The following is a 56940-nucleotide window of genomic DNA, read 5'->3' on the forward strand; positions in this document are numbered from 1 at the left end:
ATGATCCCGCGGACAAGGCGTCCGAGGGACAGCTTCGTCCAGATATCGGCCATCGCGAAGCTGGGGCAAAGACTGCGGCGCGGCCATGGTAGATCTCGGCAAGATCGGGATGAGCAGCGGCCAGTCGCAGCAGGCGGCGGCGGGAGGCCGCGATCTTGGCGGGGATGATGGTGCGCGCCAGTGCATGACGCGCCAGGAACCCGCCAAGAACCGTCATTGGTGGGTTGAGCCGAGCATACGCCGACAAAGGCTGGCTGCCTCGGAAGAGGATGTCGACGAAAACCCTGCTCGTGGTCGATCCCGGCTTCTGAAAGAGCCGGCCGCGCGATCATCGAGAAACAGGACGACGGGGCGTTATAGAGCCTGGGTTTGAGGCTACCCGACACCGATGTGAGAGCGCTCATCCCACAACGTAATTACGGAAAGAAGCCTGGTGAAGGCGCGGACACCCTGACCTCGGCTTCTCGACCGCCAGGCCTGCACGCTTCCTGGAACTTACCCCCCAGGATAGTAAATGATGATCTCAGCGGCGGCTATGCATCGGGGCCACCAGCCCGGGCAATCCCCGCCTACGTTTGACGAACGACGTCCGGCACGACGGTTCGCACGATCGACGCGTCGAGTTCCTCGTAGTGGTGCAGGCCGATGGTTTCGTACAGTTCTGCACGCGTCTGCATCCGGTCGACCATGCCGTGGGCGCCGCCATCGCGACGGATCGCCTGGAACAGCTCCTCCTGCGCCTTGTTGGCGACGCGCAGCGAGCTCACCGGCCAGATCACCATCGCATAGCCGAACGCCTGGAACTCCCGGGCGGTAAAGAACGGGGTGCGGCCGAACTCGGTCATGTTGGCCAGCAGCTTCACACCCGGCATGCGGGCGGCGAACTCGCGGAACATCTCCGCCGTGGTCATCGCCTCGGGGAAGATCGCATCGGCGCCCGCCTCGACATAGAGCTTTGCCCGGGCCACGGCGCCGTCCATGCCTTCCGATGCCGCCGCGTCGGTGCGGGCGATGACGACCATGTGGCGGCGTGCCTTCACCGCGGCGGCGACCTTGGCGGCCATGTCGGCGGGGGAAGCGAGCTTCTTGTCGTTCAGGTGGCCGCACTTCTTCGGCAGCAGCTGGTCCTCGAGATGGACGGCGGCGGCACCGGCATCCTCGAAGGTGCGTACCATGTGCATGACGTTGAGCGCCTCGCCGTAGCCGGTATCGCCGTCCACCAGCACCGGCAGCATCGAGGAGCGGCTGACCTGGCGAACGAAGAAGGCGACCTCGTCCACGGTGATGATGCCGACGTCCGGCAGACCCATCGAGGCGGTCATCGCCGCGCCGGACAGGTAGCAGGCCTCGAACCCGGCCGCCTTCGCCTGGAGCGATGCCTGGCCGTTATGGGTGCCGGGGATCTGCAGGATCTCGTTCCGCTCCAGCAGCCGGCGAAAGCGCAGGCCGGCGGGTTCGGCGGGCAGGTCTGACGCGAGCAGATAGGGCATGGGGCTCTCCGCGGGTGGTGCCGCCCGTCGAGCCAAGCCGGGCGGCTCACGATTGGCTGAAGCTCGAAGGATAGTGCCGGCCGGCAGTCGCCTTGGATCAGGGACGCTCGGCCAATGGCACGAAGGCGAGGTTTTCGGGACCGACGTAGTTGGCGGTCGGGCGGATGATCTTGCCGTCCTCGCGCTGTTCGATCACGTGTGCCGACCAGCCGGCGGTGCGGGCGATGACGAACAGCGGCGTGAACATCGCGGCCGGCACGCCCATCGCCTCGTAGGACACGGCCGAGAACCAGTCTAGGTTCGGGAACATCCGCTTGGCATCCCACATCACGCTCTCGATGCGCTCAGCGATGTCGAACCGGGCCAGGCTGCCGTTTTCGTCGGACAGTTCGCGGGCGATCTGCTTGATTACCCCGTTGCGCGGGTCGGCGATCGTATAGACCGGGTGACCGAAACCGATCACCACTTCCTTCTTCTCGACGCGCGCGCGAATATCGGCCTCGGCGTCGGCCGGGGTGGCGTAGCGGGCCTGGGTCTCGAGTGCCACCTCGTTGGCGCCGCCATGCTTCGGGCCGCGCAGCGCGCCGATCCCGCCGGCGATTGCCGAATACATGTCCGAACCGGTGCCGGCCACGACGCGCGCGGTAAAGGTCGAGGCGTTGAACTCGTGTTCGGCATAGAGCACCAGCGAGGCATGCATCGCCGCAACCCAGCTTTTGGGCGCAGGTTCGCCATGCAGCAGATGCAGGAAGTGGCCGCCGATGCTGTCGTCGTCGGTCTCGACATCGAGTGTGATGCCGTTGTGGCTGTAGTGATACCAGATCAGCAGCATCGACCCGAGCGATGCCATCAGCCGGTCGGCGATGTCGCGTGCACCGGCGGGGTTGTGGTCGTACTTTTCAGGCAGCATGCAGCCGAGTGCCGAGACGCCCGTGCGCATCACGTCCATCGGATGCGCGGCGGGCGGCAGGTTTTCTAGGATGGTGCGCACCGCGGCCGGTACGCCGCGGAGCCGCCTCAGCTTCAGTTTGTAAGCGGCCAGCTCGGCCTTGTTCGGCAGCTTGCCGTGCACGAGGAGATGCGCGATTTCCTCGAAGTCGCAGGCGCGGGCGATGTCGATGATGTCGTAGCCGCGATAATGCAGGTCGTTGCCGGAGCGGCCGACGGTGCAGAGCCCGGTATTACCGGCGACGACACCGGACAGCGCAACGGACTTCTTCGGTTTCGGTCCCGTCGCCGTCGGAAGAGCATCACTCATGGAACAGGACCTTTGCCTCTAAACGGATTTCAAAGGCTCCGCCTTTGATGGGACCAGGGGCGAACCCTAGCCTTAGAATAGTCCCTTAAGTCCGACGCTGAGTTGCCCATTGGGAAGTCTCACGTTCAACTGTATGAGCTCCTCCGCGGTCAATGCCGGCAGGCGTTGCACCACCTTAAGGAAACGCTCGATTTCGGACGGCTCCAGGATGCCTTCGGTCAGGATCCTGAACTTGTCGATGTAGGCGGGCCGGGCCCAAGGCGTTGCACCCAGCGTGTGCGCGTTGGCCACCGCAAGCTCGCCCTCGATTACCTGGCCATCCTTCAACGTGATGATGACCCGGCCGCCGAACGCCTTCACCGTCGGGTCCTCGGAATGGTACCGATCGGTCCAGCGCGGATCCTCGATCGTGCGGATCTTTTTCCAGAGCGCCACGGTGTCCGGGCGCTGGGCACGCGCAGGATCATAGGAGCGTACGTGGTGCCACTCGCCATCCTGCAGGGCGACGGCAACGATGTACATGATCGAGTGGTCGAGCGTTTCACGCGAGGCAGTCGGGTCGAACTTCTGCGGATCGTTCGAGCCGGTACCAATCACGTAGTGGGTGTGATGCGATGTCTCGATCAGGATGCTGTCGACGTCGTCCCAGTTCCCGATCCGGCGGCCGAGCTCGAAGCTGAGGTCGATCAGCGCCTGGCTCTGGTATTCGGCCGAATGCTCCTTGGTGTAGGTGTCGAGAATGCCGCGCTTGGCCTCGCCCGAAGCCGGTAGTTTGACCTGGTAGTGCGCGGTCCTGCCGTCGAGCATCCAGGCGATGACGCTGTCCTCGCCTTCGTAGATCGGCGACGGCGCACCTTCGCCACGTATCGCGCGATCGACCGCCTCGATCGCCAGCTTGCCGGCATGCGCCGGCGCGAACGCCTTCCAGGACGAGATCTCGCCTTTGCGGGACTGGCGGGTTGCGGTGGTGACATGCAGTGCCTGCTGCACCGCCTGGTAGATGATTTCGGTCGGCAGCCCGAGCATGGTGCCGATGCCGGCGGCGACCGATGGTCCGAGATGGGCGACATGGTCGATCTTGTGCTTGTGCAGGCTGATCGCCTTGACGAGATCGACCTGGATTTCGTAGCCGGTGGCAAGGCCGCGTATCAGGTCCGCACCGGAGCAGCCGGTCTGCTGCGCTACCGCCAGGATTGGCGGGATATTGTCGCCGGGATGGGAATACTCGGCTGCCAGAAAGGTGTCGTGGTAATCAAGTTCCCGGACCGCAGTGCCGTTCGCCCAGGCGGCCCACTCGGCATGGACCCGGACGTCCGGACCGAGCCCGAACACCGTGGCGCCACCGACACGGGCATGCGCCAGCGCCTGGTCGCGCGCGGTTACGACCGGATGACGATTGACCGAGGCGATCGCCACCGAGGCGTTATCGATCAGGCGGTTGATGATCATTTCCGTGACGTCGGCTTCGACGGCGACCGGGTCGGACGCGACGGCGGCTATCTTCCAGGCGAGCTGGTCCTGGCGCTGCAGGCGGTCGCTTTCCGGATGCACCCGGACATCATGGACGATCATCTGGTCGTGTCCCATCTGTCAGTGCCGGCCGGATGCCGGCAGTCCGGCGGATCACTGCGCGGAGGCACGCTCGCCGGTCACCGGTTGTCTGGCAGGTTTCGGCAAGACCCGAAAGCTCGGGTCCGAACATCAAGCCCTACTTAACGGAACTCGAGAACGGCAGCGCACTCCTGATGCGTCCCTTTTTCTTTGTCTGCGGGCCACCGACGATGTGCCCGATCATCGTAAGGCTCTCGACATGGTCACAGACGATCTTGAACACCGCCAGCAACGGCACGCTCAGGAACGCACCCGGAATACCCCACAACCAGTCCCAGAACAGCAACGAAGCCATCACCAGAACCGGGTTTAGGGTGAAACGCTTGGCCAGCAGCAGCGGCGTGATGGTTTCACCTTCCATCAGGTGGATGCCGAAATAGATCGCCGGCGGTACCAGCGCATGCAGGGCGGACGGAAACACAAACAGGCCGACGAAGAAATACACCACGATACCAGTAAATGGGCCGATGATCGGGATGTAGTTCAGCAGGAAGGCGACCACGCCCCAGAGCAGCGGGTTGGGCACGCCGAGCAGCCAGCATTGCAGGAAGTTCAGAGCGCCGACCAGCAGGTTCATGACGGTGATGGTGGCGAGATAGAGCGATACATTGCGCTCGATCTCGGAGGCGATCTGTACGGCGCGACGCTTGTCGGCCCAGGTCGGCATGATCTCGACGAACCGCCGCAGCAGGCTGTCGCCCTCATAGAGCAGGAAGAACAGCATCAGCAGCATGCTGAACAACTGTCCGAGGAAGGCCCGCGTGCCGACCAGGATGGTCGAGCCGACGCTGGTCAGGCCGCTGTTGTTCGACTGCTGCACCGCGACCGTGCGTATACCCGGTCCAGGCGCGCTGGTCTGGTCCATCAGGCTCTGGAGCTTCTTCATGCCGTCTTCCACCGCGTGGATCGGCTTGTTCAGGAACGAGAGCTTCTGCTGCAAGGCGGGCAGGCTCTGCGGGGCCTTGCTGATCCAGCCGCTGGCAGGAACCGAGATCGCGGCGCCGATGCCCCCGACCACACCGAACAGGGCGATGATCAGCATCAGGGCTGCAAGCGGTTTCGGAATATGGAGCCTGAGGTGGAGGAACCGCATCGGCCCGGACAGCAGCAGGTTCAGGACACCAGCCAGCACGAACGGGAGCACGATGTCGCTGGTGAAGTAGAGCGTATAGAACACGGCCAGGATGGTCAGCACGAGCAGGCATACCGACAGCGTGTTCAGGTTCCGGCTTCGCTTCGCGTCCTGAACGGCTCCCCGCGCGTCGACCAATTCACGGGTCTCCAATTCCGTGTCGTCGACACGCTCCGCTACCTGTCCGATCGTCGCCATCCACTGGTCCGCCTGTCCATAATCGCTGTGCAACGTGCGCTTGGTGGTTTCGTTCTCCAAGCGTCATGGCAACCGGGACTTCGGCGCCGGATGCGTCCGGGACGAACCGGATGATGAAATGCGGTTATGGACGGGCGTTCGTTCCGGGCCCGGCCACGCCACCGTGGCGATCGTCAGCAACAGGCCGTTGATCAGCAGCCCGACGAACCCGGGGTTGATGCCGCCGAGCGGCGCACCGGTCATATGCAGCAGCAGCGCGACTGCGTCTCCGGCGAGCAACCCGGTGGCGATGACGGCCGGCCGGGTGCGACTGAGCAGCAGCATCGCGATCAGTCCCGGCAAGGTCTGTGTGATACCGAAATAGAACAGGTTGTTGATCGCCACCATCAGCGTGTGCGAACCGGCCGCGCCAACCACCGACAGGACCAGGTAGAGCGCCATCACCAGTTTCGACCAGCGCTGCTGAGCATCGCCGTCGAGGCCGGGCACGAGATTGCGGGTCACCAGCGGTCCGAGTGCCATGCAGATGCCGCTCAGCACCACCAGCGCCGACAGGCAGGCCGCCGCATCACCAGACCGAACGCCCAGCCCGGCAGCAGCAGGCGCGCTGCAAACAGGAACACCGCATCGGGCGTGGCCGGTCGGGTCTGCCGATGCAGGGCGAATACGGCAACGGCGAACAGGAACGGGAACATCGTCATGTAGAGCGGCATCGCCACCTGCGCCCGGCGGACGGCGTCTGCCGACCGGGCGGTGAAGACGTAGGCGCAGGTCTGCGGCACCAGGCAGAAGCCGATGCTCTGCAGCAGGATGGTCGAGATCGAGAACAGCTCGGCATGCAAGGTAGCCGGACCCGACATCGGCTTTGCTCCAACCGAGACCGCTACAGTGGTGATCGGGCCGATCGCGGCCAGCGCGGCGAGGCCGGTCAGCAGGATCGCCACCATCATCAGCAGGTCCTTCAGCACCGCGACATAAGCCGGTGCCCGGATGCCGGAAATGGCGACGTAGATGAACGCGAGGGCACCGGCGAGGCCGGTCAGCAGCAGCGGCGGCACCCGCCAGCCGAGGCTGCCCAGAACCATGTCGAGCCCGACGAACTGCATCACGCCCAGCGGCACCAGGAACAGGATAGAGGCCAGTGTGACCATCAGCTCCAGGCTGCGGCTGCCGAAGTGACGGGCGAACAGGTCGGGCAGGGTGACTGCGCCGTGACGCCGGCCGGCGCGCCAGATCAGGGGATTGAGGAAGTAGCCGACCGGGAAGGCGAGCAGGATGTAGCCCAGGAACCAGGTCACGAAGCCGGTGCCGTGCGCGTAGATGCCGCCGGGAAAGCCGAGGATGGTCGCGACGCTGTAGGTCTCGCCGACCGCCAGGAAAAAGAACAGCAGGCTGCCGAATTGCCCGGAGGCGACAAAGAAATCCGCCGCGTTCTGCCGGCCGTGCCCGCGTCGCGACCAAAGCGCCACCCCCAGCGACAGCAGCAGGACGCCCAGGAAAACCGGGATCATGGCAAGCCGTTCGGGTGGCCGGTGTCGTGCTGGCCGGTATCGGGCCGCCCGCTATCGTGGGGCTCGACGGCGTGGCGATCGAACAGCCACCAGCACGTGGCGAGGCACGCCGAGGTCAGCGGAATGCAGCCGAACAGCCACAGCACCGAGATCGGCACGCCGTGCCAGGCCATGCTAATCCGGTCCAGCAACGGGATCGTCGGCACGACCGCGATGAACGGCACGCCGAGGCCGATCGCCAGCCGCGACGCATTTCGCCCGATCATCATGTCGCCGCTACAGCATGTGCCAGGTCTTGCCCTGCATGCCAGGTGGCAGCGTCGCCGCGAAAACGCCGCGTGCGATGGCGCGGGCCAGCACGTCGGCGGCCACGGCGCCGATCCGTGCCACCAGAAACTCGCGCTTCGGGCTCTGCTGACGGCGGCGCGCGGTCGATAACGCGAACACCACGTCGCCGTCGAACGGCGAATGCACCGGCCGGATGGCGCGGGCCAGCCCGTCCTGCGCCATCATCGCCACCCGCTTCAGCTCGTCCGGATCGAGCTCCAGGTCGGTGGCGACACAGGCGATGGTGGTGTTGGTGCGGGCGCCGGGATTGACCTTGGCCATGCCCCAATCCTCGCCGGTGACCCGGTCCGGGCTCGGCCCCAGGCCCCCGAACTCATCGCCGAACTCGAACGCGCCGGCCCAGAAATGCCTGGAGCCGGGCACCACCGGCGAGCCGAGGCTGTTGACCGCCACGATGGCGCCGATGGTCATGCCGTCCGCGGTGACCAGCGAGGCCGATCCGACCCCGCCCTTCAGCGCCCCGGCGCCCGCCCCGTAGCCGGCGCCGGCCGTGCCGATGGCGAAGGTGCGCGATGCCGCTTCGACCGCGCGGATGCCGAGGTCGCGATAGGGCGGGTTCATGCCCCACTTCTTGTCGCCCCGGTTGGCGAGGTCGAACAGGATCGCCGCGGGCACGATCGGCGAGCGCGGCACATCCGTATCCGGCACCGCTTCATAGCCGCGGCCATGCGCACCGAGCCATGCGCAAACCCCGTCGGCGGCGGCGAGGCCATAGACCGACCCGCCGGACAACACGATTGCATCGGCGGAACGCACCAGGTTCCAGCCATCCAGCGCATCGGTCTCGCGGGTGCCGGGGCCGCCTCCGCGTACGTCCACGGCACACACCGCGCGTGCGTCCGGCAGGATCACCGTGGTTCCGGTGCGCGCCCCGGGATCGTCGGACTGGCCGACCTGCAATCCTGCGACGTCGGTGATCAGGTTGAGCGGACCGGGCGCACCGGGTCCATGCGTCGTCGGAACGTCTTGTGCGGGTTCCGGCGTATCCCCGGCATGGCCGGCGGCGGCGCGGCCGGCCAGCAAGAGACGACGATTCATGCGGCGAGCGCTCCTGGCATGATGTTGTAGGCGCATGCGGCCCGGATGCGCGCTAGGCAGTCCTCGGCAGCCTGATGATGAACCGGGCGCCGATCACGCGACCGTCCGGATCGGTCCGGTTCTCGGCGATGATCTGGCCGCGCAATGCCTCGACGATCTGCCGGCTGATCGATAGGCCGAGGCCGGAATGCTGGCCGAAATTCTCCGTGGCCGGACGCTCGGAATAGAAACGATCGAAGATGCCGTCCAGCTTCCCGGCGGGAATGCCCGGACCCTCGTCGGCGATGGCGATCTCGATCATGCCGGGCAGGGGCAACGCCAGCTCGGCCACGGAGAGAACGATATGGCCATCGGGCGGCGAGAAGCTGGCGGCATTGCCGATCAGGTTGCGCAGCACCTGCACCAGCCGGTCCTCGACCGCTTCCACCACGAGCGGCCGGGTCGGAGCCGCCGGGGACTCCACCAGCATGATCGGGTCACCGTCCTTGCGGGTAGCCTGGTTGATCTCCGCCAGTACCGCCAGGATCGGCACCACCGCGACCGGCTCGGTGACGGAGCGGGACAGCTCGGCGTCGATCCGGCTGGCATCCGAGATATCGGTGATCAGCCGGTCCAGGCGCCTGACATCGTCGTTGATGATCGCCAGCAGCCGGCGTTGCTGCCCCAGATCCTCGATCCGCATCAGCGTCTCGATCGCGCTGCGTATCGAGGAGAGCGGGTTCTTGATCTCATGGCTGACGTCGGCGGCGAAGCGCTCGATCGCATCCATGCGGCCCCACAGCGCACGCGCGCTTTCCTCCAGCGCCTGGGCGAGCTCGCCCAGCTCGTCGCGCCGGGCCAGCAGCTGGCGCGGTACGCTGCCGCTTCGGCCGATGGTCTCGCGCATGACATGCGCCGATGCGGCCAGCCGCAGCAGTGGGCGCGCGATGGTCTGGGACAAGTACCATGAGAGCAGCACGGTAAGGACCAGGGCCACCACGAACAGCACCAGGATCGAGAGCCGGACCGCGAACAGCGATCGGTCGACCTCCCGTGCCTCGCGGGTCAGCTGGATGATGCCGATGGTCTGGCCGTCATGCGCGACCGGCTCGGCCACGGTGACCAGCAGCTTGTCGTCGGCCGTGCGCCGGATGAACGGCGGTGTTTCCGAGCTCTCCGGGTCGCCGAACTTGACCTGTTCGCGCACGCCCGCCACGGCGCGGGTGTTGCCGTCATTCGGGTCGCCCGAGGAGGATACGGCCTGCGGCACGAGCTTGCCGTGCGGCAGCAGGCTGAGCAGGCGGTTGTAGACCTGTGCCAGCAGGCTGCCGAAGGCACGGTCGGGCGATCCCTTTCCGGTATCGCGAGCGGCCTGGTCGGTGGTCTTCGGGGCCGATGCGGTCTCGGACCGGCTATCGGCGATCTGCTGCCCGTCCGGCGCGAACAGGCGGGCCTGCGCACTCGGGCTCGGCTCGGTGAGGCGCAGTAGCAGAGGACGGGCAAGCTGCTCCACCAGCACGAACGCTTCGCCGGATGCGGGTGCATCGCCGGCCTGGGGCTCGCGGCCCGAATGCGCACGATGGATCTCGTGGCGCGGGGTCGGGGCCACGGCGGACTGGCCCAGAGCGCCGGCATAGATACGCGCCTGCTCGCGGAGCGCGCTGACCTCGGCTTCCAGCAGGCTGTTCTGGAACTGGTTGAGATATAGCAGGGTCGCCACGAGCAATGCCAGCGGCACCACATTGACCAGCAGGATGCGCCGCATCATCGGCGACACCCATCGCCGGCGCGGCCCGAGAACGACCGGACCCGCAAGCTGATCGCCGGGTGCGGGTCGCGGCTTCGCCCGCGTCGGCAGGAGCCTCATTCGAGCCCGGGTCCGTGCCGGCTACTCTTCCTTGTAGCGGTAGCCGATGCCGTAGAGCGTCTCGATATGGTTGAAGTTCTCGTCGATCTGCCGGAACTTCTTGCGGACGCGCTTGATGTGGCTGTCGATGGTCCGGTCGTCGACATAGATGTTCTCGCCGTAGGCCGCGTCGATCAGCTGGTCGCGCGACTTCACCAGGCCGGGCCGGGCGGCCAGAGCCTTGACCAGCAGGAACTCTGTCACCGTGAGCTGGATGTCGGCACTGCGCCACAGGCACTGGTGGCGGGTTTCGTCCAGCGACAGGTCGCCACGCTCCATCACTCCGGCCGGCGTCGCCCCGGCGGCTTCGGCGCGCAGCAGCTCGCCGCGACGCAGCAGCGCGCGGATGCGCTCCAGCAGCAGCCGCTGGCTGAACGGCTTGGTGATGTAGTCGTCCGCACCGAGGCGCAGGCCCATCAGCTGGTCGACTTCCTCGTCCTTGCTGGTGAGAAAAATCACCGGGAGCTGCGACCGCGCACGCAGCCGTTGCAGCAGTTCCATCCCGTCCATGCGCGGCATCTTGATGTCCAGCACGGCAAGGTCGACCGGGCGGGCGTTCAGCCCCTGCAGCGCACTCTCGCCGTCGGTGTAGGTACGCACGTTGAAACCTTCCGCCTCCAGAGTCATGGAGACCGAGGTCAGGATGTTGCGGTCGTCGTCGACCAGCGCGATCGTATGCTTCGTCGGCTCCATGAAGGGGCTCCTGCGTTCAGCCTTATTGTGGCCTTAAATGCGGGGGACGCCAATCTGCCGCAAAAACATGCAGATTATCGACCTTCGGGTAGGCAGGAGACCTGCGACGGCTTGTCCCTGCGCCCGTCGTCACCTAATTCAGCGCCATGGACGAAACCAATCAGCCTCATGCCGGCGAGACGATGAACAGCGCGAACGATCAGACCCCGACGACAGGCGGCCCGACGGGCGGGCCCAACTTCGACGCTCGCAGCGTGCCGTCCGCTGCTGCCGCTGCGGCAGTCCCCGGCGATACATCCATCTTCGAGCGGCCGGGACTGTATGCCGAGGAGCCGGGCGAGCCCGACCCCGAGATCGGCACCCCCGACGACCTGATGCAGGTGGCCAGCGAGCGGATCCGTGCGCTGGAGACCTCGGTCGAGGAGATGCGCGAGAAGTGGCTCCGCGCCGAGGCCGAGATGCAGAACGTCCGCACCCGTGCCAAGCGCGACGTGGACGATGCCCGGCAGTACGCGGTCACCAAGTTCGCCAAGGACGTGGTCGAGGCGGCCGAGAACCTGCGTCGCGGCCTGTCCAGCCTGCCGCCGGCGGATGCCGCCGACAGTCCGGTCGTGACCAAGCTGCGTGAGGGGTTCGAGAGCGTCGAGCGGTCGTTCCTCGGCATCCTCGAGCGCAACGGCATCACCGGCACCGACCCGACCGGCAGCCTGTTCGATGCCAACCTGCACCAGGCGATGGCCGAGCAGCCGAGCGCCGACCATCCACCCGGTACGGTGATGCAGGCCTGGACGTCGGCCTGGACCCTGAACGGCCGGCTCCTGAAGCCGGCGATGGTGGTGGTGGCCAAGGCGACCGACGCAGCGCCGGTCGCCCCGGAGCCGGCCGGAGCCCCGGGTGCCATGGCGTTCGATCGCACCGTCTGACGCTGGCTGCCTGATCTGGGCGGGCAAGTGTTTGGTGCAGAAGTGCGGCGCGGGGCTTGTCGCGGTGTCTCTGCCTGAATACATCCGGTGCCGGATCGACGCTGGGTAGGGCAAGGCGCCGAAGGTGCTTCGCGACCCGCGCCTATGATGTGATATAATTTCCAAAGGACAGCATCCGGTGCTTCGGGCCGCATGCTGCCGCTGACGAGGAGAGCAGAATGAGCAAGGTAATCGGGATCGACCTGGGCACGACCAATTCGTGCGTCTCCATCCGCGAGGGTGACGAGAACCGGGTGATCGAGAATAGCGAGGGTGCGCGTACGACCCCCTCCATGGTGGCTTTCGCCGAAAACGGCGAGCGGCTGGTCGGCCAGGCTGCCAAGCGCCAGGCCGTCACCAACCCGACCAACACCCTCTATGCCGTGAAGCGCCTGATCGGGCGCCGTTTCGAAGACCCGACCGTCGAGAAGGACCGCGCGCTGGTCCCGTTCAACATCGTCAAGGGCGACAACGGCGATGCCTGGGTCGAGGCTCGCGGCCAGAAATATTCGCCTTCGCAGATCGCGGCCTTCGTGCTCGGCAAGATGAAGGAAACCGCCGAGACCTATCTCGGCGAGACCGTCAGCCAGGCCGTCATCACGGTGCCGGCCTACTTCAACGACGCCCAGCGCCAGGCGACCAAGGATGCCGGCCGCATCGCCGGTCTCGAAGTGCTGCGCATCATCAACGAGCCGACCGCAGCGGCCCTGGCCTATGGCCTCGAGCGTCGCAACGGCGGCACGGTGGCCGTGTACGACCTCGGCGGCGGCACGTTCGACGTGTCCGTGCTCGAGATCTCCGACGGCGTGATCGAGGTGAAGTCGACCAACGGCGACACCTTCCTCGGCGGCGAGGATTTCGATGCCCGCGTGATTTCCTATCTCGCGGACGAGTTCAAGCGCGAGCAGGGCATCGACCTGCGCCAGGACAAGCTGGCCCTGCAGCGTCTGAAGGAAGCGTCCGAGAAGGCCAAGATCGAGCTGTCTTCCTCCAAGGAGACCGAGATCAACCTGCCCTTCATCACCGCGGATGCCTCCGGGCCGAAGCACTTGGTGCTGAAACTGACCCGTGCGAAGCTCGAGAGCCTGGTCGCCGACCTGATCGAGCGGACGCTCGGCCCATGCCGCGCCGCCCTGAAGGATGCGTCGGTCACCGCGAGCGAGATCGAGGAAGTGATCCTGGTCGGCGGCATGACCCGCATGCCGAAGGTCATCGAGATCGTGAAGCAGTTCTTCGGCAAGGAGCCGGCCCGCAACGTGAACCCCGACGAAGTCGTGGCGATCGGTGCAGCGGTCCAGGGTGCCGTGCTGAAGGGTGACGTCAAGGACGTTCTTCTGCTCGACGTGACGCCGCTGTCGCTTGGTATCGAGACGCTGGGCGGGGTGTTCACCCGTCTGATCGATCGCAACACGACCATCCCGACCAAGAAGAGCCAGACCTTCTCGACCGCCGAGGACAACCAGGGCGCCGTGACCATCAAGGTCAGCCAGGGTGAGCGCGAGATGGCGGTCGACAACAAGGTGCTCGGTCAGTTCGACCTGATGGGCATCCCGCCGGCGCCGCGCGGCGTGCCGCAGATCGAGGTCACGTTCGATATCGATGCCAACGGCATCGTGTCGGTGTCCGCCAAGGACAAGGCGACCAACAAGGAGCAGCAGATCCGCATCCAGGCCTCCGGCGGCCTGTCGGACAGCGACATCGAGCGCATGGTCAAGGAAGCCGAGGCGAATGCCGACGCCGACAAGGCCAAGCGCGCGTCGGTCGAGGCGCGTAACCAGGCCGAAAGCCTGGTGCACCAGACCGAGAAGACGCTGTCCGAGAGCGGCGACAAGATCCCGGCCGCCGAGAAGTCGGAAGCCGAGACCGCGATCGCTGCGACCAAGGCGGCCATGGAAGGCAGCGACGTCGAGGCGGTGAAGGCCGCGACCGAGCGGCTTGGGCAGGTGTCGATGAAGATCGGCGAGGCGATGTACAAGGCGAGCGCCGGTGAAGCGGCAGGTGCTGCCGGTGCCGGTGAGCCGCCGCATGGCGCGTCCGCCGGCCCGGGTGCCAGCCAGGGCGGCAATGCCGGCGGCGCATCTGCCGGCGAGCGCGTGGTCGATGCCGACTTCGAGGATATCGACGACAAGAAGAAGTCTGCCTGATCGTCTCCGCAGACTGGATTTGTGGAAGGCGCCCGCGCTTCGGTACGAAGGCGGGCGCCTTTTCTTTGGGAATTGACGACGGAAACAACCGGTCTGCGTGCCTCCGACGGGGCGCTGGCCGGTCTCCGGTGAGGTAGATATGGCCAAGCAGGATTACTACGCGACCTTGGAGGTCGCTCGGGATGCCTCTGCGGACGACCTCAAGAAGGCGTATCGCAAACTCGCCATGAAGTACCACCCGGATCGAAATGCCGGGGACAAGGCCTCCGAAGCCCGGTTCAAGGAGCTCAACGAGGCCTACGACGTCCTGAAGGACGACCAGAAGCGCGCGGCCTACGATCGCTTCGGCCATGCCGCGTTCGAAGGTGGCGGCCCCGGGCCAGGCGGCGGCGGCTTCGAGGCCGGCGGTGGTCTGGGCGACATCTTCGACCAGGTGTTCGGCGACATGATGGGCGGGCGTCGTGGTGGTGGCGGTGGTCCGCGTGCCGGCGCCGATGTCCGTGCCCAGGTCGAGATCAGCCTTACCGATGCGTTCTCCGGCATCAAGGTGCCGTTGCGCGTGCCCAGCCGGATCGCCTGCGAGGCCTGCAACGGCAGCGGTTCCGAGGACAAGGCGCGCGGTGCCGAGACCTGTCCGACCTGCCATGGTGCCGGCAAGGTCCGGGCGCAGCAGGGCTTCTTCCTGGTCGAGCGTGGCTGCCCGACCTGCGGCGGGCGTGGCCGTGTCGTACGCAATCCGTGCAAGGTCTGCCGCGGCGCCGGCACCGTAGAGCGCGACCGCAACATCTCCGTTGATATCCCCGCCGGCATCGAGGACGGGACCCGTCTGCGCGTGCAGGGCGAAGGCGAGGCAGGACCGCAGGGTTCGCCGAATGGCGATCTGTATCTGCATGTCGGTGTGAAGCCGCACGAGATATTCCAGCGTGACGGGGCGACCGTAGTGGTCCGGGTGCCGGTCGGCATGACGATGGCGGCGTTGGGTGGTCACGTCGAAGTGCCGGTAGTCGACGGCACCCGCACCAAACTCACCGTTCCGGCTGGCAGCCAGACCGGTGACCAGCACAGGCTGCGTGGTAAGGGTTTCTCGGCTCTGCGCAGTTCGGCGCGTGGCGATATGTATGTCGTCTTCGCGGTCGAGACTCCGCGTCACCTGACCAAGCGTCAGCGCGAGCTGCTCGAGGAATTCCAGGCCGAAGGCGGCGAGAACGACAAGAGCAATCCAGAAACGGAAGGGTTCTTCAGCCGGGTCCGGGACTTCTTCGAGGGAAGAAGCTGAGTCTAGGAGAACTTCCGGTAAAATTCCGGTAGCAACTGCGTGAGTCGAGGCAAACCCTTGACATGGTTGTTGAACCAGGTGTGATCGGAGCTTAACTAAATCATGCTTGCGGTGACGTCCCCCCCCCACCCTCGCCGTAGGCAGGAAATGGCGGCGCGACCCGACTGGTTGCGCCGCCGATCTTCCCGTCCGATCCCATGCGCATAGGCATTGCCGGAATAGCCGGTCGCGTCGGCCGTTTGCTCGTCCAGGAAGTTGGCCTGGCCGGTGCCGAACTGTCCGGTGGCACTGTCCGGCCCGGCAGCACCGTCCGGTCGCCCGATCCGGATGTTTTCGTGTTCAAGGATCTCGCGGCCCTGGCAGCGCAGTCCGATGTTGTTATTGATTTCACCCATTTCGATACTGTGGCGGTCCACGCGGATACATTGTCGGGCAGTGGCACGAGCTGGATACTCGGTACGACCGGCCTGTCGCCTCAAACGCAGGCTTCGGTCGAACGGGCCGCCCGGCACATCCCGATCGTCCAGGCTGCCAATTTTTCCCCAGGCGTTGCCCTGGTCCTCGACCTTGCCAGGCGCATGACACTGGCATTGCCGGCCGAAGTTTACGACGCCGAAATTCTCGAGATGCATCATCGGCAGAAGGTCGATGCCCCGTCCGGAACCGCGCTGGCACTCGGGCATGTCGTCGCCGGCGCACGTGGCGTGCGCCTGGACGACATGCGCGAGAGTGGTCGTGATGGCCATGCCGGGCCACGCGGTCCGGGCGCGATCGGGTTTGCTGCCCTGCGCGGTGGGCAGATCGTCGGTGAACACACGCTTATCTTCACGTCCGGAAGCGAGCAGCTTGCCTTGACCCATCGTGCGTTCGATCGTGCAGTGTTCGCCGCCGGTGCGGTCCGGGCGGCACTTTGGGCAGAGGGGCGTTCGCCCGGTTTATACGGTATGGAGGACGTCCTGGGACTTCGCTGACCCGGTAGACCGGCAGTGTTTCTTGACCCTCCTGGCACTTTCCGCCAAACCCCCCACTTTCGACGGCTGCCCGCATCAGGCGCATCCGGCCGTGCCATGCGAGGAGCACCATGCGCAACAAGGGCGACTTCCTGTTCACGTCGGAGTCAGTGTCCGAGGGCCACCCGGACAAGGTAGCCGATCGGATCAGCGATACCGTGCTCGACTGCTTCCTGGCAGCCGACCCGGAGGCACGCGTTGCCTGCGAGACGCTGGTCACTACCAATCGCATCGTCCTTGCCGGCGAGGTCCGCGGGCCGGCGTCGGTGACCCAGGAACTCCTGGTCGAGGCGACCCGCGCCGCGGTCCGTGACATTGGCTACGACCAGTCCGGCTTCTCCTGGCGCAACGCCGAAGTGCAGTACTATCTGCATGCCCAGTCCGCCGACATTGCGGTCGGTGTCGACAGCGACGGCAACAAGGACGAGGGCGCCGGCGACCAGGGCATCATGTTCGGCTTCGCCACACGCGAGACCGAAACGCTCATGCCTGCGCCGATCCATTACGCGCATGGCATCCTGCGTCGCATGAACGAGCTGCGCAAAAGTGGCGACCCGCGCGGCCGCGGCCTGCAGCCGGACGCCAAGAGCCAGGTGACGCTGCACTATGTCGACGGCAGGCCGGTCGGCGCCACCAGCGTGGTGATCTCGACCCAGCATGACGAGGGCATGGCGCAGGCCGACATCCGCGAGGCATTGCGCGGCATCGTCGCCGACGTGCTGCCCGCCGGCTGGGAGGTTCCCGAGGACCAGTTCTACGTCAACCCGACCGGGATCTTCGTGATCGGCGGTCCGGACGGCGATTGTGGCCTGACCGGGCGCAAGATCATCGTCGACACCTACGGCGGAGCGGCTCCTCACGGCGGCGGCGCCTTCTCCGGCAAGGATCCGACCAAGGTCGATCGCTCGGCTGCCTATGTGTGCCGCTACCTGGCCAAGAACATCGTCGCCGCCGGCCTCGCCGACCGCTGCACCCTGCAGATCGCCTACGCGATCGGCGTGTCGCAGCCGCTTTCGGTCTATGTCGATCTCGACGGGTCCGGCCACGATGTGGACGAGGCGCGACTGGAGCGGGTGTTGCGCGAAGTCGTGGACCTCACCCCGCGCGGGATCCGCAAGCATTTGCGCCTGAACCGCCCGATCTATGCCGCCACCGCGGCATACGGTCATTTCGGACGCACCCCGGACCCAGCCGCGGACAGCTTTACCTGGGAAAAGACCGACCTGGTCGAGACCCTGCAGCAAGCCTTCAACCGCTAGGCGGCACACCGGTCATGGCGGTGAAGCCGCCGCCTGATCGCCTCTACGGCCGCCAGCGCAGCCATCCCTTGCGGCCACGGCAGCAACTGCTGCTGGACGTGGCGCTGCCGCGGCTGCGGTTCGCCGAAGCAGATGCCGCTGCTCCGGTGCAGGCATTCGATCGTGCACCGGACCAGCTCTGGCTGGAGGTCGGCTTCGGCGGCGGCGAGCATAGCCTGGCCCAGCACGAGGCCAATCCGGCGGTCGGCCTGATCGCCTGCGAGGTCTTCGAGAACGGCCTCTGTTCGCTGCTGTCGCGGCTGGTGCCGGAGGGGGCCGAGGCCACCTCGCCGGTGCCGGAGATGCTGAGGGTGTGGGACGATGATGCCCGGACGCTGCTCCGGTTGCTGCCCGACGCCTGCCTCGACCGGCTGTTCCTGCTGTTCCCGGACCCCTGGCCGAAAACCCGGCACGCCAAGCGCCGGTTCGTGCATCCGGAAACCATCCCGCTGCTGGCACGTGTGCTGAAGCCGGGTGCTACCTGGCGTGTCGCCAGCGACGATCCGACATACCAGGCCTGGGTGACCGAGGTGATGGGCGCCCAGGAGGTGTTCGAGGCCTCGGCCCCGGCCACCGAGCGCCCGGAGGGCTGGCCGCCGACGCGTTACGAGGCGAAGGCGCTCGCGGCTGGAAGACACCCGTTCTACTGGTCGTTCGTCCGGCGCGGGTGAACCATCGCCGGTTTTCCGCGCTCATGGATCAACCGGGCGAAGATGGCGATGCTGACGCGTGTGGCGATCTACGAGGGTTCGATCGAGCCCGGAACCGAGGATGCGTTCTTCCGGGATGTCGCTGCCCGGCTGGAGCCGGTCTGGCGGTCATTTCCGAATGTGCTGGACGTGCGGGTGCAGCGGGTGACGGAAGCCGATCGCGGCGCCATTCCGATCGTCATGGTGCTGGAAATGGATTTCGCCGACATGGCGGCGATCGAAAGCTCGCTCGCTTCCGACATCAAGACCCGGTCGCATGCGCTGACCCTCGAAGTCCTCAAGCCGTTCAGCGGCCGGTTCTTTCACTACATCGCCGAAAGCCGGAGCGTGTCGTAGAACGAAAGCTCAGTGCGTCGACTGGCTCCGGGTCGCCAGTTGCTTCAGGAGCGCCACCTGCCGCCAGAACTGCAACCGAGGCTGGGCCGGGCTACCGATGACTGCGGCTCCGTCCGGGATGTCGGCGATGACGCCGGCCTGGGCACCGATCCGGGCCCGATTGCCAATGAGCAGATGCGGCGCCATCGCGGCCTGGCCGCCGACCTGGACGTAGTCGCCGAGCACGGTCGAGCCCGAGATCCCGACCTGCGCCACGATGATGCAGCTCCGTCCGATCTGCACGTTGTGGCCGATCTGCACGAGGTTATCGATGTGGGTGCCGGCGCCGATGATGGTGTCCTGCACCGATCCGCGATCGACCGTGGTATTCGCCCCGATTTCGACATCGTCGCCGATGATGACCCGTCCCAGTTGCGGCACGCGCGAGAGCTTCTTCGGACCGCTCGAAAGCCCGAAGCCTTCCTGCCCGATCCGCACGCCCGAATGCAGATGAACGCGTGAGCCGAGCAGTGCGTGGGTCACGCTGACATGCGAGCCGATCGAGCAGTCGTTTCCCAGAACCACGCCGGCCGCGATGACCGTATGCGCCCCGATCCGGCTGTTCTCCCCGATCGTCACGCGTTCGCCGATGCAGACATACGCGCCGATCTCCGCGCTCGGGTGGATGAAGGCGCTGTTGGCGATGGTTGCTGTCGGATGGATACCGGCGACTGCTCCCGTGAGCGGATGAAAGAGACGGCAGACCAACGACCAGCTTTCGTCGATACGCTCCACGACGATCGGCATGACCGAGTTTGGAACGAACCCGAGCATCTCCTTCTGGACGAGCACGGCGCCGGCCTTCGTCTTCCGGAGGGCCTGCTCGTGCTTCCGGTGGTTGAGGAAACTCAGGTCGCCGAGTGTCGCATCGGTGAGCGATGCCAGCCCATGCAGCGTGATGTCGGGTGAATTCGTGGTTCCACGTGCGGCGGATGCGATGAAGCTCAGGCTGAACGGTCCGACCTTCTCGTAGAAATGCGGATCGCCTGTATGTGCCTGGTGCATGGAGACCGTCCCGTTCACTGCGACACGGATACCATGACGACTACAACTTTAAGTGTAACTTTTCACAACGTCGTGAAATGCCGGGCTTTCACCTTCGATGTCCACGGTTCTGCGACCAGTGAGTAGTCTATGCGGCCCTCGCGTGCTCCCGGCCGCTCGATGCTGCCTGCAAGCAGATATGCACCACGTCGCGCATCGATTGTGCGTGATGATCGACCCCGAGCGCCTGGCCTATGCGACGCTGGAGGTCCTCGGGGGTGCGCCCTGGCCAGAACGCGACCGCAATCGGGATGCCGGGAGCCTGTTGGCGTAACCGCCGCGCGGTATAGCGCAACGGCGACAACCGGCTTTCGAGCCCAAGCGCACACAGGCAGATCAGCGCCGGGTTGCCGATGTCCAGCGTGCCGATGCGTGTGCGCGATGTCGCCTCGTTCGGCACGATACGGCCGTCGATGCCGTGCTTGGCCAGGATCTGCACGAGGATCGAAGCGGCGACCTCGTCGAGCGGACCGCTTCCCGGAACGCACAGCACCGGCTGGTCGACCTGCCACGCTGGCTGCGCGGTATTGTCCTGGTTCAGCATCCCGGTGGCCGCCGGCTGCCGGAGCAATCCATCCGGATCCTCGGGCGCTACCGCCGAGCGCTCCTGGTCGGCAGGGTCCGGCTTGGGGTGGGCATCAGGATAGCGGTTCAGCTCGCCGACCAACTCGGTGATCGCGTCGCGCATCCGCGCCAGGTGGGCATCCTCGAGCACGCCACGATCGACATCGAGGCTGGCCAGCTGCAGCCCGGGGATCACCACGTCGTCGTAGTAGGTGGAGAGCGCCACCTCCTGCAGCAGCGCCTCGGCCTGCTCCTCGATCTCGTCCGGGTCGTCCGCCAGCATGCGCTGGTAGAAGCTCTCGACCGGCGACAGGGCCGGCTGGTCGCCGAGCAGGACCGCCAGGAACTCCAGGCGCTCGACATGCCGTCCGAGCACGACAGTACAGAGGGTGAGCGGTGTCGACAGGATCAGGCCGATCGGCCCCCACAGCCAGGTCCAGAACGCGGCGGCCAGCACCACCGAGATCGGCGACAGGCCGGTGCTGTGGCCGATCAGCAGCGGCTCGATGAACTGTGCGACCATCGGCTCGACCAGCAGGTACAACGCCAGCGTCTCGATGGTGCCGTTCCAGCCTGGAAACGAGGCGGCTGCCAGCAGTATCGGCGGCACGGCAGCCAGCAGCGTGCCGAAATACGGGATGAACCGCAGCAGCATCGCCAGGATGCCCCACAGGAACGGGCTCGGAATGCCGATCAGGAACAGGCCCCCGGCGATCAGGCAGCCAAAGCCGGCATTGATCGCCAGCTGGGTCAGGAAATAGCGGCTGAGCCGCGAGCCCGCATCGTCGATCGCTACCGTGGTGCGGTGCAGATCGCGGGTGCCGAACAGCCGGATCGCCCGGTCGCGCAGATCCTCGCGCTGCAACAGGATAAAGATGGATACGATGAACACGACCAGCACCGTCGCCAGCGGATGTGCCATGCGCGCCAGCAGGCTCTCGGCCATGTCCAGCGACGTGGGGGCGGCCTTGATGATTTCGACCTGTGCCGGCCTGGCCGGGGTCGAGGCAGACACCGGCTGAGGTGCCGGCGCCGGACCTGCCAGCAGCTGGCCGACCTGTTCGCGCAGGTGCTGGAAGCTGCCGAACGATTGCCCCGAGCCGAGGTGATGCAGCGAGATCAGCTTGCCCTCGATGGTCGAGTGGTTCGCGGCCAACTCGCGGGTGAGCCCGACCGCCTGCATGCCGATCAGCCACAGCAGCCCGGCGATGAGCCCGAGTGCGAACAGGATCGAGAGCGACGCGGACGGCCAGCGGCCGAAATGCCAGCGCCGCAGCAACGCGTTGAGCGGCTGCAGCAGGAAGCTCAGCAGCACCGCGAGCACCACCGGGATGCAGATGTCGTGGCCGAAATAAAGCGCTGCGATCAGCACGACCCCGACCTGGAGCGCCAGGAGGCCACGCATGCCAGGCAACTCCGCGGGCGGTACGATCGATCCCCGGTCCCGGGCTCGGGTTCCCACGCTGGTCTCGCGCATGCCGATCCTCGATCTCGCCGTATTGGGTTCGCAATGAACGGCCTGTCGCTTTTGCAGTTGCGCAACGAGCCGATCCGGGCGGCAAAATGCGGCATCGATCGAAGGGGAGCGCCATGCAGACGCGTATCGAAGGCGAGATGCTGCCAGTGCTTTATGTATCGCTGGATCCCTGGGAGAGCATCGTCTCGGAAACCGGCGAGCTGTCCTGGAAAAGTCCCAACGTCACTCTGCAGACCACCACAGCCGGGGCGGGTTCATCCGGCTTCCTGGGTGCGGTGAAGCGCTCGCTGGCCGGCGGCGGCCTGTTCATGACGCAATACAAGGCCGAGGGCGGTCCAGGTTTCATCGCCTTTGCCGCCAAGATCCCCGGAACGATCGACGAGCACCGGATCGAGCCCGGGCGCTCCTACATGCTGCACCGCCACGGCTTCATGTGCGCGACCGAAGGAGTCACGCTCGGGCTCGGCTTCCAGCGCTCGCTCGGCGCCGGGATATTCGGCGGCGACGGATTCCGGCTGCAACAGGTATCGGGCAGCGGTACATTCTGGACCATGCTCGGTGGCCAGGTGGTGAGCCACCTGCTGGCGCCCGGCGAGGCAATCGACGTCCATCCGGGCCATGTCGGCATGTTCGAGGACAGCGTATCGTTCGACATCACCATGCTGCCCGGCATCCGCAACAAGCTGTTCGGTGGCGACGGATTCTTTCTGGCCAGGCTGACCGGTCCGGGCAGGATCTGGCTGCAGACCCTGACCATGCCGAACCTGGCCCATGCACTCGGGCCCTATCTCGGCGGAGAGACCGTGGCGTCGACCGCCGAGGGATCCGCACTTGGCGTTGCCGCATCGAGCTTTATACGGCGCGCGTTCCAGTAGCGCCCCGGCGGGCCGGCAGCGACACCGCCAGCGATACGACCACGTTCAGCGCCAGCAGGCCGGTCGGGATGCTGATCGCGGACCCGTCGAGATGCAGCGCATGCACCGGTTTCAGCCCGTCGGCGAACACGATCCAGCTTCCGGCCGCCATGCCGGCTGCCCAGCCGGCAAGCAGTCCCGTCGCGGTCAGCCGCAACGGCAACAGCCCGATCACCAGGGCCGGCAGCGTCTGCAGCATCCACACGCTGCCCAGCAACTGCAGGTCGATGGCGAATTGCGGGTTGAGCAGCAGGATGCAGCCGAGTGCCGCGACCTTCACCAGCAGCGCGGTGGTCCGTGCCGCCCGGGCATTGCCGCGGCCCGGCAGCAAATTGCGGGTTACCAGGCTGGCTGCCCCGATCGCCATCACCGCAGCCGGCACCAGCGCACCGACCGCGATCGCGGCGAACGCGAAGCCCACGATCCAGCCGGGGAAGATCGCCAGGAACAGCAGCGGCACCACCGAGCTGGGTAGGGTGGTGACGATGCCCGCCGCATGCGCCATCAGTCCGAGCAGCACCGTGTAGGCCGGCAGCATCACCGCGTTGCGCCGGATCGTGTCGGCGTCGTGCGCGGCCAGCACGCCGGTCAGGGTGTGCGGATACAGGAATGCCGCCAGCGCCGAGCTCAGCGCGAGCGTCGCATGGGGAATGGACTCGCCAGGCCCCAGGACGTGGCCGTCCGGCGCTGCCTTCAGGTGTACGGAGGCGTGGGCGAACATCGTGCCGTAGCCGCCGAGATGCAGCGGGATCACCGTGACCGCGGCGATCACCACGATGTAGATCATCAGGTCTTTCAGGAACGCCGTGGTCGCCGGCGCGTCCAGTCCGCCGAACCAGGTGTAGGCGGCCAGCGACAGGAACGCCGCGATCAGCGGGATCTCGTCGGGCAGGCCTAGCGCTTCCAGCACAGTGCGGATGCCGACCAGCTGCAGCGCGATATACGGCACGACCGACACCAGGCCGGTGACCCCGATCGCGCGTTCCAGGCTCCGGCTGCCGAAGCGGGCGCGCACGATGTCGGCGGCGATGACGTGGCCGCCCTGCTTGGCGATCTGGCACAGGCGCGGCATCACCGCATACACGAACGGGTAGACGATGATGGTGTAGGGCAGCGCGAAGAAGCCGTATGCGCCGGTGGCGTATACCACCGCCGGCACCGCGATGATGGTGTAGGCGGTATAGAAGTCGCCGCCGACAATGAACCAGGTGACCCAGGTACCGAACGACCTGCCGCCGAGGCTCCAGTCCTCGCCGTCCTTGTCCCTGCCTCGTCCTTTCCGCCAGCTCGCAGATGCGCCGAGCAGGATCGTCGCGACGAAGAAGACCAGGAAGACCGCGATACCGGCCCAGCCGGCCGTCGGCATCGATGGGGCGGTCATGCGCGCCCGAACTTCCAGACGATCCAGATCAGCATCGCGGTCAGCGGAACCCAGGCGAGCTGGTACCAGTAGAAGAACGGGAAGCCGAACAGCGCCGGCGTGGCGCGGTCGTAGAACGGCACCCACAGCAACCCGACGAACGGCAGAAGCAGCAGCATGTGCACCAGGATCGGGCGAAGGTATCGGCTACCGCCGGCTTGGATCATCCCGGCGCGCGGCTCCCGGCTGCCGGCCGCATGGATTGCCGGGTGACGCCTGCTTGGCGGATCGTGCGATGTGTTTCAAGCTTCGGTCAGAGGGCTGCGATGATCGGGCAGACGCGCCAGGATCGGTAGCTCGGCGAGCCGCATAGGGAGGACACGTCATGACCCAGGAAGTTCGCGTCGTTGCCATCGTCGATGCAAGGCCGGGCCAGGCGGCCGCCGTCGCCGAGGCGATCGCGGCTGTGGTTGCGCCGACCCTGAAGGAGCCGGGCTGCCACGAGTATGTCCCTCATCGCGACACCGAGGACGGCAACCGCTTCGTGTTCGTCGAGCGGTGGGACAGCGCGGCGGCGCTCGAAGCGCATAATCGGAGCCCGCATCTGCAGGCCTTCGCGGCGGCGATCGGGCCGTTGCTGGCAGCGCCGTTGCGTGTCCTGGTGCTCGAGGCGCTGGGCTGAGACAGCGCAGGCCCGAGGATGCTCGGCTTGACGGACATGCCGGTTCCGTAGCCTGGACCAGGCGAGGTGACGCTCTGGACCTTGGCCTCCGGCATCTTGGATAGGCTGGCGCGCGCTGGGTGCGTCTTCGGCGTGTTCTCCGACTGGTATCTCAGCGAAGCACCAGTTCGAGTCGGGCTGGACGATATTACGGCATAGGAACGACCACGCGGCATTGTCTGATCACCGGTATCGGAAGCGGGCTCGGGCGGGCTTTGGCGGAGGCGGGACGCGCCGCCTTCGGAGCGCTGGCACCCGGTCGCGCCTTCGGGCTGATGACGGAAGCGCGCGATCCGGCCTCGGTCGTGACCACGGTCGCAGATGCCGAACACCTGACCTGAGGGATCGATGTTCTTGTGGCGAATGCCGGCAGGGGACTGGTCGGCGCGCTCGAGGAAACCCGCGACCTGTTTAAGGTCAACGTATTCGGCCCCATCACGCTTATCCAGACGGTGTTGCCGGCCATGCGCGCCAGGCGTGCAGGCCACATCGTCAACATCACCTCCGTCAGCGGACTGGCAGCCTGGGTCGGCACGTCTATTTACGGTGCAACCAAGTATGCGATGGAATGGATTGGTGAGACGCTGGCCAACGAGGTGGACGAGCATGGCATTAAGGTGACCAACGTGGCACCAAGCGGGATGCGGACGGATTTTGTCGGCCGGTCATTGGCCATGACGGCTACGAGTGTGCCGGCTTATGACGGCGCGGCACGGGATGCCGATCTGGCCCTCGCCAGCTATGGTGTCCAGGAACAGGGCGATCCGACCCAGGCGGCTAGTGCAATTAATGCGGCTGTCCGTGCGCCTGAAACCACCGGTTCATCTACTGTTGGGCAAGGATGCCGTTCACTACGCCGAGGAGGCAATAGTGCGGCTGCAGGGTGAGATCGATCGCTGGCGGGAGTCGAGCCTGCCTAAATCGTTCGGATAGCAGTGGATCCAAGTCGTGGGTGTAGTTGAGCGGCTCACGCTTGTGAGTGTTGAAGACATTTGAGCTTCGACTCGCTCAGCTCAGGCGACCTGTTTGGAAATTGCTCGTTTTTCTTTCCACCCGGTCCGGACGTAATGATGAAGCGGACCTAATGCGTACTTTTGCACGTCCGGATTGTTGGCGAGATAGTCGGTTGCGCTCCAAGTCGACTTGATCTTGTTTTCCCGAAGTTCAGTCGCGTCTATCGCCAGGTCTGGAACCGATATGCAAAGCTCTTTATTATAGATCAATTTATACATTTTAGCGGTGAGTGAAAGATTAACTACCAGATGATTTCCGGGCAGGGAGGGATTCCTGCCATACTCTTCCAAAGCTACCGGGTTGTTGACATCCACTCGGCCTTCCAGCTTCCGGACGGTGGCAGCCTTAAGGTCTGGCAGGCTTCTGTTGTGCCAATGCAGATATGTAAGCCGCGTGCTAACATGGCCGTCTTTCAGCCTAGATACCGGGGCATGCTGACCATTATCCAGCCTCAGAATCGAGTTTGCTGGCAGGAATCCTTTATGAAAGTGCCTTATCGGCGAAAACCAGCCCGGGTCACCTGGAACGTTGAACAAGGACGTATCGATGCGCAGTGCACATTGCACGTGTTTCAACGAATCCAGTTCCATCATAATATCTGCGGTATCAACGCTGACACGATGGTCGGTAAAAACACCTAGGAATTCGTCACAGTCGACAGGAAGAGCAAAATCGTAATCACGTTCGGCATCCCAACTTTTTATGATGTTCTGGAAATGACCACCTTTTTTATCGAAATCGTGGTAACTTGTGTATTCCCAGCGGATCTTTGCACCAAGCGATTCGAAATGTTTGAGAACTTTTAACGTGTACTTATCTGTAGAGCCGTTATCCATAACCGTCAGGTTCTTAATGTTAAACAGCCTAGAATAGTGGTTGAACCACTTGAAAAGCAATGGGCCTTCGTCCTTCTGCATCATTAACACGAGAACCGATGCCAATAGTCTTCTCCTCGTAAAAGCCGATTGAGAGGCGGAAATCAGGAATATTGGGAATTGTTTACTAGAGTCTCAAGTGGAGTGGATGCTGGAAGATACGTGCTGAAGTGTAATTTCTCAGACTTAGATAATTGACGAAGGAGAATTTGTAGCAGTGTTGAAGATGCTGACCGAGGACTTTCACTGATCCATTTGCAAAGCGACGAAGCCGTTAGTCCGCGCGAAATCAGCTCGAAGTAGCTTTGTGCCATCTGGGTAACAGCTTGATCAACTGTATCTGAATCCAGAACTAAAAGGCTAAACATCTCCCAATTTTTAACGACCTTGCGATCGCAGGAAACTTGATTACCCGTTCCGATACCCGGTGGTTCAGCAGTCAGAAAAAGACGGGTCGCTGGCGACCGGAAAGTTGTCAGCCCTTCAGGCGTCAGCCCGACCTGCATCTGGATGACGGTACCGGCCTGCCGGTCACCCCGAAGTCGCAATGGCCTGCTTCCATGCGTCGGACAAACCATCAGAGCATCTGCGTCGGAATTTGTAGGTCGAATTAGGTATAAAGACTCAGAACGTTGATCTGTCTCGGACGAATGAATAATCAGATCTGAATTTGGGTCGACTTGAAGGGAAGTATTAAAGTATGTAATGACTTTTTGTGTGATCAATCCGATACTTTTACCCGCCACAACCGATTTAACGACTGGTTTAGTAGGTTTCATACTATAATTTACACTAAAATTTGGCGGCTTTATAGAGGTGCTTATCATTCCACATAATGCAGAACTGATTTGCAACTCAATCTTCGCCAAGACGCGAAACATCGCCGTGAAAAACCGACTTGCGCTATCATCGCTTTCGGCGTTCCAGGACTCGTTGTTCCATATCTGAGCGACAATGAGTGTGTCGCGACGTTTTTTCGCTCGGTCAATGAAATGTTCCATGCTCCGATTTTGAAAGTGCATGATCCAGGCTCCGGAAAAAACGGGCTCACCATGAACAATACCGGGCGTTGAACTCCATTTGATTGGCTTCCCAATCGTATTAAGGTAAAGCGGTGGGCTAATATCAAAGCAGTGGACGTTATGCCAGCCTGTACCGACACGCGTAGGTCGCACGAAAGACTTAACGTGGCGGTTGATCGCCTCGTTAGAATGGGAGCGCATAGGATAGGCGACTGGAGCCGGCACCAACGGCCTCAGTACATGACCGTTGTTTCCATGCAGGCGCCAATTCACGGCGATACCATCTGCCTCTGGAAAGCTTTCAAGAAATTGTGGAACTGAGGGAGCACTTTCCAGGAGTAGGTACTCGTCGGCATCTAAAAAGCAGAGCCACGAAAACTCGGATTTTAATCTTGCGATCGCTTTTTTATATTCATTTTGCTGACGATCATAGAAAAAGTCGAAATCCTGGAGCACTTTTTCATATCTAACGTCAAAATGCAATCCGACATTCCTTACGATCCGGTCTGTACCGTCTGTCGATGCATCATCAATGACTAGAATTGTATCGAAGCCGAGTGCAATATGCCATGCGAGCCATGCGGCTATATCATGTACCTCATCTTTCAAAACGACAACGAGTCCAATTTTCTCCTTTTCAATCACTGCCAACATTTCGCACCGATACGTTGAAACTTGTTCATAAGTCTGATGCTATCCTCATCGAATTCGATATGCAGATGTGGATGAGAAAAATGAATCAATATTTACGTTTCTGCAAGATTTAACAATGATCCACAACGAAAAACGTCGAGAAAGATTAACAAGCCGGCAGCATTTCTAGAGCTAGAAATGTATCTATAGTAATTGAACCAAATGTTCGACGAGGTTTTCCCATTTCTCTGTACCATGACGCAACCTATTATTGCCATCTATCAGTCACAAGTAACGGTTTTGGCCGTGACGAGTCACATTCAACTGCCAATCAATGGCAATCTAGAAAAAGAAACTGCGATCTCCATTTTCTTTCAGGGATTGGAGTCGATTTGTCGGTGGCGTCCAGAGCCTGAACTAGCTTCCCTCGGCTGCCGGATCAACCAGATCGAAGAAGGGCTGGCGGTCGACGGTGAAATGCTTGCTGTAGAACGGGTCGCGGCTGTAGAGCGGCTTGGCGCCCCAGCGTTCCTGCATCGTGTGGGTTTCCGCGTAAAAGCGCGCCTCGTGTTCCGGTCGGTCGTCGCTGCCGCGGGACAGGCTCTCGTGATGATAGGCTACGAACTCGGCGCACCAAACGATGCGCCAGCCGGCGTCGCGCACTTTCAGGCACAGATCCACGTCGTTGTAGGCGACCTTGAGGTGTTCCTCGTCGAAGCCGCCGACCATGCGGAACAGGTCGGCCCGGATCAGCATGCCGGCCGCGGTGACAGCGGACACTTCGTGGCTGAGCATGGCGCGGCCGATATAGCCGTAGTCGGTGATCGGCGCACCACGATGCACATGGGCCGCGACCCCGGCCGGGCCGACGACCACGCCCGCATGCTGGATGGTGTCGTTCGGATACAGGAACTTGCCGCCGACAATGCCGATGTCCGGCGCCGCGAGGGCCTCGCCGACGATGGTCCTGAGCCAGTCCTTCTGCCCGACGAAAACGTCGTTGTTCATGAAGAAGAAGAACTCGGCGTCGTTGTCCCGGGTGGCCAGGTTGTTCAGCCGCGAATAGTTGAAATCCTCCTCGACCGTCAGGACCCGCACCCGCTTGAGCTTCGAGACCCGTCGGCAGAAATCCACCGCTTCCCGTGTTACCGACCAGTTATCGACCAGGACGATGTCGAACGACTTGTAGTCGGTGAAGGCCAGCAGGGCGTCGAGGCACTTCTGCGTCGTTTCCACCTGGTCCTTGAACGGGATGATGATCGACACGTGCGGCTGGGTTTTCTGCAGCCACTTGATCCCGTAGAGCGTGAGGCCACGGATCGAGCTGACGTCGGCCTTGACGCCGCGTCGCTTCAGATGATCGCCAACGGCCTTCACGCCGGCGTCGATGGCATAGGATTTGTTGCCGATAGTCACCGCAGTCGAGTTCGGGGTCTTGCGCCAGTGGTAGAGCACTTCCGGCACATGATGGATCTCGGTCGCCGGGATCAGCTCGACCAGCCGCAGGATCAGGTCATGGTCCTGGGCGCCATCATAGACCGGACGTAGATCGCCCACGGTTTTCAACGAGGCGGTCTCCACGAACAGCAGATGGCAGATGTAGTTGCAGCCAAGAAGGTAACGGTAATTATAGTCGGGCTTGAGGTTCGGTTCGAGGAAGTAGCCGGCCTGGTCTATCTTGTCCTCGTCGGAATACAGCATCCTAGCGCCGGTCGACTGGGCTGCCCGGACCATCATCTCGATCGCGACATCGACCAGAAGATCGTCATGGTCGAAGAACGCGACGTAGTCGCCACGCACGTCGGCGAGGCCGGCATTGGTCGCGCCGCTGATGCCGAGGTTCTTTTTGAGGGTGACGACGCGGATGCGCGGGTCCTGTTCGCAATACCTGGCGATGCGCGCGGCAATTTCGGGCGACTTGGCCCCGTCATCGACGATGACGAGTTCCCAGTCGCGATAGGTCTGCGCGATCACCGAGTCCACCGCCGCGGTGAAGTCCGACATCATCGGCTTGTAGGTAGGGCAGAGGATGCTCACCAGCGGCTGGGAAGCGGCCGGCGTCCGTCCGGCTTCCCGTGCACGATCGGCCGAGACGCGGGCGCGCAGGCGGTCATAGTAGCGCCGTGCCCAGCGATCGTAGTCGCCGAGGCTGTAGGAGGGTTTCGGCACCACGTCTGACACGTCGGTCCGCAGCCGGGTGATCTCGCCGTGCAGCCGCTCCACCTTGGCCTGGATCTCGAGCAGCCGGGCCTCGAGCTGGTCGTCGACCAGCGTGGTGGTCAGCGGGCTGCCGGCGAGCTCGACATCGTCCGGAGTGACGACGAAGCGGAACGTCTGTTGCCCGCCCCTGCGGAACGAGTTCGGCAGAACTATTTCGAAACCGCAATTAGGATCGCCACCCAGGGCGGCGGCCACGTCGCCACGATACCGGTCGGCCTTCACCTGCGCCACGCGCAGGCCGTTCGCCGTCACCAGGATATGGCAGCCACCGGTCCGCTCCTGCGTCACCGTATCGAGCTTCTGCACCCAGCCGCGCAGTGCACCCTGCTTCATGCCGTCGAGATAGCTCTGGAATTCATAGAGCCGATGCAGCGTGAACGCACACTCCTCGTGCATCAGGTCCGACTCGATTGCATCGAGCTGCGGCACGATGGCACGATCGCCGAAGCGGAACGACAGGGTGTGCGGGTGACCGTCCACGAAATTTTGCGGCAGCGTGAAGGTGAAGCCGAGATAACCGGTCGGATGACCGAGCGCCTTCTGCACGTCCTCGCGCAGCTCGTCGCATGTGACCAGGCCGACTTCCTGGTAGTCGATCAGCACATGCAGGAACGTGGGCTCGGTTGGATTGCGTGTGTTTACAGCCCAGCCCTTTGCAACACCGGCGGAGAAGGAGTCGACGTAGCCGAGGAAGGTTGCCGTCTTGGCACGCGACGAAGCCGCCGTCTCGACGATCCGTAGTCTGGTGGTGACCACCTGGGCCTTCTCCTGCGGCATCCGATGCCTCCGGCGATCGTTATAGTATCGTTAGTAATCTAGCGAGCCCGTTCGTGATTTTAGAAGGGCGGTCTTTGCCCGGCTTGCGTCCCGCCCCAGCGCCAGCAGGGCGGCGATCTGGCTCGGCTGACGGAGAATAGACCTCGAAAGGTTAACAATCTGTAGCGTCCCGTCCGGCTGCAGTGCGATGCAGGCGGCCGGCGGGAGCGTGCGCTCGGCAGGATCGCAGACCGCACGCAGCACCGCGAAGGGCAGGCCGGCCGCTTCGGCTGCGAGCGCCACCGGTCCGCTTTCCATATCGAGCGATCGGCAGCCGGTCCGGGCGAGCAGGTCCGCCTTGGCGGCGCTGCTGGCGACCAGCACGTCGCTATGCAGCAGCGGGCCGGTCGCTCCGGGCCCGAGCAGGGAGCGCAGGGACGGGTCGGTTGCCAAATGCCGCCCGTCCACCAGGATCGCGTCGGGCACCAGCAGGTCGCCGGGATGGAGCGCAGGGTCGAGGCCGGCGGCCAGTCCGAAGCTGAGCAGGCGGGTGGCTCCCTGCGCCACCAGCCCGGACACCGCCCGGTCGGCGCCGGCGCGGGTGGCGCCGCTGATGCCGACCAGCGCGGCGGGGAAGAGGCGGCGCGCCAGTTTCGCCTCGGCCTTCAGCCCGACCACGACGCCGAGCCCGGACAGCCCGAGATGTCCGGTCATCGGGACTAGAAGCCGTGCGAGACGCGGCTGCTGTTGCTGCGGCCGAGGTTGCGATAGCGCGACAGCGCCATCAGCGGGAAGAACAGCCGGTAGCCGTGGTAGCGCAGGTAGAACACGCGCGGAAAACCGACCGCGTTGTAGGGCTGCTCCTGCCACTCGCCGTCCGCTTCCTGGGTCGCGGTCAGCATCGCGATCCCGCGCGCCACGGCCGGATGGTCGCGCCGCTCCGCCGCCATCAGTCCGAGCAACGCCCAACCGGTCTGGGAGGGAAGGCTGGCATGATACCGGCCCGGCTCCGCTCCCTCGAACGTCGCGCAATCCTCGCCCCAGCCCCCGTCGGGCTGCTGGATCGACACCAGCCAGTTCACCGCCCGGACCACCATCGGGTCCGCCGGCGATACGCCCACCGCGTTGAGGGCGCACAGCACCGACCAGGTGCCGTAGATGTAGTTGGTGCCCCAGCGGCCGAACCAGCTTCCGTCCGGTTCCTGTTCGCGCCGCAGGTAGGCGATGCCCCGGTCGATCACCGGACGGTCTTCGATGTGGCCGAGCTGGCCCAGGAACGAAAGGCATCGCGCGGTCACGTCGGCGGTCGGCGGATCCAGCAATGCGCCGTGGTCGGAGAACGGGATGTGGTTGAGGATCTGCGTGTCGTTGTCTATGTCGAACGCGCCCCAGCCGCCGTTCGTGCTCTGCATGCCGATGATCCAGCGACGCGCGCGCACCAGCGCCTCGACATTGCCGTCCGCATCGTGGCGATGCAGCAGCATGCCGACGACGGCGGTATCGTCCACATCCGGGTAGTATGCGTTGTTGTACTGGAACGCCCAGCCGCCCGGGTCGAGCGTCGGATTGCGGATCGCCCAGTCGCCCTTCACGTCGAGCACCTGCCGCTCGCGCAGCCAGGCCGACGCCGCATCCAGCGCGGCCGGAACCGGCAGCACGCCTTCCTCGGGAGGCCCATCCATGTCCGCTTCCGCCATGGCGTGGCCGGCCAGGCTGGTGTCCCAGATCGGCGAGACGCAGGGCTGGCAATAGGTCTCGTCGCCCTGGTCGACCAGCAGCCGGCGGATCGCCTCCCAGGCCATGGCGGCGTCCGGATGGTCGGCCGGCACGCCGAGCGCGTCGTGCATCATCACCGTGTTGGCCATGGCCGGATAGATCGCACCGAGCCCGTCCAGGCCGTTCAGCCGTGTCTCGATGAAGCTGCGTGCCACCCCGATCGCATGGTTGCGGACCGCGGCGGGCATACGCCGGTCGAACGGCCGGATCAGGCTGTCGATCGCCTTGAACACCGGTCCCCAGGCCGAGCGATATGGTCCGCGTATCCAGTCGCGGACCTCGGAAGGCGGCACCCGGAACAGCTCCTGCACCCGGACACCGCGCGGATTCCGCGCACGCGGGTGCAGCGCGCCCAGCACCAGCATCGGAGTCACCACGGTGCGGGACCAGTAGGACATGTTCCAGATGTTGAAGAAGAACCATTTCGGCAGCAGGATGATCTCGACCGGCATGCAGGGCACGCCGTGCCAGGGCACCTCGCCGAACAGGGCAAGCTGGAACCGGGTGAACACGTTGCTGCGTTCGGCACCACCGGCTGCCAGGATAGCCTCGCGCGCCCGGACCATGTGCGGTGCGTCCGGATCGTCGCCCAGCATCTTCAGCGCGAAATAGGCTTTCACGCTGGCCGAAAGGTCGAACCTGCCCTCATAGTACAGGGGCCAGCCGCCATGCGTGCCCTGGATGCGCCGCAGGTAGACGCCGATGCGTGCCTCGACCGCGGGATCGATCCGATCGAGATAATGCTCGAGCAGCAGGTATTCGGCAGGAATGGTGGCATCGGCCTCGAGATCGAACAGCCAATGCCCGTCGGGCTGCTGCCGGCGACCCAGCGCCGACCGGCCACGATCGATCGCGCGGCTCAGCACCGTGTCGGATGGCTCGGCCGTTTCGTCGAAAACGACAGCCTCTCGTTCTTGCACGGTGCCTAGCACCATGACCGCTCCAGCCTGCGTATGGCCGGGGCGTACTGATGAAGTTCGATCATCGGTATCCGCTCAGGTCAGTGGCGGCCGGCAACCTGGGTCAACGCCCTGGCCGCGACCAAGCCGGACCTCATTGCACCTTCGATCGTGGCCGGCAAGCCTGTCGCGGTCCAGTCGCCAGCCAGCATGAGGTTGGGCACACTGGTGAGGCACTGCGGCCGCAGCCGCTCCTGCGCCGGAGTCGCCGCGAAGGTCGCGCGCTTCTCACGCACCACGCGGTAGAGCGGTGGCGCCTCGGGGAGGGCCGTTCCCGGCTTCAGGTAGGGGGACACCACCGCACGCACCTCGCGCCAGATCGAGAGGGCGAGCGATTCCGGCGTACGATCGGCCAGATGGTTGGCGGCACTCACCGTCACCGACAGGATACCCGGCTTGACGAACACCCATTCCGCCAGGCCGCCGACCACGCCTGCAAAGCGGGCGCGGGCGAGGTCGCCGGTCACCTGGTCCAGCACGTCGGCGCGATAATGCAGGTTGAGGATGCTTTCGAACTGGTCCGGCGCGGTCAGGTCCGGCAGCACGCCAGCAGTAAGGTCGCGTACCGATTGCGCCGGCACCGCCAGGATCATCTGGTCGCCCGGTCCCAGATCGACCTGGCCCTCGGGCAGCAGCATGGTGCCGACTCGTCCATGCACCAGCCCCAGGCCCGCGACGCGGCAGCCGGTGCGGATGGTCACGCCGAGGCTGCGCAGCCGCACCAGCGCCGGGTCGACCAGGCTCTCGGACAGGCCTTCGGCCGGGAACCAGGGCACGCACGCGGCACCGCCCTTGGCCATGCTCTCGCGCATGACCGCACCCATCAGCGCCGCGCTGCCGATCTCGGGCCGGGTGTTCAGTACCGAGACGGCGAGCGGGATCATCAGCCGGTCGGCGAGCGCGCCCGGCTCCAGGCACTCGGAAATGGTCCGGTTGGGGCCGGCGCGCATCAGCTTGAGCAGGCCCACCAGTTCGCCCAGGCGCATGCCGGGAACCCGCCGGCGCTTCGAGAACACCCACCAGGGGATCCGCCCGGCCGACAGGCGCACCGTCCAGTCGAGCCCGGCGGCGAGATCGTGAAACGGGAAGATCGGCGCGCCGGGTCCGACCAGCGTGTTCCTGGCACCGATGCGATCGAGATAGGCGAAGACGGTCTCGTTGGCCGACAGCAGCAGATGGTTGCCGTTATCGAGGCGGCAGCCGAGCAGCTTGTCGTCGTAGGACCGCGCCCGTCCGCCGCAGGCCGGCCCACCCTCGTAGATCGCGACCCGGCGTCCGGCTTCCGCCAGTTCCAGCGCCGCACTCAGGGCCGCCAGGCCGCCGCCGACGATATGGACCGTGCCTGCCATGCTCAGGCCGGGACCAGGGCGCGCAGCCCGATCAGCAGCTTGCGCCAGGCCGGCACCGATAGGCGCCTGGACGGCTCGCGCCAGTCTGCCTTCACCAGCGTCGACAGGATCGCCGCGTAGCTTGCCGCCATCAGCCGCGCCGGGCGCATCGCCTTGCGGTCGCACAGCCGCATCGCCGCACGGGCGGCCACGAAATGCAGCTTCGCCCTGGCCGCGATGATCCGGCAGGCGGCGGGCAGCGAGGGGGAGACCAGGGCCGCTTCCGGGTCGAGCGGCACACCGCATCGGGTGAGCACCTCGCGCGGCAAGTACAGCCGTCCGCGCTCCGCATCCTCGCCGAGGTCACGCAGGATATTGGTCAGCTGCAGCGCCCGCCCGAGATGGAAAGCCACCTGGTCGGCCTCTGCGGACGAATCGCCGAAGGCCCGCACCGAGAGGCGTCCGACGGCGGACGCGGCGCGGTCGCAATAGAGATCCAGCGTGGCGAGGTCGGGTGCGACGATCACCTCCTCGGCATCCATCTGCATGCCGTCGATCACCGCGGCGAAATCGGTTTCGCGCAGGTCGTAGCGCTCGATCGAGGCGGTGAGCACCCGGTCCAGCGGATCGGCGGCACAACCCTCGTAGAGGCCGGCGATGCGGCCGCGCCACTCCTGCAGCCGCGGCAGCTTGGCGTCGAACGGGAGGTCCTCGTCGGCTACGTCGTCGACCAGCCGGCAGAAGGCATAGATCGCGAACATCGCGTAGCGGCGGTCCGGCGGCAGGACGCCCATGCCACGTGCGAACGACGTGCCCGAGCGGCGCACGATCTGTTCCACGACCTGCAGGTCGTCCGGCGCGCAGTCCAGCGGGGTCTGGCTCATGCGGAGCGGTCCCGCGTCACAGCAGATGCCGCAAGGTGGCCAGCAGGCTGACCCCGACATCGCCGCGCGACAGCTTCACTCGTCGGGCGAGCGGGTCCTGTCGTCGTAGCCGGCGCGCCAGCCGATGCGACAATCCGACGATCACCGCGGCTTCCAGGCGCATCCGCCGGTCGGCGATCAGGCCGGGCAGGCGCGCGGCCTCACGGTTGAGCCGGTCTACCTGGTCCAGCGCCTGGTCCAGCACCTGGCGAAGCCCGGTGGTCAGGCGCTCGCCGCGAACCGACTCCACGGTCTGTCCGGCCTGTGCCAGCCACGATTCCGGCAGGTAGCAGCGGCCAAGCTCGTCCAGGTCGGCCTTGCAGTCCTGCAGGTGGTTCAGCACCTGCAGCGCCGAGCAGAGCGCGTCCGAGGGTGCATGGGTGGCGGCGCCCTCGCCGTGCAGGTCGAGCAGGTACAGCCCGACCGGATTGGCGGAGTAGCGGCAATAATCCAGCAGCTCGGCCCAGCTCGCATACCGGTGCTTCACGCAATCCTGCCGGAAGGCGACGATCAGGTCGGTGCCGCGGGCCGGTTCGATGCCGGTCCGGGCCAGGCTGTCACGTAGCCCCACGGCGCTGGCGATCTCGGCCCTGGTGAGGTCGGGACCGCTCTCCTGCCGGCCCAGCAGCACCGCCTGCATCGTATCCAGGCGGGCGATCTTCTGGTCGGACGGCAAAACCGCATTGTCGGCGATGTCGTCGATGGCGCGTGCGAAGGCGTAGTAGGCATGCACGTGCGGCCGCAGCGAGCGCGCGATCAGCACCGACCCGACCGGGAAATTCTCGTCCGCCTTGCCCTTGCCGGACGACACGTCGGTCGCCGATGCGGCGCCTGGCGCCCGGTCCAGGACCATATTGAGCCTCTCGGGCATCGCGCTCATGCGGCGGTCACGTCCTTGCTGGCGTCACGGTAAGCCCGGCGCTTCCAGACCACCCCACGGCCACGATGATGGTCGATGGCCGATCCGATGGTCGCCAGGGTGTAGAACAGGGCGATCCCGGGCAGCAACAGCGCCCAGGCCGGGGACAGCCGGAACCGGCGCAACGTCGGCAGGAACGAACCGGTCGACAGCAGCCATGCGGCCGCCCCGATCCACCGGGCCGCCCCATGGCCGGCGAGCAGCGTCAGCAGCGGGACGATCCAGACCAGGCCCATGCCCAGCACGGTGCCGAGTAGCAGCAGCGGCGAGAACCGGAGCTGGACATAGGCGGTGCGCGCCACCATCCGCCACACATCGACCGGCGCGGGATAGGGCCGGATCGACTTCGCCAGCATCGAATGGCCGAGCCAGATCGCGCCGCCGCTGCGCTTGACCCGGGTGGCCAGGGTCACGTCGTCGATCAGCGCGCCGCGCAGGCTCTCGATCCCGCCGATCCGGGTCAGGGCGGTGCGACGGATCAGCACGGTCCCGCCAGCCGCAGCGGCAGTCTTCGAGCGCGCGTCGTTCACCCGTCCGAACGGATAGAGAAGCTGGAAGAAGAACACGAAGGCCGGCACCAGTGCGCGTTCGGCCGGGCTCGTGCAGTTCAGCTCGACCATTTCCGATACCTGGTCGAGCCGGTCCCGCAGCGCCTTGGCGACCAGGGTGGTGACGTGCGCGCCGGCATGGGTGATGTCGGCGTCGCACAGCAGGAAGAAACCCTCCTCGCCGGGACGCAGCCTGCGTGCCTCGGCGACGCCCTGCGCCACCGCCCATAGCTTGCCGCTCCAGCCCGGTGGCCGGGCGGCGCCGTCGAGCACAGCCAGCCGGTCGGTTCCCAGGCTGCGGGCGACCGCGCCGGTGCCGTCGCTGCTGCCGTCATCGACCAGGATGATCCGGTAGGGGCCGGGATAGTCCTGCGCCAGCAGCGACGTCAGGCACGCGGCAATCGAGTCCGCCTCGTCCCGCGCCGGGATGACCACCGCGACCGATGGCCAGCTTTTCTGGTCGGTGACCGGCACCGGACGCAGGATCGGCCCGGCCTGCCAGAACCGTCCATGCAGCCCGATCAGGCCGAGCCAGAGCAGCAGCGTCGCGATCGCCAGGATCAGCATGGTGTCATCAGCATGGGTTCAGATCATGCCTGCCTGGCGGAACCAGTCGACAGCGTCGGTGACGGCCTCGCGGGCCGGTCGCGGCGCGTAGCCGAGTTCGCGTCGTGCCTTGTCGGACGAGAAGAACATCTTCTTCTTCGACATCGCCAACATCTCGCGCGTCACCCGTGGCTCGATCCCGAAGCCGCGTGCCAGCGCTTCCGAGGCTACGGCGACCGGCCACAGCACGCGCTGCCCGAGCTGGATGCGCGGGGCGCGGACACCGGCGACCTCCGATACCAGCGCGAACACGGTCTTCAGCGACATGTCCTCGCCGCCGAGGATGTAGCGCTCGCCGACGCGGCCCTTCTCGAACGCCAGCATATGGCCTTCCGCCACGTCGTCGACATGGACGAGGTTGAGGCCGGTCTCGACATAGGCCGGCATCTTGCCCGCGGCCGCATCGCGGATCATCGCCCCGGTCGGGGTCGGCTTGATGTCGCGCGGCCCGACCGGGGTCGACGGGTTGACGATCACCGCCGGCAGCCCGTGGTCGCGCACCAGCGCCAGCACCGCCTGCTCGGCCAGGTATTTGGACCGCTTGTAGACGCCGATGATGGCATGCTCGTGCACCGGCGTGGTCTCGTCGGCAACACTGCCGTCGCCGACCAGGCCGAGTGCGGCGACCGACGAGCAGTACACGATCCGCTTCACGCCGGCGACCTGCGCCGCGAGCATCAGCGAGCGGGTGCCCTCGACGTTTGCCTTCATCATCGTGGCCGGATCGGGCACCCACAGACGGTAATCCGCTGCCACGTGGAACAGCGCGCTGGTGCCCTCCAGCGCCCGGGCGAAGCTCTCCGGCTTGCCCAGGTCGCCTTCGACCAGCTCGGCGTCGAGCCCGGCGATGTTGCGACGGTCGCTACCCTTCCGGACCAGCAGGCGAAGGGTGTGGCCGCGCGCCGCCAGGGCACGCGCGACCGCGGAACCGACAAAACCGGTGGCACCGGTGACCAGGACAGGCAGGGACATGGGCGGATACGGCTCCGGGCGGCAACGCGAACTGCCGGACAGTTGCCCTGCCGGCGGTGTCCGGTCAAAGGGCTGACCGTCGCCGCATCCCTGAAAGCCTGGTTTGTCGCCACCGCGTGATGTAGCTGGCACCGGGCGGCTGGTGTAGACGCACCCTCCGGAGCAATCATGCCCGACCTTGAAAAAGGGGCAGCGCGGCTTGAAGACCGTCTCGATCCTGCTGGCGGTGCTGGGCCTGGTGCTGATCACCGGCTTCACCGGCTGGCTCGGTGCCGGAGCGGTCCTGAAGGCGGTCGTTTCGGTCGGGGCCGCCGGTTTCGCCGCTCTGGTGGTCGCCCAGTTGGCGACCGACCTGATCCTGGCGGTCGCCTGGAGCGTCGCCTGTCCGCGGATCGGTCTGGGGCGGCTGTTCCGGTCGCGACTGGTCCGCGAGGCGGCCACCACATGCCTGCCATTCTCGCAATTGGGCGGCATCCTGATCGCCATGCGCGCCACCTGCTTCCCGGCGACATCGCGCGCCAGGGCGATCAGCTGGCCGGAGGCGTCGGCTGCCAACGTGGTCGACGTGACCACCGAGGTGCTCGGGCAGATCCTGTTCGTCGTATTGGGGTTGCTGTTCCTGCTGGATCGCCGGCCCGAGAGCAGCTTTGCCGGGCCGGTGGCGATCGGCATGGTGCTGATGGCCGTGGCGATGGCGATCTTCATCTGGGCACAGCGGAGTGCGTCCGGCCTGTTCCGGCGCGGCATCGACCTGCTCGGCAACCAGGTCGCCGGGCAATGGAAGGGCGCGCTGCAGAGCGGCATCGACAGCCTGCAGGAACGGCTGAACCGGTTCTACGAGTGCCCGGGCCGCATCGCCGCTGCCTGCCTGATCCATCTGTGCGCCTGGACCGCCGGTGCCGGCTGGGTCTGGCTCGCATACCGGCTGCTGGGCGCGCCGATCGGCTTCGGCGAGGCGATGGCGATCGAGGGGGTGGCCAGCGGCGTGCTGTCGCTGTCGTTCATGGTGCCGGCGGCGCTGGGCGTGCAGGAAGTGGCCTACATCACCCTCGGCAGCCTGTTCGGGCTCGACCCGCATCTCTCGTTCGGCCTGTCGCTGCTGCGCCGTGGCCGGGATCTGGCGATCGGCCTGCCGGTCCTGCTGGCGTGGCAGGCGGCCGAGATCAGGCGCCTCCGCAAGCCGTCGAGAATCATGGTCTAGAAGCGGCTAGCGGCCCGGCTTCGCCAGGTCGCGCATCGCCACGACCAGGCTCATGTGCGGGGCCAGGATGCGCTGCGGCAGCGACGGCAGGTAGATCCGGATGATGTCGAGCTTCTTGGAGTCCGGCAGCCTGGCGAACGAGGGACGCGCCGCGGCACCCTCGTCCCCGGTCTCGTAGCTCCTGGCGATGGCCGCGATCACGTCGTCCGGAACCGACGCCAGCAGAGCCTTGTGGGCCGGTCCGAGGGTGGTATCGCGCAACGGACCGGAAAGGGTGCGGGTCTCCGCGACCTTGGGTGCCTGGTAGGGCTTCAACCGGCTCAGCGGAAACTCGAGCTCGACGCCGTTGGCCTGCACCACGTAGCCGGTGCTGCCCTGGATATCGACCAGCTCGCCATCGTGCGATCCGTTCAGGTCCGAGACATGGTCGCCGATCGAGAGAGAGGCCATTGATGAGCTCCAGACGCCAAAACTGCCGCCAGGGGCTCACGGATCCGGCCGACAGGCAACCGTCGGCCGATCGTGCCGATCGATGCGATCAGCCGATGGTGCCACCGACGCTGTAGCCGCCATCGACCGGAAGGCAGATGCCGGTGATGAAGGATGCGGCGGGGCTGGCAAGGAACAGGGTGGCGCCGACCAGGTCGGTCGTGCTGCCCCAGCGCTTGAGCGCGGCATGGCCGGCGATCGCGTCATGATGGCGCGGCTCCGACCACAGCGCCTGCGTCATGTCGGTCTTGTGGTAGCCCGGTGCGATCGCGTTCACCCTTATGCCCTCGACGCCGAACGCATGCGCCAGTGCGCGGGTCAGTCCGAGCAGCCCGGTCTTGGAGGCGCAGTAGGCCGGAACATCGGCGTCGGCCAGGAACGACAGCATCGAGGCATAGTTGATGATGCAGCCGCCGTTCCGGCCGAGTTTCCGGCGGGCGGCCGTCGCGGTGCGCATCGCCGCGTTGAGATTGACGTCGATCACGTCGAGAAAGGACGCCAGCTCGTATTCTTCCTGCGGACGCGCAATGCCGGCCGCGTTCACCAGCACATCGAGTCGGTCCAGACCGTCGATCGTGCGCCCGATCGCCGCGTCGTCGCGCACGTCCAGCTGCGCGAACCGGATGCCGTCATTGAGCGGATCGTCATGCAGGGTCTCGAGTTTGCGCGCCGAACTACCGGTCGCCAGCACGGAGGCGCCGAGCGCTTGGAAGCCGCGTGCGAGATCGAGCCCGATCCCGCTGGTCGCGCCCGATACCAGCACCTGCCGGTCGCGAAACAGGCCGGGCGAGAAACTGCCGATGACGGCGGAGAATGATGCGTTCATGAACCTGGACCCTTACCAGCAGGTGTAGCCGGCGTCGGCCACGACGATGCTGCCGGTCAGCAGGCTCGCCGCTTCGGAGGCCAGGAACAGCACGACCGAGGCGACTTCATCGGTCCGTCCGATCCGGCCCATCGGCGTCGCGTCGAGCCAGGCATGTTTCAGGGTTTCATCCTGCATGCCGTAGCGGGTCATCGGCGTGTCGATGTAGGTCGGTGCCACCGCATTCACGCGCACGCCGCGTCTCGCCCATTCGGCGGCAAGCGACTTGGTAAGCTGGTGCACCGCCGCCTTGGACGCGTTGTACGATGCCTGTTCCTGCGGACGGTTCACCACCAGGCCTGACATCGAGCCCATGTTCACGATGGCGCCACGGCCGCGCTCCAGCATGGCGCGCCCGAATGCCTGGCACGACCAGAACACCCCGTTCAGATTGATGTCGATGACCTGTCGCCACTGTTCGGGCGTGGCGACTTCGGCGGCCACGCCGCTGATCGCGATGCCGGCGCAACAGACCAGGATATCGACCGGGCCGACCTCGCGCTCGATCGCGGCGGCGGCGGCTTCGAGCGCGTCAGGATCGACGACATCGACCAGTCGCCAGGAAACCTCCGCCCCCGACGCCGACAGGCTGGCAGCGCCCGAACGGGCCGCGTCCTCGTCGCGCTCGAGCAGCACGATGCGTGCGCCGGCTTCCGAGAGGGCTTCCGCGCAGGCCAGGCCGATCCCACGGCCACCGCCGGTGATGACCGCGGTCCGGCCGGTCAGGTCGTACTTGTCCAGGTAACGTGTCGACGCCAAGACATGGTCTCCGATCTAGTTGCTGGTTTGCAGATGCGAGCCGGCGGCCGTATCCGCTGCTTCCGCTGCCTCGAGCATGGTCCAGTAGAGTTCGCTGCTGGTGTAGGCGTGGTCGAATACCGGCTGCAGGCGGGCATAGGTCTCCATCCAGCGAGGATTGGGCTGGATCTCGCCGGTGAAGCGGACCAGCTGCGACACCGCTGCCGGCAGGTCCGGATAGAGCCCGATCCCGGTTCCGGCGAGCATCGCGCAGCCGAGCACGCCACTTTCTTCCGCCGCGGTGGTCAGGATCGGGCATCCGTACAGGCTGGCCTTGATCTCGAGCCAGAGCGGCGTCTTCGCGCCGCCGCCGGCGGCGACGACACGGTCGAGCCGGTTGCCCGCCGCTTCCATGATCCGCAGGTTGCGGGCCGCCGCGAAGGCGACGCCTTCCATGACCGCGCGGTGCAGGTGCCCGGCGCCATGGCCACTGGTGAGGCCGATGAACTGCGCCCGTGAGTTCGCGCGCTCGCCGAGCCGCTCGCCGTTCAGGTAAGGCAGGAACACCAGGCTGCCGGCGCCGGCCGGTACGCCGGCCGCGAGCGAGACGATCCGGTCGTATTCGTAATGGTTTTCATGGAACGCGCGCCTGGCCCAGCGCATCGCGTCGCCGCCGGCATCCAGGATGGTGAAGGCGGACCAGTTCGGCAGTGCCCCGCGCACGTTGCTGATCACCGGATGCAGCACCGGTGCGGTCGTGCACAAGGTCAGCAATGTCGAGGTTCCGGTCACGTCCGATGCCAGCCCCGGCTCGATCACGCCCGAACCGAGCAGCGCCGCCGGATAGTCGCTGATCCCGACGACCACCGGCGTGCCCTCGTGCAACCCGGTTTCCGCCGCCGCCTGCCGCGAGATTCCGGCCAGGACGTCGTACGGTTCACGGATCGGCGGCAACAGCTTCGGATCCAGCCCCAGACGTTGCGCGAGCGCATCGCTCCAGGTTCCGTGCCGGACATCGAACAGATAGGTGCAGGAGGCTTCCGGTGCGTCGATCGCGACGGCACCGGTCAGCCTGAAATTGATCCAGTCCTTCGGGCTCAGGACCAGCGCGGTGCGTGCATACGCCTCCGGCCGGTGCGCCTTGAGCCATTGCAGCTTGAAGCCCCACCACGCGACCGAAGGCGGGTTGCCGGCGACAGGAAGCAGCGCTTCCCAGGGCTGCTCCTGCATGAACGTGTCGAGCAGCGTGCGATTGCGCTTGTCGTTCCAGAGCGGCACCGCTTCGAGTGCCGGCTGGCCGTCCGCATCCACCAGCACCGTCGCATGCATCTGCCCGCAGGCGCCGATCGCGGCGACACGCGCGGCGGCACCAGGCAGCATGTCCAGCACGCGCCGGATCACCGCGACGGCGCCGGTCCACCAGTCGGCCGGCCGCTGCTCGGACCATCCGTATTGCGGCACGATCTGCTCGTGTTCGGCCGCCGCGAACGCCAGCGTTTCCCCGGTCCCGGTCAGCAGCGCCGCACGCACGCTGCCGGTGCCGACATCGATCGCGAGCAGCAGATCCCGGGCCATCAGGCGCGGCGCGGCCAGAACGAGGATTGCAGCAGCACCGCGATCAGGATGATGAAGCCCTTGACCACCTCCTGATGATATCCCGGCACGTTCAGCAGGTTCATGATGTTGCCGATCACGCCCAGCGTCAGCACTCCGATCAGCGTGTTCAGCGCGGTGCCGCGACCGCCCATCAGGCTGGCGCCGCCGATCACCACCGCGGCGATCACATCGAGCTCCATGCCGATGCCGACCACCGGCGACCCGACACCGGACCGGGCGGTGATGACGATCCCGGCCAGTGCCGACAGCATGCCCGACACGACATAGACCGAAAAGATGCGCGGGGTGACGCGGACGCCGGACAGTCGCACCGCCTCGCTGTTGGAGCCGATCGCGACGATCAGCCGCCCATAGGCGGTCAGCCTCAGGACGAAGGCGGTTCCCACGAACACCAGCAGCATCAGGATGACCGGCATGGGAATGCCGAGCAGGCTGCCCCGGTTGAAGCCGTCGCCGAGCCAGGCGCCGTTGTCGCCCATGAAGATCGGCCGGCCCTTGGACACGATCAGCGCCGAGCCGCGGGCGATGGTCATCACCGCGAGCGTCACCACGAAGGCGGGCATCCGGCGCACGGCGACGAAATAGCCGGCGACCGCGCCCAGCGCCCCGCCGGCCGCCAGGCTGACCGGGATGGCGATCCACAGCGGCTGGGTGGTGAGCAGCGAGGCGCACAGGATGCTGCCGAGCGCTGCCACCGAGCCGACCGACAGGTCGATCCCGCCGGTCAGGATCACCAGCAGCATGCCCATCGAGATGACGCCGGTGCTGGCCACCTGCCGCAGGACGTTCTCGATGTTGCGGCTGCTGAGGAAGCTGGTCGAGATGAAGCTCGCGATCAGCACCAGGACCACGAAAATCACGATCGTGCTGTAGTTGGCGGCGAACGACTTCGCGTCGAAACGCTGCTTCGCGTGGGCGCCGCCCGGCGCGTCGATTGTTCGTATCGTGGCCATCAGGCCTCCTCCGGAATCCGGTCCGCATGGTCCGCACCGACATGCGCCACGCTGCGCAGGGCAAGTTGCATGATCCGCGCTTCTGAAAACTCGTCGTGCGACAGGCCGCCGCTTATCCGGCCGCCACTCATCACCAGGATGCGGTCCGACGCTCCGATAACCTCGAGCAGGTCGGACGATATGATGATGACCCCCAGGCCGGCTGCCGCCATCGTCTCGATCAGCTGGTAGATCTCGGCGCGCGCGCCGACATCCACGCCGCGGGTCGGCTCATCGAGAATGATGATCTTGCAACCCGCGTCGAGCCACTTCGCCAGCACGACCTTCTGCTGGTTGCCGCCGGACAGGCTGCTCACCGGCAGATCGAGGTTGCGCGCACGGATCGTCGTGCGTCGCGCCACGTCATCGACCGCAATGCGCTCGGCGCCACGACGCAGCAGGCCGAACCGGTTGGTGAAGCGCCGCAGGGTGGTGAACGTCACGTTCTGCCGGATCGGCAACGCCAGGACGAGGCCCTGGCTCTTGCGATCCTCCGGCACCAGGCCGATCCCGGCGGCGACGCCCTGTCTTGGCGTACGGATCGTGACGGGCCGTCCGGACAGGCTGATCGTGCCGGTCTCCATCCGGTCGGCGCCGAAGATCGCGCGTGCCAGCTCGGTGCGTCCGCTGCCGATCAGCCCGGCGATCCCCAGCACTTCGCCGGCATGCAGGCTGAACGAAACGTTCTTGACTAGGCCTGAAGCAGACAGGTTCTCGACCCGCAGCAATTCATCGCCCTTGGTGCGTGCCACCTTGGGGAAAAGCTGCGACGTCTCACGCCCGACCATGAGCGAGATCAGCCGATGCTCGTCCATGCCGGCCACCGGGTAGGTGCCGACGGTACGGCCGTCCTTGAGCACGGTGATCTGGTCGGCGATCCGGAAGATCTCGTCGAGGCGGTGGGAGATATAGACGATGCTGACGCCGCGCCGCGACAGTCCCCTGACAACATCGAGCAGCCGCTCCAGTTCCGGTGGCGCCAGCACCGCGGTCGGTTCGTCCAGGATCAGGATACGGACGCGCCGCGACATCGCCTTGGCGATCTCCACCGCCTGCTGGAACGCAAGCGGCAGGTCACCGACCATGGCGCCCGGATCGATCGCGAAACCAAGCTCGTCCAGCAGGGCACGGGCGCGGACCCGCAACGACCGGATGTTCATCAGGCGCGGCAACTCGCCGAGGAAGATGTTTTCCGCAACCGTCAGGTCGGGCGCCAGGGCCAGCTCCTGGTAGATGATGCCGATACCGAGCGCTCGCGAGGCATGCGGCGAGTTGATGATCACCTTGTTGCCGCCGACGCGAATCTCGCCGGTCGTTGCCTGGTGCGCGCCGGCGAGGATCTTCATCAGCGTCGATTTTCCGGCGCCGTTCTCGCCAAGCAGCGCATGCACTTCGCCGGGCCGAACCGAGAACGACACGCCGTCGAGAGCCCTGATGCCGCCGAACACCTTGAAGATCCCGGTCATCTCGACCCCGGTGCGCTCCTGGCCATCGTTGTCGGCAGGCGTGCCGTTCGACAGCTGAGATGATCCGGTCGGCATCATGTCGGTCGGCTCAGAACAACGCGTCCGGCTTATAATACTCGGCGGCGTTCGCCTTGGTGATGGCGACGGGTGGCGTGTAGGTGATCTTCGCGATGTCGGCCGGGGCGGTCTTGTTGACGACCTGCACGGCGAGGTCGGTCGCCATCTTGCCGATGACCGCCGGATCGTTCAGGCCGGTGGCGCCATACTTGCCCTCCATGATCAGCTTGACCGCTTCCTTCTGGCCGTCTGCCGCTGCGAAGATCATGATGTTCTTGTCTGCCTTGCCGGCATCCTGGATCGCCCGCATCGCGCCCAGCGCCATGCTGTCGTTTTCCGCCAGCACCGCGTTGATGTCGGGATGCGCGGTCATCAGGTCTTCCATCGCCTTGACGCCGCCTTCCTGGGTCCAGCCACCCCAGCCCTGGCCGACCACCGTGAAGCCCGCATGCCCGACCTGGCGCAGCTGCGCCTCGATGATGCCGCCCATCACGCCGTCGCGCCGGGCCTCGCCGACCACGTTGCCCTGGTCGCCGCTGAGCAGGGCGATGTGCAGGTCCTTGTTCTTGACCTGGCCGATCAGCCAGTCGCCGATCATCCTGCCGTTCTCGGCGTTGTTGGACTGGATGGTCGTCAGCACCGGCGCCGAGGCATCGATCGAGCTGTCGACGATGATCACCGGAACATGCGCCGCCACGGCTTCCTTGGTGACGCCGACCAGGCCCTTGGCGTCCTTCGGATCCATGATCAGGATGTCGATGTTCTGCGACAGCATGTCCTCGACATCCGAGATCTGCTTGAGCATGTCGTTGTTGGCGTCGGCGGTCACGACCTGTGCGCCGAGCACCTTCGCCTCCTTCTGCACCGCCGCCTGCAAGGCTGCGTAGTAGGGCGCATTCTGGGTCAGCATCGACAGGCCGATCTTGACCGTCTTGGCCTCGGCAACCGGCGACCCGGCCGCGATGGCCACGCCTCCAGCCAGAAAGGCTGCCGCAAGAATCGTCTTCATGAACCTTGTTCTCCCCTTGAAGGCAGAGCCGGATGGTTCCGTAGCGTTGCCTTCTTATAAGGTAGCAATACAACATTAAGCGATCACGCAGGCAAGCATGAAACCCATATTTTGCGGTGCAAAAGATCATAGGAATGGTTGCATGCTGCTCTAATCGCGTAATAGAACTACCTAATCATGTTGCATCTAAGATGCGCTGGAAGGTTCATCGATGTCGGTTCCCCTGCCTACTTCCGTGCTTATCGCACCCGATGGCGAGATGACGGGGCGCACCCGGCGCTACGAAAAGCGCTACGACGATCTGCTGGGGCTGTTCGCGAACGAGGCGGCGTTCACCGAGATCGCCCGTACGCGCGGTGCCGAGATTGCCTATCGGGTGGACGAGTTTCGCCCCTCGGATCGCGCCGGCGACGTCATTTTCGGGACTAGCATGCTGTATCCGGGCAGGGTCGGTGACGAGTTCATCTTTACCCGTGGACATATCCACGCGGTCAGCGACCGGCCGGAAATCTATTTCTGCCAGTCCGGGCATGGCGTCATGCTGATGGAGCTTGCCGACGGCACGATCCGTACCGAGGAGATGACGCCGAACAGCGTGGTGTACGTGGCGCCGCACTGGATCCATCGCAGCGTCAATGTCGGGACCGAGCCGCTCGTCACGCTGTTCTGCTACCCGGCCGATGCCGGGCAGGATTACGACATCATCGCCAGCGCCGGCGGCATGCGCGACCTGATCGTCGATGACGGCTCCGGCGGGTGGACCCGAATTCCGAACCCGCGCTATCGGCCACGCGTGACCGGATCGGGAGCGGCGTAAGGTGATCGATATCGAGAACAGCCTGCTCGAGGCCACCGCTTTCGGTGTCATTCCGGTTGTGGAAGTGGACGGCGTCGCCGAAGCGGACGCGCTCGCGGAATCGCTGCTGGAGGCAGGCCTCGGGGTGGTCGAGGTGACGTTCCGCACCCACGCCGCCGCCGAGGTGATCGCGCGTATCGTCGAACGCTATCCCGACATGATCGTCGGCGCCGGAACGGTCATCGACCAGCGGGATCTGCATCGGGCCGCCGAAGCCGGAGCGCGCTTCGCGCTGGCTCCGGGACTCAGCCCGCGCATGCTAGACCTCGCGGCAGAAGCCGGCTTTGCCTATGTGCCGGGCGCGATGACGCCGTCCGACCTGCAGGCAGGGATCGAGCGCGGCATACGCACCTTCAAGTTCTTTCCCGCCATGCCGGCGGGCGGCATTCCGTTCCTGCGCGCCATTTCGGCTCCGTTCGCGCTGCACGGGCTTCGCTTCATCCCGACCGGCGGCGTGTCGGTCACCAATCTTGGCGAATGGCTGCGTGAGCCCGCGGTGGCTGCGGTCGGCGGAACCTGGATCGCCAGCCGCGCCATGATCCGGAGCGGCGACTGGGCCGGCATACGACGCAATGCCGGGGAGGCACTGCGAATGGCGCGCGAAGTGCGGGACCCCGCGGGATGACAGGCTTCGGTGCCGCGACACTGCCCACCTTGTATTTCATCGGTGTCACGACAGGACAATCGTCGATCATGACGATTTTTCCGCGCTGGGCCGAGGCGCTCGGCCTCATGCCCTGTGCCATTCGCGGAATCGACCTGCCGTTGCACGCGGAGCCGGAGGCGTATCGCGAGGTCGTCTCCTTTATCAAGAACGATCCGCTGTCGGTCGGTGCGCTGGTGACGGCGCACAAGATCGACCTGCTGCACGTAGCCGCCGACCTGTTCGACGAGCTGGACGATCATGCGAGCGCGCTGCACGAGGTGAGCTGCCTGTCCAAGCGCGAGGGCCGGTTGATCGGGCATGCGAAGGATCCGATCTCCGCCCGGCTGGCGCTCGATGCGGTTGTCCCGAAAGGACATTGGGGGCGACGCGGCGCGGCAGGCGGGGACGCGTTCCTGATCGGCGCCGGCGGCGCAGCGACCGCGATCACCTGGAACCTGATGCACCCGCCCGCAGGCGAGATGTCGCCGGGCCGGATCGTCGTGTCGGACGTGAGCGAGGCTCGTCTCGATGGCTTGCGACGCTTCCATGCCGGTCTCGGCAGCAAGGTGCGGGTCGACTACGTTCTGTCCGGTTCCACTGCCGACAATGACGGGATCCTGCGCAGCCTGTCGGACCGGTCGCTGGTGGTGAATGCGACCGGCCTGGGCAAGGACCGCCCCGGATCGCCACTTGGACAGCAGGCGCGCTTCCCGGCGGGCGGCATCGTCTGGGAGCTCAATTATCGCGGCGACCTGCTGTTCCTGGACCGGGCGGAACAGCAGGCGGCGGAGTTCGGCCTGACGATCTTCGACGGCTGGAACTACTTCCTGCACGGATGGACCCAGGTGATCGCCGAAGTCTTCGCGATCGAAATACCAACCTCGGGGCCGAAGTTCGAGGCACTGTCCGCGCTGGCCGGCGGCGCGCCCCGCCAGGCGGGAATAGGCGCGTGAACCGCATCCTGATCACGCCGCGCTCACTGACCCGCAACCCGGATCCGGCCCTCCAGGCGCTGGTGCTGAACGGCTATCGACTGGTGTTCAGCCGTGCCGGCGAAACCCCGGACGAGGCGACGCTGCTGGACCTGCTGCCGGGCTGCGTCGGCTGGCTGGCCGGGGTGGAACCGGTCAGCCCCCTGGTCCTGGAATCGGCACACGACCTGCGGGTGATCAGCCGTAACGGGAGCGGCTCCGACAACCTGCCGCTCGAGGTGGCGGAGCGCCTCGGCATCCAGGTGCTGCGGGCTGCCGGCGCCAACGCACGCGGCGTCGCCGAGCTGGCGATCGGGCTGATGCTGGCTTCGCTGCGGCATGTTCCCGAGCAGAGTGCCGCCCTCAAGGCCGGAAACTGGCAGCGGCGGCCGGGACTGGAGATCGAGGGCCGCACACTCGGCCTGATCGGCTGCGGTGCGGTCGGCCGGCTGGTCGCACGGTTCGCGCTGGCGCTCGATGCTCGGGTACGGGTGTTCGATCCCTATCCGGATGCAGGCTTCATGCCCGAGGGCGACTTTGCCTGGGCACCGCTGGAGCAGGTGCTCGAGGAGGCGGACCTGCTGTCGCTGCATTGTCCGATGCCCCTGAACGGGCTTGCGCTGCTCGACCGGCCGGTCATCGGCCGCATGCGCCAGGGCTGCCATGTGGTGAATACCGCCAGGGCGGCACTGGTCGACGAGGAGGCGATGCTGCAGGCACTCGAGAGCGGGCACGTGCGCGTCTATGCGACCGACGTGTTCGCGGTCGAGCCGCCGGCGCCATCGCGCCTGCTGGCCCATTCCAGGGTGATCGCCACGCCGCATATCGGCGGCCTGACTGCCGAGAGCATCCGTCGTGCCACGGTCGGCGCGGTCGAGAACCTGCAGGCGGCGCTGCGAAACCAGCCGGCGCGGCGATGACCGTCACCCGGCTTCTGCTGCCGGATCGTCTTGCGGACTGGCTGGCCGGGCCGATCGACGGCTTGGCACTGGCCTGGCTCGGGCAGGCCGGGTTCGTGCTGCGGCTCGGCACGACGGTCGTGCTGGTCGACCCGTATCTGTCCGACCATCTCGCAATAAAGTATTCCGGCACCCGGTTTCCGCATGCGCGCATGATGCCGGCGCCGATCGCCCCGGACGGGTTTCCGCGCGTCGATCTGGTCGTGTGCACCCACCGTCACAGCGACCACATGGATCCCGGCACGCTGCCGGTGTTGGCGACCAGCCATCCCGAGTGCCGGTTCGTGGTGCCGGCATCGGAGCAGGCACATGCGGAACGGCTTGGCCTGCCGCCATCGCGGACGATCCTGGCTGAAGCCGGACAGAGTCTGCGGCCGCTGCCCGGGATCGACCTGACCTTGCATCCGGTGCCGGCGGCGCATGAGCAGCTGGAGCGGGACGAGCAGGGCCGGTATCGTTTCCTCGGCTACTGCATCGAGGCGGACCGCCGGCGCCTCTATCACAGCGGCGACTGCATTCCCTACGAGGGGCTCGTGGAGACGTTGCGTACCCTCGCGCCCGACCTGGCGCTGCTGCCGGTGAACGGACGCGATGCGGAGCGTGCAGCGGCCGGCGTGCCGGGCAATTTCACGCTCGACGAGGCAGTGGCTCTCTGCGGCCATGCGAACATCTCGACGTTGATCCCACATCATTTCGGGATGTTCGCCTTCAATACCGCCGATCCGGAATCGATCGATGCCATGGCCGTGCGTCAGGCCGAGCTTGGGCTGCAGCCTGGACTTCTGCGGCCCGACGCGCGACATGCCTTCCTGCTCGGCCGGGAAAAGCCCGAAATCCGTCCGGTGCAGCAGCAGGAGCACGATGTCGATCGGGGATGACAGGGCTGCGGGCAGTTCGGACCGGACCGCGTCGTCCGGCCGGAACGTGCTCGAACTGATACTGGTCCGGCTGCCGGATCTTCGGAAATCCGATCGCCGGGTCGCCGAGCATGTCCTGTCCGATCCGCAGGCGGCTCTCGTCGCGACCGTTGCCGAGACCGCCCGCAAGGCCGGGGTCAGCGAGCCGACGGTGATGCGCTTCTGTGCGGCGCTGGGTTTCGACGGGTTCCAGGATTTCAAGCTCAAGCTGGCGCACAGCGTGGCGCTTGGCGTGCCGGCCACGCAATCTGTGCTGGACAGCACCGACACGCCGCAGAAGCTGACCGACAAGGTGTTCGACTACACCATGACCAGCCTGGACTGGGCCCGCAGCCAGCTCGATCACGAGGCGGTGGCGCAAGCGATCGAGATCCTGACTGCGGCAAAACGGATCGAGTTCTTCGGTTTCGGCGCATCCTGGATCGTGGCTGCGGACGCGCAGCAGAAATTCCCGCTGTTCGGCGTGCCGTGTGCCGTGCACTCGGACTCGCACCAACAATTCATCGCGGCGTCGATGATGCGGCCGGGCGATGTCGCGGTAGCCATCTCCAATACCGGCCAGACCACCAGCCTGCTCGACGTCATCCGCGTCGCACGCGACGTGGGAGCGACGGTGATCGGCATCTCCGGGCGGACCGGCGGCCGGATGAACCGGCTTTGCAACCTGTTGCTGGTGATCGAGACACTCGAGAACACCGACGTCTACACCCCGACCATTTCCCGGCTGGCCGCACTCGTCCTTGTCGACATCCTGGCCGTGGGTGTCGCCATGCGACGGGGTGGCGAGCATCAGCAGCGTATCGCCGGCATGAAGAAACGGCTCAGCGCGATGCGATCGCGCGGGTTCGCGTTGGACGATGACGATGATTAGGCCGGGATGAAGCGGGCTTGAGTGAACTATAGCTGAGCTGGCTCGACGGCTGGAGGCGCAGCGCATGGGCTGCATTAGTCTGAGCCATCGATCCCCGGCAAACTAGCGCGAGAGACGTTTGCAGCCACGTTCATGCTGGCGGTTGCAGCAGCCTTAGAGCTTGAAGGAGTGCACTTGGAGGTATGGTGACGGGTGCTGCTTTGAGTGCGGTATGCAGGTCCAGGCCTTGCTGGCAGTACGCATAAGTTCAGACCGATCATCAGGCACTGTTTAATGGTGCCCACGAGCTCGCTTCCGGAGTTGCTATCGACGCCGAGCCAGAACGGCGCCACCTGCAAGCCCGAGCGCCATTGCTGCATAGACGGCGGCCATGCCTCGCTCGGAAAGTACGAACTCCCATCCGGGCGTGAAACGCTTCGGCGTCGCGATGTAGTCGGCCGCCGCCGCAACGATCGACATGACCATTGCGTCCTGAACCGCGGGCAGGACCGCGACGGGACGCCGATGCATGATCCAGCGCTCGAACAGGACCGCCCAGAACAAGGTTGCCGCGGTGTGGGTCGCAAACCCGACCCCGGTATGGACGAGATCCGCTCGTTTGACCGACGCGGCCCGTTCGCCGTTCAGCCAGTGGCTCGTCGCGTTGACCGGCTGAAGGGCACCTTTGCCCTCAAGCCGCGCCACCACAGCAAGCGCGATGCTCGAAGTGGCACTTGCCAGCGTGCCTGACACGAAAGCACGTCGCAGTATCCCAGGCCAGTTGGACATCGTCTTCTCCGTAAGCAAGGATTTAGCGAACGGTGCGGCAGGGTGCCTGTTCCCCGACAGAGCGCCTGAACCCCTGAACGCTGGAGTGGATCGCCGCTTTCCGCTATTCCCCGGCCTGATCCGGAGCGCAGCCCATGACCCAACCGCTCTTCGAGCGCCTCACCGTGATCGGGCTCGGGCTGATCGGCAGCTCGCTCGCCCGGCGTGCGATGCAGGACGGCAGCATCGCCCGCGAGGTGGTGGCCTACGATGCCAGCCCGACGGTCCGCACGCGCGTCGCGGAGCTCGGCATCGTTCATCGCGTGGCCGATACCGGGCAGGAAGCGGTGCAGGACGCCGATTGCGTCGTGCTGTGCGTGCCGGTCGGCGCGATGGCTCCTTCCGCGGCTGCCATCATTCCATACATGCGGACCGGCGCGATCCTGACCGATGTGGGCTCGACCAAGCAGTCGGTCATTCGCGAGATCCAGCCTTTCTTGCGGCCGGACCTGCATTTCGTGCCGGCGCATCCGATCGCCGGGACGGAATATTCTGGACCGGATGCCGGGTTCTCGACCTTGTTCGAGGGCCGCTGGACCCTGATCACCCCGATCGAGGGCGGTGATCCTGAACCGGTCGCGAAGGTCGCGGCGCTATGGCAGCTTTGCGGGGCGATGACCCGGGAGATGGATGCGGCGCATCATGATCGCGCGCTGGCGATCGTCAGCCATCTGCCGCATCTGCTGGCCTTCACGATCTGTGGTACCGCCGACGATCTGGAGGGCGAGAGCCGGAACGAAGTGCTGCAGTTCGCCGCCTCCGGCTTCCGTGACTTCACCCGGATCGCGGCGTCCGATCCGACCATGTGGCGCGACGTGTTCCTCAACAACCGGGAGGCGCTGCTCGAGATGCTGGCGCGCTTCACCGAGGATGCTCAGGCAATGGCGCGCGCGATCCGCTGGGGCGACGAGGAGTTCATCGTCGATCGGATCGAGCGCGGCCGGCGTATTCGACGCAGCCTCATCGAGATCAAACAGGCCTGATCAGAACGCGATGAACATCCAGGCGAGAATGGAGAACGGCACCAGCGCCATGCCGAAGCGCATCGCGGCGTCGGCGCCCTGGACCAGATGCGTGCTCGGGATCGGGTTCGATGCGCGGGCGGACGGAGCCGTCCAGTGGATCGAGCGGGCTGGCTGCGCGGCGCGGAAGCTGTAGGAAGCCGAACGGCCTGCAGTCGCTGTCATGGTTGCCATGGTGTGTTCCCTTCTGGTGCCGGCCTTGATCGGCCTGAACCAGCTATTGCAGGGGGTGTGCCACACCTCGAAAACCTTTAACTCGTTGATATATATCGGATTACCCAGAGCTGATCAACAATGGTAAATCAGAAGCCGGCAATTCTCCGCGAACAATGCTGATCCTTGAAAGAAAGTGGTGTAATTGCCCGATTTAATTTATCTCTGGCCGGACAGCACTTCGATCTGATCCCACACCATGGCGATTTTCGGCAGGCTCCGGCCGCCGACTTGCGTTGTCGAGCGCATGGCAGCGCGGCCGCCCAGGTGCTCGTAGAACCAGCGGCTCGGGTTATCCGCCAGCACCCAGAGGAACATCGACCGGCAGGAGAGCCCGGCGAGATGGCGGGCCGCCGCAAGCAGGAGCGAGCGGCCGATCCCCTGATCGCGCCAGTCATCGAGAACGTAGAGGGTTTCCACCTCGCCGTCGGCCAGACCGACGTTGCCGGCCCCGGTCGGCGATGCCGAGCTGAATCCGACGATGCTTGGTTCTCCCCTGGCGGACGCCCCCAGTACGCGGGCGACCAGCACCCCCGGATCACGATGGATCATGCGCTGGTAATGAAAACCGAGGCTCTGGGCAGAAAGCCCGGTCAGGGTGTGATCCGGCAGCACCCCGGGATACGCCGTGCGCCAGACCGCCACATGCACCGCGGCGATCCCGGCCGCTTCGTCGAGCCGTGCGTGCCCGATCGTCACGTCGGGCAGGTTCTGGTCATCGGTATTCACTGCAAGGACATGGGATGCGGCTTGGAGCCTTGCCAGGGCATTTCCTTGCATCCGAAACACCGGCGTGATTGCCTGAGACCATACGCGGAACAGGAGAATCCTATGCAGTGGAAAACCCCGACGATCGTCGAAATCGTCCTCGGCGCGGAAATCAACAGCTACGTCTGCGGCGAGGCCGACTGAACTGGTGCCGCCTGCCAGACAGGCGGCGCCAGCTCTCCCAGTGCCGGCCGTCTCATGATCGAGGCGATTGTGCTGGGTGCCGGAGCCGGCGGTGGCTTCCCGCAATGGAACTCCAATGCGCCTGGCTGCGTCCGGGCACGCGCCCGTGACCCGGCCGCCGCCGCCTGCACACAGGCTTCGATCGCGATCACCGCCGATCGCCTGCGCTGGTTCATACTCAATGCGTCGCCCGACCTGCGCATCCAGATCGAGCGCACGCCGGCACTTCATCCAGTCGGCGGACTGCGCTCGACCCCGATCGCCGGCGTCATCCTGACCGGCGGCGAGGTCGATACCATCACCGGCCTGCTGTGCCTGCGCGAGGGCCAGCCGTTCCGGTTGCTGGCAACGGCCGAGGTGCTGTCCCGCCTCGACCAGAATCCGATTTTCGAGGTGTTATCGCGCGCCCTGGTGCCGCGGATCGCGCTGACGCCCGGCCATAAGCTCATGCTGATGGCGCCGCAGGATGGGCGATCGGGTCTCTGGGTGACCGGCTTTCCGGTGCCGGGCAAGGTGCCGCTCTATGCCGAGGCCGGGTCCGCGCGTCCGGCTGATGCATTGGTGGACGGAGAGACCTTCGGGCTCGAGATCAGCGACGGGGTGCGCCGGCTGGTATTCGTGCCGGGTTGCGCGGTGATGACGCCGGACCTCCGCTTGCGTCTCGACGGCGCCGACTGCGTGTTCTTCGACGCGACGCTGTGGCAGGACGACGAGATGATCCAG

55 protein-coding genes (1 of these 55 only partly in view) are annotated in these 56940 nt (G+C 65.6%); 21 read left to right on the forward strand and 34 right to left on the reverse strand.

Annotated elements, in window-relative coordinates:
• Window positions 1-569: 569 nt before the first annotated feature.
• The 10 genes from prpB to HN018_RS00045 all read right to left on the reverse strand — a co-directional run bounded on the left by prpB (window position 570) and on the right by HN018_RS00045 (window position 11164).
• Window positions 570-1490 (reverse strand): methylisocitrate lyase, encoded by a 921-nt coding sequence (prpB, locus tag HN018_RS00005; protein WP_171834251.1) that lies wholly within the window; start codon window positions 1488-1490, stop codon window positions 570-572.
• A 97-nt stretch (window positions 1491-1587) separates the two neighbouring features.
• Window positions 1588-2748, reverse strand: coding sequence for a bifunctional 2-methylcitrate synthase/citrate synthase (gene prpC / locus HN018_RS00010; protein WP_171834252.1), 1161 nt, complete (start codon window positions 2746-2748; stop codon window positions 1588-1590).
• Window positions 2749-2820: 72 nt separating this feature from the next.
• A complete protein-coding gene (locus HN018_RS00015) occupies window positions 2821-4320 on the reverse strand; it encodes an MmgE/PrpD family protein (protein ID WP_171834253.1) in 1500 nt (499 codons plus the stop codon).
• A 136-nt stretch (window positions 4321-4456) separates the two neighbouring features.
• Window positions 4457-5749, reverse strand: coding sequence for an AI-2E family transporter (locus HN018_RS00020; protein WP_239478896.1), 1293 nt, complete (start codon window positions 5747-5749; stop codon window positions 4457-4459).
• 3 nt (window positions 5750-5752) lie between these two features.
• Window positions 5753-6211, reverse strand: coding sequence for an SLC5/6 family protein (locus HN018_RS28510; RefSeq protein WP_239478897.1), 459 nt, complete (start codon window positions 6209-6211; stop codon window positions 5753-5755).
• 11 nt (window positions 6212-6222) lie between these two features.
• Window positions 6223-7200 carry a sodium:solute symporter family transporter gene (locus HN018_RS00025; protein ID WP_239478898.1) on the reverse strand — a complete coding sequence of 326 codons (978 nt, stop codon included), beginning with the start codon at window positions 7198-7200 and terminating at the stop codon, window positions 6223-6225.
• Window positions 7197-7469, reverse strand: coding sequence for a DUF3311 domain-containing protein (locus HN018_RS00030; protein WP_171834254.1), 273 nt, complete (start codon window positions 7467-7469; stop codon window positions 7197-7199). The genes HN018_RS00025 and HN018_RS00030 overlap by 4 nt, the downstream gene beginning before the upstream one ends.
• 7 nt (window positions 7470-7476) lie before the next feature.
• Entirely contained in the window at window positions 7477-8586 is a 1110-nt protein-coding gene (locus HN018_RS00035) for a P1 family peptidase (protein WP_171834255.1), read from the reverse strand.
• Between the two features lie 52 nt (window positions 8587-8638).
• Window positions 8639-10432: an ATP-binding protein gene (locus tag HN018_RS00040; protein WP_171834256.1), complete on the reverse strand. Its 1794-nt coding sequence runs from the start codon at window positions 10430-10432 to the stop codon at window positions 8639-8641.
• Between the two features lie 21 nt (window positions 10433-10453).
• A complete protein-coding gene (locus HN018_RS00045; RefSeq protein WP_171834257.1) occupies window positions 10454-11164 on the reverse strand; it encodes a response regulator transcription factor in 711 nt (236 codons plus the stop codon).
• 146 nt (window positions 11165-11310) lie between these two features.
• Here HN018_RS00045 and HN018_RS00050 point away from each other — a divergent pair, with 146 nt between their 5' ends.
• From HN018_RS00050 to HN018_RS00080, 7 genes are all read left to right on the forward strand, one after another.
• Window positions 11311-12087, forward strand: a complete 777-nt coding sequence (locus tag HN018_RS00050) for a nucleotide exchange factor GrpE (protein ID WP_338034002.1) — start codon at window positions 11311-11313, stop codon at window positions 12085-12087.
• Between the two features lie 218 nt (window positions 12088-12305).
• Window positions 12306-14270, forward strand: coding sequence for a molecular chaperone DnaK (gene dnaK / locus HN018_RS00055; protein WP_171834258.1), 1965 nt, complete (start codon window positions 12306-12308; stop codon window positions 14268-14270).
• Window positions 14271-14409: 139 nt separating this feature from the next.
• Window positions 14410-15546 carry a molecular chaperone DnaJ gene (gene dnaJ / locus HN018_RS00060; RefSeq protein ID WP_171834259.1) on the forward strand — a complete coding sequence of 379 codons (1137 nt, stop codon included), beginning with the start codon at window positions 14410-14412 and terminating at the stop codon, window positions 15544-15546.
• Between the two features lie 197 nt (window positions 15547-15743).
• Entirely contained in the window at window positions 15744-16517 is a 774-nt protein-coding gene (gene dapB / locus HN018_RS00065; protein ID WP_171834260.1) for a 4-hydroxy-tetrahydrodipicolinate reductase, read from the forward strand.
• A 110-nt stretch (window positions 16518-16627) separates the two neighbouring features.
• A complete protein-coding gene (gene metK / locus HN018_RS00070; protein ID WP_171834261.1) occupies window positions 16628-17815 on the forward strand; it encodes a methionine adenosyltransferase in 1188 nt (395 codons plus the stop codon).
• 14 nt (window positions 17816-17829) lie between these two features.
• The gene (trmB, locus tag HN018_RS00075) at window positions 17830-18525 is read left to right on the forward strand and encodes a tRNA (guanine(46)-N(7))-methyltransferase TrmB (protein WP_171834262.1); all 696 of its coding nucleotides are present in this window, start codon (window positions 17830-17832) and stop codon (window positions 18523-18525) included.
• A gap of 42 nt (window positions 18526-18567) precedes the next feature.
• On the forward strand, window positions 18568-18900 hold the full coding sequence (locus HN018_RS00080) for a hypothetical protein (RefSeq protein ID WP_204259614.1): 333 nt from the start codon (window positions 18568-18570) through the stop codon (window positions 18898-18900).
• A gap of 9 nt (window positions 18901-18909) precedes the next feature.
• Here the strand turns inward: HN018_RS00080 and lpxD are convergent, their stop codons facing one another.
• Window positions 18910-19944, reverse strand: coding sequence for a UDP-3-O-(3-hydroxymyristoyl)glucosamine N-acyltransferase (lpxD, locus tag HN018_RS00085; RefSeq protein WP_171834263.1), 1035 nt, complete (start codon window positions 19942-19944; stop codon window positions 18910-18912).
• Window positions 19945-20071: 127 nt separating this feature from the next.
• Window positions 20072-21952 (reverse strand): AI-2E family transporter, encoded by a 1881-nt coding sequence (locus tag HN018_RS00090; RefSeq protein WP_171834264.1) that lies wholly within the window; start codon window positions 21950-21952, stop codon window positions 20072-20074.
• 185 nt (window positions 21953-22137) lie between these two features.
• Here HN018_RS00090 and HN018_RS00095 point away from each other — a divergent pair, with 185 nt between their 5' ends.
• Window positions 22138-22899: an AIM24 family protein gene (locus HN018_RS00095; RefSeq protein ID WP_171834265.1), complete on the forward strand. Its 762-nt coding sequence runs from the start codon at window positions 22138-22140 to the stop codon at window positions 22897-22899.
• Here HN018_RS00095 and HN018_RS00100 read toward each other — a convergent pair.
• On the reverse strand, window positions 22877-24319 hold the full coding sequence (locus HN018_RS00100; RefSeq protein ID WP_171834266.1) for a sodium:solute symporter family protein: 1443 nt from the start codon (window positions 24317-24319) through the stop codon (window positions 22877-22879). The genes HN018_RS00095 and HN018_RS00100 overlap by 23 nt on opposite strands.
• The gene (locus tag HN018_RS00105) at window positions 24316-24525 is read right to left on the reverse strand and encodes a DUF3311 domain-containing protein (RefSeq protein WP_204259615.1); all 210 of its coding nucleotides are present in this window, start codon (window positions 24523-24525) and stop codon (window positions 24316-24318) included. Before HN018_RS00105 ends, HN018_RS00100 begins: the two co-directional genes overlap by 4 nt.
• Before the next feature lie 158 nt (window positions 24526-24683).
• On the opposite strand from HN018_RS00105, the gene HN018_RS00110 reads away from it, so the two are divergent.
• From HN018_RS00110 to HN018_RS00115, 3 genes are all read left to right on the forward strand, one after another.
• Complete coding sequence (locus HN018_RS00110; RefSeq protein ID WP_171834267.1) at window positions 24684-24980, forward strand: putative quinol monooxygenase; 297 nt, start codon at window positions 24684-24686, stop codon at window positions 24978-24980.
• A 254-nt stretch (window positions 24981-25234) separates the two neighbouring features.
• Window positions 25235-25360: a hypothetical protein gene (locus HN018_RS29040; protein ID WP_275434164.1), complete on the forward strand. Its 126-nt coding sequence runs from the start codon at window positions 25235-25237 to the stop codon at window positions 25358-25360.
• Between the two features lie 15 nt (window positions 25361-25375).
• Window positions 25376-25906, forward strand: coding sequence for an SDR family NAD(P)-dependent oxidoreductase (locus HN018_RS00115; RefSeq protein ID WP_204259616.1), 531 nt, complete (start codon window positions 25376-25378; stop codon window positions 25904-25906).
• A gap of 126 nt (window positions 25907-26032) precedes the next feature.
• Here HN018_RS00115 and HN018_RS00120 read toward each other — a convergent pair whose 3' ends face one another.
• From HN018_RS00120 to hpnA, 10 genes are all read right to left on the reverse strand, one after another.
• On the reverse strand, window positions 26033-26974 hold the full coding sequence (locus HN018_RS00120; RefSeq protein ID WP_171834268.1) for a glycosyltransferase family 2 protein: 942 nt from the start codon (window positions 26972-26974) through the stop codon (window positions 26033-26035).
• 38 nt (window positions 26975-27012) lie between these two features.
• Complete coding sequence (locus HN018_RS00125; protein ID WP_171834269.1) at window positions 27013-28575, reverse strand: glycosyltransferase family 2 protein; 1563 nt, start codon at window positions 28573-28575, stop codon at window positions 27013-27015.
• Between the two features lie 405 nt (window positions 28576-28980).
• Window positions 28981-31560: a glycosyltransferase family 2 protein gene (locus tag HN018_RS00130; RefSeq protein WP_171834270.1), complete on the reverse strand. Its 2580-nt coding sequence runs from the start codon at window positions 31558-31560 to the stop codon at window positions 28981-28983.
• Between the two features lie 30 nt (window positions 31561-31590).
• Window positions 31591-32253: a phosphorylase family protein gene (locus tag HN018_RS00135; protein ID WP_171834271.1), complete on the reverse strand. Its 663-nt coding sequence runs from the start codon at window positions 32251-32253 to the stop codon at window positions 31591-31593.
• A gap of 5 nt (window positions 32254-32258) precedes the next feature.
• Window positions 32259-34250: a squalene--hopene cyclase gene (shc, locus tag HN018_RS00140; RefSeq protein WP_171834272.1), complete on the reverse strand. Its 1992-nt coding sequence runs from the start codon at window positions 34248-34250 to the stop codon at window positions 32259-32261.
• 65 nt (window positions 34251-34315) lie between these two features.
• On the reverse strand, window positions 34316-35623 hold the full coding sequence (hpnE, locus tag HN018_RS00145) for a hydroxysqualene dehydroxylase HpnE (RefSeq protein WP_171834273.1): 1308 nt from the start codon (window positions 35621-35623) through the stop codon (window positions 34316-34318).
• A gap of 2 nt (window positions 35624-35625) precedes the next feature.
• The gene (gene hpnD, locus HN018_RS00150; RefSeq protein WP_171834274.1) at window positions 35626-36486 is read right to left on the reverse strand and encodes a presqualene diphosphate synthase HpnD; all 861 of its coding nucleotides are present in this window, start codon (window positions 36484-36486) and stop codon (window positions 35626-35628) included.
• A gap of 16 nt (window positions 36487-36502) precedes the next feature.
• On the reverse strand, window positions 36503-37396 hold the full coding sequence (gene hpnC, locus HN018_RS00155) for a squalene synthase HpnC (protein WP_239479363.1): 894 nt from the start codon (window positions 37394-37396) through the stop codon (window positions 36503-36505).
• 5 nt (window positions 37397-37401) lie between these two features.
• Window positions 37402-38559, reverse strand: a complete 1158-nt coding sequence (locus tag HN018_RS00160) for a glycosyltransferase (RefSeq protein WP_171834275.1) — start codon at window positions 38557-38559, stop codon at window positions 37402-37404.
• A gap of 18 nt (window positions 38560-38577) precedes the next feature.
• Entirely contained in the window at window positions 38578-39570 is a 993-nt protein-coding gene (gene hpnA / locus HN018_RS00165) for a hopanoid-associated sugar epimerase (RefSeq protein WP_171834276.1), read from the reverse strand.
• Window positions 39571-39769: 199 nt separating this feature from the next.
• Here hpnA and HN018_RS00170 point away from each other — a divergent pair, with 199 nt between their 5' ends.
• Window positions 39770-40771 (forward strand): lysylphosphatidylglycerol synthase domain-containing protein, encoded by a 1002-nt coding sequence (locus HN018_RS00170; RefSeq protein WP_172443409.1) that lies wholly within the window; start codon window positions 39770-39772, stop codon window positions 40769-40771.
• Between the two features lie 6 nt (window positions 40772-40777).
• Here HN018_RS00170 and HN018_RS00175 read toward each other — a convergent pair whose 3' ends face one another.
• The 7 genes from HN018_RS00175 to HN018_RS00205 all read right to left on the reverse strand — a co-directional run bounded on the left by HN018_RS00175 (window position 40778) and on the right by HN018_RS00205 (window position 48004).
• Window positions 40778-41221, reverse strand: a complete 444-nt coding sequence (locus HN018_RS00175; RefSeq protein WP_171834278.1) for a hypothetical protein — start codon at window positions 41219-41221, stop codon at window positions 40778-40780.
• An 88-nt stretch (window positions 41222-41309) separates the two neighbouring features.
• Window positions 41310-42086 (reverse strand): SDR family NAD(P)-dependent oxidoreductase, encoded by a 777-nt coding sequence (locus tag HN018_RS00180; protein WP_171834279.1) that lies wholly within the window; start codon window positions 42084-42086, stop codon window positions 41310-41312.
• A 12-nt stretch (window positions 42087-42098) separates the two neighbouring features.
• Window positions 42099-42884 carry an SDR family NAD(P)-dependent oxidoreductase gene (locus HN018_RS00185; protein ID WP_171834280.1) on the reverse strand — a complete coding sequence of 262 codons (786 nt, stop codon included), beginning with the start codon at window positions 42882-42884 and terminating at the stop codon, window positions 42099-42101.
• Window positions 42885-42899: 15 nt separating this feature from the next.
• The gene (locus HN018_RS00190) at window positions 42900-44438 is read right to left on the reverse strand and encodes a xylulokinase (RefSeq protein ID WP_171834281.1); all 1539 of its coding nucleotides are present in this window, start codon (window positions 44436-44438) and stop codon (window positions 42900-42902) included.
• Window positions 44438-45433: an ABC transporter permease gene (locus HN018_RS00195; RefSeq protein WP_171834282.1), complete on the reverse strand. Its 996-nt coding sequence runs from the start codon at window positions 45431-45433 to the stop codon at window positions 44438-44440. Before HN018_RS00195 ends, HN018_RS00190 begins: the two co-directional genes overlap by 1 nt.
• Window positions 45433-47016 (reverse strand): sugar ABC transporter ATP-binding protein, encoded by a 1584-nt coding sequence (locus HN018_RS00200; protein ID WP_204259617.1) that lies wholly within the window; start codon window positions 47014-47016, stop codon window positions 45433-45435. Before HN018_RS00200 ends, HN018_RS00195 begins: the two co-directional genes overlap by 1 nt.
• Before the next feature lie 10 nt (window positions 47017-47026).
• Complete coding sequence (locus HN018_RS00205; protein ID WP_171834283.1) at window positions 47027-48004, reverse strand: substrate-binding domain-containing protein; 978 nt, start codon at window positions 48002-48004, stop codon at window positions 47027-47029.
• 211 nt (window positions 48005-48215) lie between these two features.
• Between HN018_RS00205 and HN018_RS00210 the strand changes: the two genes are divergently transcribed.
• From HN018_RS00210 to HN018_RS00235, 6 genes are read left to right on the forward strand one after another with little or no spacing between them, the layout of a single operon-like run.
• A complete protein-coding gene (locus tag HN018_RS00210) occupies window positions 48216-48821 on the forward strand; it encodes a glucose-6-phosphate isomerase (RefSeq protein ID WP_204259618.1) in 606 nt (201 codons plus the stop codon).
• Between the two features lies 1 nt (window position 48822).
• A complete protein-coding gene (locus HN018_RS00215; protein ID WP_204259619.1) occupies window positions 48823-49485 on the forward strand; it encodes a bifunctional 4-hydroxy-2-oxoglutarate aldolase/2-dehydro-3-deoxy-phosphogluconate aldolase in 663 nt (220 codons plus the stop codon).
• Window positions 49482-50459 carry a shikimate dehydrogenase family protein gene (locus tag HN018_RS00220; RefSeq protein ID WP_171834284.1) on the forward strand — a complete coding sequence of 326 codons (978 nt, stop codon included), beginning with the start codon at window positions 49482-49484 and terminating at the stop codon, window positions 50457-50459. The genes HN018_RS00215 and HN018_RS00220 overlap by 4 nt, the downstream gene beginning before the upstream one ends.
• Entirely contained in the window at window positions 50456-51397 is a 942-nt protein-coding gene (locus tag HN018_RS00225) for a phosphoglycerate dehydrogenase (protein ID WP_171834285.1), read from the forward strand. Before HN018_RS00220 ends, HN018_RS00225 begins: the two co-directional genes overlap by 4 nt.
• Window positions 51394-52314: an MBL fold metallo-hydrolase gene (locus tag HN018_RS00230; RefSeq protein WP_171834286.1), complete on the forward strand. Its 921-nt coding sequence runs from the start codon at window positions 51394-51396 to the stop codon at window positions 52312-52314. Before HN018_RS00225 ends, HN018_RS00230 begins: the two co-directional genes overlap by 4 nt.
• Window positions 52298-53224 (forward strand): SIS domain-containing protein, encoded by a 927-nt coding sequence (locus HN018_RS00235; protein WP_171834287.1) that lies wholly within the window; start codon window positions 52298-52300, stop codon window positions 53222-53224. Before HN018_RS00230 ends, HN018_RS00235 begins: the two co-directional genes overlap by 17 nt.
• Window positions 53225-53527: 303 nt before the next feature.
• Here HN018_RS00235 and HN018_RS00240 read toward each other — a convergent pair whose 3' ends face one another.
• Window positions 53528-53992 (reverse strand): hypothetical protein, encoded by a 465-nt coding sequence (locus HN018_RS00240; RefSeq protein ID WP_171834288.1) that lies wholly within the window; start codon window positions 53990-53992, stop codon window positions 53528-53530.
• Between the two features lie 134 nt (window positions 53993-54126).
• On the opposite strand from HN018_RS00240, the gene HN018_RS00245 reads away from it, so the two are divergent.
• Window positions 54127-55014 (forward strand): prephenate/arogenate dehydrogenase family protein, encoded by an 888-nt coding sequence (locus tag HN018_RS00245; protein ID WP_171834289.1) that lies wholly within the window; start codon window positions 54127-54129, stop codon window positions 55012-55014.
• Here HN018_RS00245 and HN018_RS00250 read toward each other — a convergent pair whose 3' ends face one another.
• Both HN018_RS00250 and HN018_RS00255 read right to left on the reverse strand, forming a co-directional pair.
• Window positions 55015-55227, reverse strand: a complete 213-nt coding sequence (locus HN018_RS00250) for a hypothetical protein (protein ID WP_171834290.1) — start codon at window positions 55225-55227, stop codon at window positions 55015-55017.
• A gap of 198 nt (window positions 55228-55425) precedes the next feature.
• Window positions 55426-55965 carry a GNAT family N-acetyltransferase gene (locus tag HN018_RS00255; protein WP_239478899.1) on the reverse strand — a complete coding sequence of 180 codons (540 nt, stop codon included), beginning with the start codon at window positions 55963-55965 and terminating at the stop codon, window positions 55426-55428.
• Between HN018_RS00255 and pqqA the strand changes: the two genes are divergently transcribed.
• Together pqqA and pqqB are read left to right on the forward strand one after the other, a co-directional pair.
• Window positions 55951-56178, forward strand: a complete 228-nt coding sequence (gene pqqA / locus HN018_RS28515) for a pyrroloquinoline quinone precursor peptide PqqA (protein ID WP_239478901.1) — start codon at window positions 55951-55953, stop codon at window positions 56176-56178. The two genes, HN018_RS00255 and pqqA, sit on opposite strands and share 15 nt — an antisense overlap.
• A 54-nt stretch (window positions 56179-56232) precedes the next feature.
• Window positions 56233-56940 carry the 5' portion of a pyrroloquinoline quinone biosynthesis protein PqqB gene (gene pqqB, locus HN018_RS00265; RefSeq protein WP_171834292.1) on the forward strand. It continues 219 nt past the right edge of the window, so only the first 708 of its 927 coding nucleotides appear in the window; it begins with the start codon at window positions 56233-56235; its stop codon lies beyond the right edge, outside the window.

Source organism: Lichenicola cladoniae, assembly GCF_013201075.1.
Lineage (GTDB): Bacteria > Pseudomonadota > Alphaproteobacteria > Acetobacterales > Acetobacteraceae > Lichenicola > Lichenicola cladoniae.

Excerpts from the sequence above, each read along its gene's own strand:
- HN018_RS00230 (WP_171834286.1), top strand. The coding sequence starts at position 51,394 with ATGACCGTCACCCGGCTTCTGCTGCCGGATCGTCTTGCGGACTGGCTG.
- HN018_RS00200 (WP_204259617.1), bottom strand. The coding sequence starts at position 47,016 with ATGATGCCGACCGGATCATCTCAGCTGTCGAACGGCACGCCTGCCGAC.
- HN018_RS00130 (WP_171834270.1), bottom strand. The coding sequence starts at position 31,560 with ATGCCGCAGGAGAAGGCCCAGGTGGTCACCACCAGACTACGGATCGTC.
- prpC (WP_171834252.1), bottom strand. The coding sequence starts at position 2,748 with ATGAGTGATGCTCTTCCGACGGCGACGGGACCGAAACCGAAGAAGTCC.
- shc (WP_171834272.1), bottom strand. The coding sequence starts at position 34,250 with ATGGTGCTAGGCACCGTGCAAGAACGAGAGGCTGTCGTTTTCGACGAA.
- HN018_RS00220 (WP_171834284.1), top strand. The coding sequence starts at position 49,482 with ATGACAGGCTTCGGTGCCGCGACACTGCCCACCTTGTATTTCATCGGT.
- HN018_RS00105 (WP_204259615.1), bottom strand. The coding sequence starts at position 24,525 with ATGATCCAAGCCGGCGGTAGCCGATACCTTCGCCCGATCCTGGTGCAC.
- HN018_RS00240 (WP_171834288.1), bottom strand. The coding sequence starts at position 53,992 with ATGTCCAACTGGCCTGGGATACTGCGACGTGCTTTCGTGTCAGGCACG.
- HN018_RS00180 (WP_171834279.1), bottom strand. The coding sequence starts at position 42,086 with ATGAACGCATCATTCTCCGCCGTCATCGGCAGTTTCTCGCCCGGCCTG.
- metK (WP_171834261.1), top strand. The coding sequence starts at position 16,628 with ATGCGCAACAAGGGCGACTTCCTGTTCACGTCGGAGTCAGTGTCCGAG.
- HN018_RS00110 (WP_171834267.1), top strand. The coding sequence starts at position 24,684 with ATGACCCAGGAAGTTCGCGTCGTTGCCATCGTCGATGCAAGGCCGGGC.
- HN018_RS00040 (WP_171834256.1), bottom strand. The coding sequence starts at position 10,432 with ATGAGGCTCCTGCCGACGCGGGCGAAGCCGCGACCCGCACCCGGCGAT.
- dnaK (WP_171834258.1), top strand. The coding sequence starts at position 12,306 with ATGAGCAAGGTAATCGGGATCGACCTGGGCACGACCAATTCGTGCGTC.
- dapB (WP_171834260.1), top strand. The coding sequence starts at position 15,744 with ATGCGCATAGGCATTGCCGGAATAGCCGGTCGCGTCGGCCGTTTGCTC.
- HN018_RS00025 (WP_239478898.1), bottom strand. The coding sequence starts at position 7,200 with ATGATCCCGGTTTTCCTGGGCGTCCTGCTGCTGTCGCTGGGGGTGGCG.
- hpnC (WP_239479363.1), bottom strand. The coding sequence starts at position 37,396 with ATGCCCGAGAGGCTCAATATGGTCCTGGACCGGGCGCCAGGCGCCGCA.
- HN018_RS00205 (WP_171834283.1), bottom strand. The coding sequence starts at position 48,004 with ATGAAGACGATTCTTGCGGCAGCCTTTCTGGCTGGAGGCGTGGCCATC.
- HN018_RS00195 (WP_171834282.1), bottom strand. The coding sequence starts at position 45,433 with ATGGCCACGATACGAACAATCGACGCGCCGGGCGGCGCCCACGCGAAG.
- HN018_RS00160 (WP_171834275.1), bottom strand. The coding sequence starts at position 38,559 with ATGCTGATCCTGGCGATCGCGACGCTGCTGCTCTGGCTCGGCCTGATC.
- HN018_RS00100 (WP_171834266.1), bottom strand. The coding sequence starts at position 24,319 with ATGACCGCCCCATCGATGCCGACGGCCGGCTGGGCCGGTATCGCGGTC.
- HN018_RS00190 (WP_171834281.1), bottom strand. The coding sequence starts at position 44,438 with ATGGCCCGGGATCTGCTGCTCGCGATCGATGTCGGCACCGGCAGCGTG.
- hpnA (WP_171834276.1), bottom strand. The coding sequence starts at position 39,570 with ATGTCCCTGCCTGTCCTGGTCACCGGTGCCACCGGTTTTGTCGGTTCC.
- hpnD (WP_171834274.1), bottom strand. The coding sequence starts at position 36,486 with ATGAGCCAGACCCCGCTGGACTGCGCGCCGGACGACCTGCAGGTCGTG.
- lpxD (WP_171834263.1), bottom strand. The coding sequence starts at position 19,944 with ATGCACCAGGCACATACAGGCGATCCGCATTTCTACGAGAAGGTCGGA.
- HN018_RS00090 (WP_171834264.1), bottom strand. The coding sequence starts at position 21,952 with ATGCGTGGCCTCCTGGCGCTCCAGGTCGGGGTCGTGCTGATCGCAGCG.
- trmB (WP_171834262.1), top strand. The coding sequence starts at position 17,830 with ATGGCGGTGAAGCCGCCGCCTGATCGCCTCTACGGCCGCCAGCGCAGC.
- HN018_RS00030 (WP_171834254.1), bottom strand. The coding sequence starts at position 7,469 with ATGATGATCGGGCGAAATGCGTCGCGGCTGGCGATCGGCCTCGGCGTG.
- HN018_RS00235 (WP_171834287.1), top strand. The coding sequence starts at position 52,298 with ATGTCGATCGGGGATGACAGGGCTGCGGGCAGTTCGGACCGGACCGCG.
- HN018_RS00210 (WP_204259618.1), top strand. The coding sequence starts at position 48,216 with ATGTCGGTTCCCCTGCCTACTTCCGTGCTTATCGCACCCGATGGCGAG.
- HN018_RS00250 (WP_171834290.1), bottom strand. The coding sequence starts at position 55,227 with ATGGCAACCATGACAGCGACTGCAGGCCGTTCGGCTTCCTACAGCTTC.
- HN018_RS00175 (WP_171834278.1), bottom strand. The coding sequence starts at position 41,221 with ATGGCCTCTCTCTCGATCGGCGACCATGTCTCGGACCTGAACGGATCG.
- HN018_RS00080 (WP_204259614.1), top strand. The coding sequence starts at position 18,568 with ATGGCGATGCTGACGCGTGTGGCGATCTACGAGGGTTCGATCGAGCCC.
- dnaJ (WP_171834259.1), top strand. The coding sequence starts at position 14,410 with ATGGCCAAGCAGGATTACTACGCGACCTTGGAGGTCGCTCGGGATGCC.
- HN018_RS00135 (WP_171834271.1), bottom strand. The coding sequence starts at position 32,253 with ATGACCGGACATCTCGGGCTGTCCGGGCTCGGCGTCGTGGTCGGGCTG.
- prpB (WP_171834251.1), bottom strand. The coding sequence starts at position 1,490 with ATGCCCTATCTGCTCGCGTCAGACCTGCCCGCCGAACCCGCCGGCCTG.
- HN018_RS00035 (WP_171834255.1), bottom strand. The coding sequence starts at position 8,586 with ATGAATCGTCGTCTCTTGCTGGCCGGCCGCGCCGCCGCCGGCCATGCC.
- HN018_RS28510 (WP_239478897.1), bottom strand. The coding sequence starts at position 6,211 with ATGGCACTCGGACCGCTGGTGACCCGCAATCTCGTGCCCGGCCTCGAC.
- HN018_RS00015 (WP_171834253.1), bottom strand. The coding sequence starts at position 4,320 with ATGATCGTCCATGATGTCCGGGTGCATCCGGAAAGCGACCGCCTGCAG.
- HN018_RS00245 (WP_171834289.1), top strand. The coding sequence starts at position 54,127 with ATGACCCAACCGCTCTTCGAGCGCCTCACCGTGATCGGGCTCGGGCTG.
- hpnE (WP_171834273.1), bottom strand. The coding sequence starts at position 35,623 with ATGGCAGGCACGGTCCATATCGTCGGCGGCGGCCTGGCGGCCCTGAGT.
- HN018_RS00050 (WP_338034002.1), top strand. The coding sequence starts at position 11,311 with ATGGACGAAACCAATCAGCCTCATGCCGGCGAGACGATGAACAGCGCG.
- HN018_RS00095 (WP_171834265.1), top strand. The coding sequence starts at position 22,138 with ATGCAGACGCGTATCGAAGGCGAGATGCTGCCAGTGCTTTATGTATCG.
- HN018_RS00045 (WP_171834257.1), bottom strand. The coding sequence starts at position 11,164 with ATGGAGCCGACGAAGCATACGATCGCGCTGGTCGACGACGACCGCAAC.